Source organism: Allobosea sp. LjRoot237 (assembly GCF_964253285.1).
GTDB lineage: Bacteria > Pseudomonadota > Alphaproteobacteria > Rhizobiales > Beijerinckiaceae > Allobosea.
In genome coordinates this window covers 5,234,863-5,291,113 of sequence record NZ_CAXUQP020000001.1, presented here as the reverse complement: position 1 = coordinate 5,291,113, position 56,251 = coordinate 5,234,863, and the positions used below count along the sequence as shown (strand labels likewise).

The following is a 56,251-nucleotide window of genomic DNA, read 5'->3' as shown; positions in this document are numbered from 1 at the left end:
AGCAGCTTGGTATAGGGGTGTCGCGGCGCGGCGAAGATCGGTTCGACCGGGCCGCTCTCGACGATCCGGCCGCCATACATCACGCAGACATCGTCGGCGAGATCGGCGACCACGCCCATGTCATGGGTGATCAGCACGATCGCGCTGCCGACATCGCCGCGCAGGTCTCGCATCAGTTCGAGGATCTGGGCCTGAATCGTCACGTCGAGCGCCGTCGTCGGCTCATCGGCGATCAGCAGGGTCGGCCGGCAGATCAGGGCTGCCGCGATCATGATGCGCTGGCACATGCCGCCCGACAATTCGAACGGATACTGGCGGGCGCGCCGGCTCGCATCGGGAATGCCGACGCGCGTCATCATCGCGATCGCCTCATCCCGTGCAGCGCTAGCCGAAAGCCCGCGATGCAGGCGCAGCGCCTCCTCGACCTGCTCGCCGACGCGCATCAGCGGGTTGAGCGAGGCGACCGGCTCCTGGAAGATGATCGTGGCCTCGTTGCCCCTGACATCAGACAGCGCGGCTTCACCAAGGGGGAGGAGATCGCGGCCGTTGAGGCGGATCTCGCCCCCAGTGATACGCGCCGCCTTCGGCAACAGGCCAAGCACCGACAGCGCGGTTAGGCTCTTGCCGCAGCCGGATTCACCGACGATGGCGAGGATTCGGCCCGAACCGAGGCTCAGCGAGACATGATTGACGATGCGGTTTCCGCCGATATCGATGACAAGGTCGTCGATCGCCAGGACGGGGACATCTGTGATGCTCATGCCGTAGCCGCCACCACGGCCGCCCAGGGGCTGGTCGGATGGGCCATGCCGGCGAAGCCCCCGCCGTCGGCCGCCATCACGGCGGAGGGGATCGAGAAGTTGACGGGATAGAGCGTGTCCTCGACGATCTCGACCGGAAAGGCGCTGGCGACGGTGGCTGCGACATCGGCCTCGGCACGTGCATCGATCTTGATGCGCGGCGTCGAGGCGTCGATGCGCGGGCGGTGAAAGACCTCCTCCAGCGACAAGCCGAAATCGGCCAGCCCCGAGATCAATTGCAGGATCGTCGGGAAGATCGTGCGCCCGCCCGCAGCCCCGATGGAGAGCACCGGGCGGCCGCCCTGGCTCAACACCAGCGGGCACATATTGGCGAGTGGCTTCTGGCCCGCTGCAATGCTGTTGGGCTGACCGGGGCGCGGATCGAACCACATCATGCCGTTGTTCATGATGATGCCGGCTTGCGGCAGCGCGACCTTGGCGCCGAAGCGCGAGAGCAGCGTATTGGTCAGCGAGACCATGGTGCCGGAGCGGTCGACCACGCTGACATGCGAGGTGCAGCCGGCCTGGGGCGTCGCGGCGTGGCCGAGCGTGGTCAGCCGCTTTTCATAGGCCTCGCGGATGGCGGTGGCGTAAAGCAGGGCGGTCTGGGCCGGCGAGGTCTCGCGCGACAGCGGCCCATCCGCGAGGCGCTGCACCGCGTCGAAGAAGGTCGGGCCGCCACTCAATCCCGGCACGGCGGCGATGTCGTAATAGCGATAGCGCCCTGTCAGGGCCGGTGCCCAGACCACCTCATAGGCCGCAAGATCACTGGCGCGCAGCGGCGAGCCGCCAGCCTCGAGGTCGGCGGCGATCAGCCTTGCGCCCTCGCCCTCGTAGAAGTCGCGCGCGCCCGCTTTGGCCAGCCGCCGTAGCAGCTTGGCCTTGAGAGTCATGGGCTTGAAGCGCTGCGTATCGGCGCCCGCCTTAGGGCCGTGACCATCGTCGAGCAGGATTGCCGAAAGCGTAGAATCCCGCGCCAGACCCGGCGCTTCGATCGCGATGCAGAGTGCGGCGAACCAGTCGATCTCCAGGCCGCGCTCGGCATGCTCGATCGCAGGCTGCAGCGCCTCTTCCCAGGAGATCGAGCCATGGCGCTCCAGCGCGGCGGCAAGGCCTGCGATCGCACCGGGCACGCAGATCGCGCCGTAGCCGGAGACATTGCGATCCCCGACGACCGAAGGCCAGCTGAACCAGTTTCCGGCCTGCGCGCCGGTAAGTGGATAATCCGCCGGGTCGAGCCCGATTGCGGCGCGCACATTGAAGTCGAGGGTCTCGGTCGCGCCGGTAGCGCCATCGGCATGGACCAGGAAGCCGCCGCCCCCGACGCCCGACAGCCAGGGCTCGACCGTGCTGAGCACGAGCGTGGCGACGACGGCTGCGTCCATCGCATTGCCGCCGCGCGACAGCACATCCGCCCCCGCTTGCGCCGCATGACGGTTCTGGGCCGCGACGAGGCCGTGAGCCGAATTCACGGCGGGCCTCTGGATGGTAAAAGTTTGCATCAGCGCGGCGCCTTGAAGCGATGACGCGCGCTTGCTTCGGCTAGGCGCATCGGCACGTTGAAGCGCTCCGCATTGGCGCTCGACGCGTGGTGCGCTGCGAGTTCGCCGACGGTCGCGATCCAGGTCCCCGGCGAGGCGGTGACGACGTCGAGCAGCTTTTCCAGCATGCGGACGCGGCCGGCGCGGCCCGAGATCCAGTCATGGATCGTCAGCATCATCATGCGCCCCTCGCGGTGGAGCACATGCCATTCGTCGAGCCAAGCCTCGAGAATGCCGCCTTGGGCTGAGGGCGGCGCCTTGTCGGTCGGGCTGCCGGTGAAGCGGAAATAGATGGCATCGTCGACCGCCCAGAGCACCGGCACCTGCGTGACGCCATCGATCGTGTAAGGGTGGTCGAAGCCCATCAGTGAGGAGTCGTAGAGGCCGCGGCGCTTGACCTCGGCCAGCATGAAGGGCGTCATTTCCCAGGCCGGCGAACGGAAGCCGATCGGGACGATGCCGGCCTGGCTCTTGAACAGGGCGAGCGATTCATCGAGCGCGCGGGCAAATTCCTCGGGGCCGGCTTCGGTGGCGAGCTCGTGGAAGTAGCCGTGCAGGCCGACCTCATGGCCCCGCGCGACGAAGGCCGGCAGCAGTTCGGGATGGTTCTTGGCGACCAGCCCCGGCACAAACAGCGTGGCCTTGATGCCGTAGCGATCGAGCAGGTCGAGGATGCGCCAGATGCCGATGCGCGGACCGAACAGGCGCTGCTCGATCTGGCCGAGCGTTTGTGGAGCGTCGGTCGGCAGGCTCCATTGATAGGGGCTCTCGGCGTCGACATCGACGCTGAAGCAGAAGGCGCTGCTCTTGCCCTGCGGCCATTCATAGGCGGAGCCGGGGAAGGTTGCCGGGGACAAGGTGGCCCGCTCCATCACAGCGCGCTCTTCTTGTCCTGATGGACCGCCAGCGTGCCGGCCGAGCCGCCGCCATCCACCGTCAGGGTGGCGCCGGTGACGTAAGAAGACGCGTCGCTGGCGAGATAAAGCAGGGCGTTGCCGACATCTTCACGCGAGGACGGACGGCCGAGCGGGATCTGCGCGATGGTATTGCGGATATGCGCCTCGGAGAGATCGCTGACCGTGCTGCCGGCGGCAAAGCCGGGCTCGAGCGCGTTCGAGCGGATGCCGTATTCGGCGAGTTCGACGGCAAAACCTTTTGTCAGCCGGTCCAGTGCCGTCTTGGAGGTGGAATAGACGGTAGCCGTCCGTCTCATCTTGCGCGAGGCGCCCGACGAAATATTGATGATCGAACCTTTGACGCCCTTGCGCACCATCTGCGTCGCGAGCTCGCGGCTCAGAATGAAGGGCGCGCGCAGATTGATCGAGAAGATGCGATCGAACTCCTCGGTCGGCGTGTCGAGCAGGAAGGCACTGGGATAGATCCCGGCATTGTTCACGAGGATATCGACCGCGCCCCAGCGCGTACCGATCTCGACCGCCAGTGCCTTGATCGAGGCCTCGTCGGTCAGATCGGCCGCCTTGGTAAAGCTGTCGCCGCCCAGGCCGAGCGTCTTGGCGAAAGCCTCGAGCTCTTCGCCCTTCGCATCGGTCAGCGCCAGCGTCGCGCCGGACGCGTGCAGTGTTTCCGCGATCCAGCGCCCGATCACGCCGCAGGCGCCGGTGACGAGCGCGCGCTTGCCCTTGATGTCGTCGAACATGGTCATGGTCCTCAGCGGAAACGGGGATCGAGGCGGTCGCGCACGGCGTCGCCCGTCAGGTTGACGGCGAGTACGAGCACGAAGAGCCAGAGTCCCGGCAGCGTAGCGACCCACCAGGCGGTGGCGACATAGTTGCGGCCGGTGGAGAGCATCGAGCCCCAGCTCGCGGTCGGCGGCTGCACACCCAGGCCCAGGAAGGACAGGCCCGCCTCGAACAGCACCATCAGGCCGAATTCGAGCGTCGCGACGACGCTGACGGCGCCGATGATGTTGGGCAGGACGTGGCGGAACAGAACCCGCGTCGCACCGGCGCCCATCAGGGCGGCGAGCCGGACATAGGGCATCGTCGCGACCGAAAGCGTCTGGCTGTAGGCGATGCGGGCGTAGCGCGGCCAGCGCGTCAGCGCGAGCACCAGGATGACGTTGACCAGGCTCGGCCCGAGCACCGCAACCGTGATGATCGCCAGCAGCACGGCCGGGATCGAGAGGAAGACGTCGACGACGCGCATCACCACGGTTTCGGTCCAGCCGCGCCGATAGGCCGCGATCATGCCCAGCGTCGTGCCGACGGTACCCGAGATGATCACCGAGGCGAAGGCGACCACAAGTGAGACGCGCGAGCCGTAGATGATGCGGCTGAGCACGTCACGGCCGAGTTCGTCGCTGCCGAGCCAGTAATGGAAAGCCCGCGAGACCGTGCCCGGCGGCTTCAACCGGCCGATCAGGTTTTGCGTATTGGGGTCGTAGGGCGCCAGCCACGGCGCGAAAATCGCGGCAAGCACCACCAGCCCGACGATCGCCAGCGGCCACCAGCGGCGCAGGCCGAGTCCTTGGCGTGGGTGCGGACGCGGGGACGCGACCGCGCTCATCGGGCGCCATCCAGGACGATGCGGGGATCGACGACGCTGTAGAGCACGTCCGAGAGCAGATTCAGCGCCACCGTGACGAAGGCGCCCATCAGGACGACGCCCTGAACGATCATGAAATCGCGCGCCAGGATCGCCTGCACGGTGACCTGACCGATCCCGGGCCAGGCGAACACGGTCTCGACGATGACCGCGCCGGCGAGCAGGTTCGAAATCTCCAGCGCCGCGACGGTGATGAGCGGGATCGAGGCGTTGCGCGCGATATGGCGCAGCAGCAGGCGCGGCATCCGCACCCCGCGCGAGCGGGCGGTGCGGGCATAGTCCTTCGACAATTCGTCGAGCAGCGCCGAGCGGGTGATGCGGGCGAAGGTCGCCATGCTGAGCAGGCCGAGCGCGAAGGACGGCATCACGAGATTCCAGATGTCACCGGTCGACGAGGGCGGCAGCCAGCCGAGCAGCACCGAGAACACCATGATCATCAGGATGCCGCTCCAGAAGGTCGGCATGCTCTGGGCGGCGAGCACAAAACCCGCCGCGACCTTCGCGATAGCATTGTCGCGAAACACCGCGAGCAGGATGCCGATCGGCACGCCGATGCCGCAGGCGACGGTCAGCGCGCCTGCCGCCAGCATCAGCGTATAGGGCAGGCGCGAGGCGATGATCGTCGTCACCGGCACGCGCTGCACGACCGATTGCCCGAGATCGAAGCGGGCGAGATCGGCAAGGAAGTCGAAATACTGGATGAAGAGCGGCCGATCGAAGCCGAGCGCATGGCGCAAGGCGTCGATGTCGGCCCTGGTCGCGGTCTCCGGCACCAGGAGATAGGTCGGATCCCCCGTCAGTCGCTGGACGAAGAAGATCAGCGTCGCCACACCAAGGATCGTGACGAGCGCCTGTCCGGCGCGCTGGAGGAGGAAGCTGGGCACGGGGCCGTCAGTCGCTCCAGCTCATGCGGTTCAGGAACAGGCTCTCATTCGGGGTCGGTTGCCATTTCAGGCTCTTGGTGGCCCCATAGATGACGGCCGCCTGATAGAGCGGCACAAGCGGCGCTTCCGCCGCGATGATCTCCTGGACCTGCCTGTAGGCCGCCAGCCGCTTGTCCTTGTCCAGGGTCTGGCGGGCTTCCTCGAGCAGCGCATCGGCCTTCGGGTTGCGATAGGCCGACCAGCCGCTGCTCTTGTGGATCAGCGGGAAGAGCGTGCCGTCGGCATCCTGGCAGGCGCAGGACCAGCGCCCGAAGCTCAGCGTCGAGGTAGCCTCCGGGCCGGCTTGCGAGCGCTTGAGATAGCTCGCCATATCCGACATCGCGATCTTGACGCTGAAGCCGGCATCGCCGAGCTGCTGCTGGATCGCCTGGACGATGCGCTGGTCGAAGACCGGCGCGGTTGCAAGCTCGATCTCGGCCTTGGCCGCCGGACCCGCTTCCGCGACGAGCGCCTTGGCCTTGGGCAGGTCGTAGGTCGGACCTTTCAAGCCCTCGATCCAGCCGAAGCTGGCCGACGTGCCCAGTTGCGACACAGGCTTGTCGAAGCCGCCGAGCAGGCCGTCGACCAGCCCGTCCTTGTCAATCGCATAAGCGGCGGCCAGGCGCAGCTTGACGTTGTCGAAAGGTGGCTTGGTGGTATTGAGCCTGAGATAGGCGACGCGTTCGGTTAGGCCGATCAGGGCTTGCGCCCTGGCCGCAGATTTGAGCTGACCAGCCTGGTCGGCGTCGAGCGTCACGCCGAGATCGCTTGTCCCGGCCTGGAGATTGGCGAGCCGGGTCGCGCCATCGGGCACGGCGCGGAAGATCACGGTCGGGAACGGAGCCTTGGTGCCCCAATAAACATCGTTGCGTACCAGCGCCACTGCAACGCCGCGCTGCCAGCTCTCGAACTTATAGGGCCCGCTGCCGACCGGCTTCAGATTGAAGGCATCCTTGCCGACGGCCTCGACGATCGCCTTGGGCACGATCGAGAGCTTGACGAGTTGTGCCAGCAAGGCCGGATAGGCGCCGTCGGTGGTCAGCTTGACCTTGGTCGGCGAGAGCGCCGTCGCATTGGTGATCTTGTCGAACTGGCCGAGCTGCGGGCTGCCGAATTTTGGATCGGTGATACGCTTGACGCTGAAGACGACGTCGTCAGCCGTCAGTTTCGAGCCGTCATGGAAAATGATGTCGGGACGAAGCTCGAACTCAATCTCGGTGTCGGACAGGTATTTCCATGAGATCGCGACCTGCGGAACGATCTCGCCCTTGTCGTCGCGGGTGACGAGATTGTCGAAGATATTGCGGTAGACGTAGTAGCTGTCGGGGTTCCACTGGAGCTGCGGATCGAGCGAGGACGGCTCGTTGACGAGATCGACCACGAAGCGCTCCTTCGAGGCGTGCGCCGGCGAGGCAGCGCTGAGAGCAAGCACCGCAGCACATGCAGCCGCGAGAGGGCAGATCCGCCAGGCAATGGTCATGACTGCTGTTCCTTCGTCAGAGGGATCGGCTGATTGGCCGCGGTGGCTGCAGTACGGGAGGCGCTGCGCCGGCGTGCCGAGCGGGCCGGCGGACGCGACGGCTGCGCCGAAATCGCCAGGAAGCCATGGGCGAGTGCGTCGGCAAAGCGTTGGTTGTCCCGCGCGATCGCCCGCGTGGCCGCCTCCGCATCGCCGGCAATGAGCGCGGTGACGAGTTCGCCGAGATCCGCCGGCAGGATGGAGTGGCTGTTGAGATCGAGCATCCGCACGATGCGGTCGGCATGGTCCCAGATTTCGCCGAGCCAGTTGCGGGCGAAGACGCCTGCCCCAGTCGCGAGCAGATCGCGCAGCTGACGCTCGGCCGCGCGGGCGGTCGCAAGCGCTGCTGGCTCGGTCCGCCCAGATACAGACTGCACCATGCCGAGCAGTGTCACCGCGCCCGAGCTTACGGGCTCAGTCAGCACTTGCGTCGCCAATGAGGCCTCCAGCCGGCGACGCCCGTCCAGCACGGCTGCGATCAGCGCGCCGTCGATGGGCGCGATCCGCCAGCCCTGGCGTGCATGCCGGCTGACGAAGCGGGCTGCAGCAAGCTCGGTGAGTGCGACGCGGACGCTGGCTCGGCCAAGCCCGAAGCGCTCAGCGAGCGCCGCTTCATGGATAAACTCGCCTGGTGTAAGCTCGCAGGTGACGATCGCCTTGCGCAGCCGCCGCGTCGCGACATCAAGCTGGGCTTCGGCGATCGGGGCGGTCGTCGCGGGAGCGAAGGGAGAAGACGTGTCGAGCATGAGACGAAGCCTGGAACACCCTGTGAGATTTCACAAGAGCATTGTGAGGCTTCAAGCGCAGCCGACGAGCTTTAAAAGTCGGTCAGTCCGACCAGCGCATGCGATTGAGGAACAGAGCCATTCGGATGTCCAGGTCGTGGATGTCGACCTGCTCGGCCAGCGGCGCTTACGCCTGCAGCACAAGGTCAATGACGGAATTGTTCTGGAAAGCGCCAGCTGCGATGCGACGCTGCGGCATGCCCATGAGCTATGGGGCTATGAGGTCAGCCTGCAAGGCGTCGACACGCAGACGGGGGCCACAATCTTCGAACGGTCCAGCCGTCAGCTTACTGGATAGCTACAGCTTATGTGCCGCTTTCAGAAGTCATCATGCGCTTCAGAAAGCGGCGCGCGGCCCTCTTTGCGCCATGGGCGGACTCTCGCTCAGCGCCCAAAAGCTGACGTCCCCATCGACAGCGGCAAGTCCAAGCTCGACCCACCTCGGATGTCTGATAGGTTTGCATTTCGGTGGCTTGATTTGGCGACAAACCTTCAGGGGACGCCAAGACGATTGGATCTGATCAACCGACGAGACGTGCATACTCCTCATCCTCCACGTGGCGACGCAATATGCGGATTGCGGTCTCTTCGCTAGGAGCGCCCAACCTGTTCTTGAACGTCACTTCCGCTCCCTGAAATCGGCCCGATCATATCGGCTCATGTCGAGCCCGAAACACACGCTCGCGCGCGATGGAAGCTCAATCGAAATCGCAGTTGTTGATCGCGAGATGGTAATCGTCCACGCAATCCTACGGGATATCAGGCCCATGTCCGGTCTGCCGTGCCACCTCGATAGGCCATCGGCAGTTGGAAAAATGCGAAATCCACCGGCTCTTTCGCTTGGCTTGCGATCTGCACGATATGGGAAACCGCTGCGCAGGAGGTGCCAGGTGCTAATCTATCGGCGCCGCCGCCGGGATGTCGCCGAGCAACTCTCCCTGGCTGCGCGGTGATCTTCTTGCCGCATCGGCTGATCCTGCGGAACCTCGGTTGCGTGGGGCGCAGGCCTTACATACCGGCTTGGGGCTTCGTGCCGCCGCGGGCGGGGCCGTAGACTCCGGGCTGGCTGTCAGCGGACGAAGCCGATCTTTGGCAATTTCGACAGAGAGCACACATGTCCCTCGACCCTGCCCTGCGCGACAGGATTCTCGCTGCCGTCAATGAGGGCTTCGACGAACAGGTTCGCTACACGCAGGATCTCGTCCGCTTCGCCTCGACGCGCGGGCAGGAGCATACCGTCCAGGATTTCGTCTTCCGGGCGATGAAGGGCCGCGGCTTCACCATGGACCGCTTCGCGATGGACCGGGAGGCGATTGCGGCCCATCCGGGCGGCGCGCCCTTCTCCGACAGCCATTCCGAGGCTCCGGTCGTCGTCGGCATCCATCGTCCGCGCACGGAGCGGGGGCGCTCGCTCATCCTCCAGGCCCATGTCGACGTGGTTCCGGCCGGGCCGCGCGACCAATGGACCCACGCCCCGTTCGACCCGGTGATCGAAGGCGACTGGATGTATGGCCGTGGCAGCGCCGACATGAAGGCCGGGGCCGGAGCGAACCTGGCCTGCCTCGACGCGCTCAGGCGCATCGGCCTGCAGCCGGCCGCGACGGTCTATGTCGAATCGGTGGTCGAGGAGGAATCGACCGGCAACGGCGCGCTGATGACGCATCTGCGCGGCTACCGTGCCGATGCCGCCCTCATCCCCGAGCCGGAGCAGGAGATGCTCGCCCGCGCCAACATCGGTGTGCTCTGGTTCCAATTCGAGGTGCGCGGCGTGCCGGCCCATGTCCGCGAGATGGGGACGGGCGCGAACGCCATCGACGCTGCCTATCGTGTCGTCGCTGCGCTGCGGAAACTGGAGGAGGAATTCAACGCCGAGAAGGCGGGCCGCCCTGATTTCGAGGACGAGCCGCACCCGATCAACCTGAACATCGGCAAGATCGAGGGGGGCGACTGGGCCTCCTCCGTGCCGTGCTGGTGCCGCGTCGACTGCCGCGTCGGGTTCTATCCCGGCGTGACCGCCGAAGAGACGGCCCGGCGTATCGAGGAAGGCATCCGTGCGGTGTCCCGCACCGATGCCTTCCTCGCCAACAACCCGCCGAGGGTAACCTTCAACGGTTTCTGGGCGCAGGGTTACGTGCTCGAGCCGGGCAGCGAAGCAGAGGCCGTTCTCGGCCGGGCACACGAGGCCGCCATCGGCAAGCCGCTGAAATCCTTCATGACGGCGGCCTATCTCGACGCCCGCGTCCATGCGCTCTACGACCGGATCCCGGCGCTCTGCTATGGCCCTTCGGGGGAAGGCATCCATGCCTTCGACGAGCGGGTGAGCCTCGCCTCGGTCAAGCGCATCACCGGTGCCATGGCGCTGTTCGTGGCGGAATGGTGCGGCGTCGAGACCCTGAAAGACTGAACGGCTCTCAGGTCGCCGTCACATGCACGGGCGGCCGCCTGCCATCGTTCCAGCGGCCTCCCAGCGCGCGCTCGATCTGCGCCGCGAGCTGCAGCAGCAGGCCGTCGCCGGCCTGCCGCGCCTGCGCCTGGATGCCGAAGGGCAGGCCGTTCTCCTGCCGGCCCATCGGCATCGAGAGCCCCGGTATGCCGCAGAGATTCGACAGAGGCGTATAAGCGAAGAACTTCCAGAGATTGCCGAACCAGTCGAGCACATCGGGATTGTCGCTGATGGTGAGGTATTCGGCGGCGCCGATCTTTGGCGTCGGCAGCGCTGTGATCGGGGTCAGGATGATATCCCATTCCTCGAAGAAGGCGCCGAAGGCCCGCGCCGTGCTGTTGAACACAGCCTGCATCCGGTAGCGCTCGGCATAGGACATGTCCTTGCCCGCCTCCCAGATGCGGATGTTCATCGGCTCGATCAGCCCCTCCGGGGGGCGTTGCAGGCCGCGCATCTCCAGGAAGCCGGCAATGACCTGTGCGAAATTACTGATGTAGCAGATGGTCTGCGCCGCGAATGCGGCGCGCAGATCGGCCTGCGGCAGCGCCCAGTCGACATGGTGGCCGAGCCCTTCGAGGAAGCGCCCGGCCCTTTCCAGCTCGGCGACGATCGCTGGTGTGGCTCGGTAGTCGCCCCATTCATGCGAGAGGGCGATGCGCAGGCGGCCCGGATCGCGCTTGATGAGCTGCGTATAGGGCTCGGGCGTGGCCCAGTAGGGCATGAACTCGCCCGGTGCGCCGCCGCGGCACGCGTCGACGAAGGCGGCGGTGTCGCGCACCGAGCGGCTCTGGCAGCCCTGTGTCGAGACAAAGCCGGAGATGTCGGAAAGGTTGGGCGCGATCGAGAACACGCCGCGCGAGGCCTTCAGCCCGATATTCCCGTTGAAGCCGGCAGGAATGCGGATCGAGCCTCCGCCGTCGGTCGCATGCGAAAGCGGCACGGCGCCGGCCGCCACCATCGCCGCCGTCCCGGCCGAGGAGCCGCAGGTGGTGTAGTCCGTGTCCCAGGGATTGCGGGTGACGTAGACCGCGGGGTTCTCGGCCGAGCTGCACACGCCGAACTCGGGCGTGGTGGTCCGGCCCATCAGGTTGAGGCCCGCCTTGCGCATGCGCCCAGTGAGCCAGGCATCGGCCGCCGGACGGTTGCCGCGCATGAAGAGCGAGCCCTGTTCCTGCAGCCTGCCCTTCAGCGTGGGACCCAGATCCTTCATCAGGAAGGGCACCCCGGCGAAGGGGCCGGCAGGGTCGAGCCCATCGCTCAGCGGATCGGCGACCACATCCTCGAAGACCTCCACCACGGCGCTGAGCGAGGGATTCATCTTCGCGATGCCCGCGGCCGCCTGCCGCGCCAGCTCGGCCGGCGTCAGCTCACCGCTGCGCACCCGCTCGGCGAGGCCGACCGCGTCATGGGAGGTCCATTCCTCCCAGCTCATCGCCAGGGTCATGACGTCGTCTCCAGATCGTCGTCGAATGTCCGGTTCAGGCCTCGCCGGTGGCGAAGTCGCGGCCGGGAGCGGCCTCGATCAGGCTACGCGTATAGGGGTGGGCGGGGGCAGCGAAGACATCGACCGTGCGGCCCTGCTCGACCACCAGGCCCTTCTCCATCACCACCAGTCGGTCGCAGATCTGCGCGGCGACCCGCAGGTCGTGGGTGATGAACAGGATGGCGAGGTCGAAGCGCTTCTGCACGTCGTCGAGCAAGGCGAGCACCTGCTTCTGCACCGAGACGTCGAGCGCCGAGACGGCCTCGTCCGCGATCAGAATCTCCGGCTCCATGGCGAGCGCACGGGCAATCGCGATGCGTTGGCGCTGGCCGCCGGAGAACTGGTGCGGATAGCGCGAGAGTGCGGAGGGTTGCAGGCCGACGAGTTCCATCAGCTCGCGGGCGCGTGCCAGCGCCTTCGCCCGCGGCTGCCCGAAATTCACGGGGCCTTCGATGATCGACTCGCTCACGGTGCGACGCGGGTTGAGCGAGCGGAACGGGTCCTGGAAGACAACCTGGATCTTGCGCCGATAGGGTCGCAGGCGGCCTTCCGACAGCCTGGCGATGTCGATGTCGGGGACTAGGATCTGCCCCTCGCTCGGTGGCATCAGCCGGGCGACACAGCGCGCGACCGTGGTCTTGCCGGAGCCGGATTCGCCGACGATGCCGACTGTCTCGCCGCGCCGGACGCGGATCGCGACATCCTTCGCCGCATGCACGACGCGCTCCTTCCGGAACAGCGCCTTGGAACTGTAGGTCTTGCCGAGGCCTGCGGTCTCCAGCGCCAGCGGGCCGAGCACCGGCTTGCGGTCGGCCGGCTTCAGGCTCGGCACGGCGCCGATCAGCATCTGCGTATAGGGATGCTGCGGCCGGGTCAGGATGTCCACGGCGGGCCCCTGCTCGACGACCCGCCCCTTCTCCATCACCACGACTCGATCGGCGATCTCGGCGACGACGCCGAAATCATGCGTGATGAACAGCACACCGGTGCCGCGCCGCCCCTGCATGTCCTTGATCAGGCGCAGGATCTGCGCCTGCGTCGTCACGTCGAGCGCCGTCGTCGGCTCGTCGGCGATCAGCAACGCCGGATCGAGGATCAGTGCGGCCGCGATCATCACGCGCTGGCGCTGGCCGCCGGAGATCTGGTGCGGATAGGAGGCATGCATCCGCTCCGGCTCAGGCAGGCGCATCGATTCCAGCATGGCCAGAACCTGGGCGCGGCGCTCGGCCGGGCCGAGATCGGTGTGGATGCGCAGCACCTCCTCGATCTGGTCGCCGATCGTCAGCACCGGGTTCAGCGCCGTCATCGGCTCCTGGAAAATCATCGCCATGCGGTCGCCGCGCAGCGCCCGCAATCGCTGTGGCGACGCGCTGAGAAGGTCCTCGCCCTCCAGCCTGATCGCGCCAGCGACGGGCTTGAGCACCTTCGCCAGCAATCCCATGGCCGAAAACGCGGTGACCGACTTGCCCGACCCGGACTCGCCGACGACGCAGACGATCTCGCCGGCGGCCACGCTGAGCGAGACGTCGTCAACGGCGCGCGCCCGGTCGCCGCCACCCGGCAGCGCAATGCTCAAGCCTGCGATCTCGAGGACAGGCGTCTGCGCGTTGCTCATCGGCCAGCCATCTTCGGATCAAGCGTATCGCGCAGGCCATCGCCCAGCATGTTCACCGCCAGCACGGTCAGGCCGAGGAAGATGCCGGGATAGAGGATGTTGTGCGGGAAGACGCGGAACAGGTTGCGCCCCTCGGCCATGATGTTGCCCCAGGTCGGGATTTCCGGCGGGATGCCAATGCCGAGGAAGGACAGGATCGCCTCGACCAGGATCGCCGAGGCCGCGATGAAGGTGCCCTGCACGATCAGCGGTGCGATCGTGTTGGGCAGGATGTGGCGGACCATCAGCTTCGGCAGGCGGGTACCCGCCATGATGGCAGCCTCGACATAGGGCTCCTCGCGCACCGACAATACGATCGAGCGCACCACCCGCACGACGCGCGGGATTTCCGGCACGATGATCGCGATGATCACGGCCGTCAGCCCGCTGCGGAACAGAGAGACGACCGCGATCGCGAGCAGGATGCCCGGTATCGCCATCAGCCCGTCCATGATGCGCATGATAATGCCGTCGAGCGGCCGGACATAGCCGGCGATCAGCCCGATCACGAGCCCGACCGCGATCGAGACCGACGCGACCGAAAGCGCGATCACGAGCGAGACGCGCGCGCCATAGACCACCCGGCTATAGACGTCGCGGCCGAGCGAATCCGTGCCCATGTGGTGCTTGAAGGTCGTGGTCGAGCCGTCATCGGCGCGGATCGTGCGCTCGAAGCCCGGCACGCGGTTGCGCGTGCTCGGATTGATCGCGGTCGGGTCGATCGTGCCGAGCCAGGGCGCGAACAGGCCGAGCAGCGTCATCAGCATCAGCACGGTACCGCCGATCGCGACGACCGGATTGCGGACGAGCCGCGTCAGCACGGTCCGCGCCGGCGCGATGGGCTCTGCCGCGACCGGCGCGAGAATGCTGGGTTCGGCGTTCAATAGCGGATCCTCGGGTCGAACAGGCTGTAGGCGAGATCGATCAAAAGGTTGATGCCGACATAGACGCCCGAGAACAGCAGGATGACGGCCTGGATCGTCGGATAATCGCGCGCCAGCACGGCATCCACGGTCAGGCGCCCGAGACCGGGGATCGAGTAGACGCTCTCGGTCACCACGACGCCGCCGATCAGCAGCGCGATGCCGATGCCGACCACGGTGACGATCGGCACGGCCGCATTCTTGAGCGCGTGGCGGAACAGGATCTTGCGCTCGACCTGCCCCTTGGCGCGGGCGGTGCGGATATAGTCTTCGTTCAGCACCTCGAGCACGCTGGCGCGGGTCATCCGCGCGATCAGCGCGATGTAGATCACCGACAGCGTCACCGCCGGCAGCACGAGCCTCTGCACGAAGCCGCCGAACCCGCCCGAAAGCGGCTGGTAGCCCTGCACCGGGAACCAGCCCAGCGTGATCGCAAAGACGTAGATCAGGGCATAGCCGATGACGAAGACCGGCACCGAGAACCCCAGCACCGAGAACCCCATGACGAGGCGATCGATCCAGGAGCCGTGCTTGTAGGCCGCGAGCACGCCGAGCGGGATCGCCACGCAAATCGCGATCAGCATCGTCGCGAAGGCAAGCGACAGCGTCGGCTCGATGCGGCCGACGATGAGCTCGCCGATCGGCTTCTTGAAGAAGAAGCTCTCGCCGAGATTGCCCTGGGCGAGATTGCCAGCCCAGATCAAGAACTGCGTCAGGATCGGCTTGTCGAGCCCGAGCCGGTTGCGGATCAGCGCGATCTGCTCGGTCGTGGCATTGTCGCCAGCGATCACGGCCGCCGGGTCGCCCGGCGTCAGCCGCAGCATCAGGAAGACGAGGACGGCGACGATCACGAGGACCGGGATCGTCGCCAGCAGGCGCCGCAGGATATAGCCGAGCATCAGCGCCGGTTCCGCAAGATCAGCGTCACGACCTCACTTCTTCTCGATGTTCCAGAAGACCGGCGCTGGCGCCGTCAGGATGCCGGTGATGTTCTTCCGGGCCGCGATCGGCACGTTGTACTGGCCGAGATGGACATGGGTCACCACCTCGCGCCAGCGGACCTGCACGGCTTCCGCGATCGCCTTCTGCTTCGCCGGATCGGGCTCGCGGGCGAAGTCGTCGCGCAGCTTCTCCATCTGCTCGTCGCAGGGCCAGCCGAAGGCGGCCTTGTCGCAGCTCGCATTGAAGAAGCCGGCCATGACGGGGTTCAGGATGTCGGCCGAGACCCAGGAGGTCTGCATCAGGTTCCAGCCGCCCTTGTCGACCGGATCCTTGCGGACGCGACGCGACACCACCGTCTGCCAGTCCGAGGACTGCATATCGACCTTGAAGCCGCCCTTCTCGAGCAACTGCTTGGCGACGGGTCCCAGATTGGTGAGAGACTGCAGGTCAGTCGAATGCAGCAGCACGATCGGCTTGCCGTCATAGCCGGCCTCCTTCAGCAGCTCCTGCGACTTCTTGAAGTTCGACTCGAGCAATCCCTCCATGCCCTTCTCGGAGGCGAGCGGCGTCTTGCAGACGAACATCGCCTTGCAGGCGTCGTAGTAGTCGGGATTGCCGACCGTCGCTTCGAGGAAGTCCTTCTGGTTCAGCGCATAGGTCACGGCCTGGCGCACCTTCGGATTGTCGAAGGGCGGCTGGGTGTGGTTGAAGCGCATCGTGTATTGCAGGCCGAGCGGGTTGTAGTTCCACAGCTTGATGTTTTTATCGCCCTGCAGCAGCGGGATCAGGTCGAAAGCCGGCTGCTCGACCATGTCGATCTCGCCGGCTAGCAAGGCGTTCACCGCCTGTTGCTGGTCAGCGACCGCGAGCCACTCGATGCGGTCGAGCTTCGCGACCTTGCCGCCCGCGAGGCCCGAGGCCGGCTCGGAGCGCGGCTTGTAGTCCTTGAACTTGGTGTAGACGATCTTGTCGCCCGGCTTCCATTCATCCTGCTTGAGGACGAAGGGACCGGAACCGATGAATTCCGAGATCTGCGTGTTCGGATCGGTCTTCGCCACGCGCTCCGGCATCATGAAGGGCACGTTGGACGAGGGCTTGCCGAGGCCGAAGATCAACAGGCCGGTCGGCGATTTGAGCTTGACCGTGAAGCTCTTGGCGTCGTCGGCCGTGATCGTGTCGACGAAGGTCATCAGCTTCTGGCCGACCGGGTCCTTGGCCGACCAGCGCTTGATCGAGGCGATGCAGTCCTCTGCGGTGACGGGCTTGCCGTCGTGCCAGAGCAGGCCGTCGCGCAGCGTGAACTTGTAGGTCAGCTTGTCCGGCGACTCCGTGAAGTTGTCGACCATCTGCGGCTTGATTTCACCCTTCTCGTCCATCGAGAACAGGGTGTCGTAAATCATGTAGCCGTGGTTGCGGACGATATAGGCCGTGGTCCAGATCGGATCGACGATCTTCACGTCCGAATGCATGACGACCTTCATGGTCGTTTCGGCCTGCGCCATGCTGCTGCCGGCCAGCAGGGCTGCCGCAGCGCTAACGATCTTCCAACGCGACACCATAAGGCTGATCTCCCCTCTGGCCGTTTGCCCGGCCGGTTTTGCTGATCGTGATGTGCAGGTCGCAAGTGCAGATTTTCGTGCCCTTTTTTGTTCCGCCTTGCCGTTCCGCCCCCCATGCAGGCGCCATGCCACGATGCGAAAAGGCTCCCGCGTCGGAGCGCCCCTGTCAATCGTTCAGGGTACGAGCCGCGCCAGCAGTCCCGCCATCAGCCTGATCCGTCGTGGCAGGCTCTCGATCTCGATATGCTCTTCCAGCGTGTGATAACCGGCACCCAGCAGGCCGAGCCCGTCGAGGGAGGGGATGCCGGCCGCGCCGGTGAAATTGGCGTCGGAGCCGCCGCCGGCAGAGGCGTGCCCGAGCTCCCAGCCCAGTTCGCCGGAGATCTCGCGGGCGAGGTCATAGAGCGCCATGGTCCCTGCATCTGGCTCCCAGACCGGGCGGGTGACGCCGCGCGTCACGGTGAAGCCGGTGCCATCCTCCTCGCGGCGGGTGAGAGCGAGCATGCGCTCGACGCCACGGTCGAGATCGGCCTGCCGTTTTGCCATGCTCAGGGCTTCAGCCTTGCAGAGGGTTGGCACGCAGTTGACCCAGCGCCCGCCCTCGATGACGCCGACGGAGAAGGTGCAGTCCTCGCCGGTCATCTCCTCGATGGCGATGAGTTGGCGCGCCGTCATGTTGATCGCCGAGCGCCCGTCCTTGAGGCGGGAGCCGGCATGGCTCGGCCGGCCCTCGGCCCGCAGGTTGAAGCGGGCGATGGCGTAACGGCCGGTGACGACGCCGTCGCCCGGCTGGCCCGGCTCCGGCACCAGCACGAAGCGGTCGCGGCGGGCCTGCTCCATGATGATGTCGCGCGTGCCCGGGCTGCCGATCTCCTCGTCGCTGGTATAGAGCACGCTGACCGGCAGCGGCGTCTCGACACCGGCCTTCGCCAGCGCGACGATGGCCTGCAGCCCGGCATAGGCGCCGCCCTTCATGTCGAGGATGCCGGGGCCGTAGCAGCGCGAGCCTTCACGCCGGAAGGGCAACTTCTCGAGCGTCCCGACCGGATGCACGGTATCGAGATGCGACATCACCAGGATGCCGGGCTCCCCGCGCCGCGGATGCGGGAAGTCGCCGCGCACGCAGTCGCCGAGGCCGGGCGGGCCGTGGATGCGGGTGATCGTCGCGCCCGCCGCCGTCGTCTCGGCAGCGGCGAGGTCCATCATGCGGTTGACGGCGGCGGGGTCGAAGGTCGGGCTCTCGCACTCGATCCAGGGCTTGAGCCCTGCGAGCAGGGCCTCGCTGTCGAGCGGCAATCTCCTTACATCCATCACTCACCCATCCCTTGTTCGCCTCGAAACCATGAACGCCGGTCATCCAGAGCGGCCGCAGGGAAACCCGGGATCACGCCTGAAGCCTCATCGAAAAGCTCAGGCATCGCTCGTCCCGACCGGCAGGATGCCGTCGTCGAGCACAGAGGCGCGGGATTGTGCGCCGGTCCGTCGCCGGCGTGCCCGCTACAGGCAAAGGCGCCGGGCACCACGCGCAGCATGTTGGCGAAATTCTCGCTGCTCATCCCCCCATCGACTCGGTCAGCACGTTGGCGCCGCCGACACCGATCGTGCCGATGCCGGATGGACCTCGATGCCCATCTCCCTGACCGCGTCGGCGACGATGCCGGCGATGCGGATCTGGTCGAAGCCGATCTCGGGATGGATTGAGGTGGATCGCCGTGGGGTTTCCTTGAAGGCGTCGATCCGCGGCAGGACGGCATGGGGGATCCAGGAGATGAGAGGCTGATGCGAGGGAGGGCCTACTCAGGTGAACGGCCTGCCGCGCGGTGATGTGCGCAGGCCCTGGCGCAGCCGGCGCCATGGCAGGGCCGCCGGATCGACCGGCATCGGGCCGGGTGCCGCGCAGACGAGGATCGCCTCGGCGATCGGCTCGAAATCGGCGCGGAAATGCACCGAGCTCTTGTTGACGAGAATCGCCTGCTCCTCCGGTTCGATGCCGACCTGCCGGTACATCGCCCGGTCGGCCATCTGCGCTTTGCGCGAGCCGACGACCATGCGCACCCCGCCGATGCGCAGGCAGGCGCTCGGCCCGAGATCCATGCGCGAGCCGCCATAGAAGGGGCCCGGCGCGACGAAGCGGCCGTCGGAAAGCTTCTCCACGGTGAAGCTCGCCACGAGCGGGGCGTCGCCGGGAATGTGGGACTTCGCGCCAAGTGCGAGCGTGACGATCGCGCCTTCGCCCGCCCCATGGGCAGCGGCGGCCGCCTCGGGGTCGACGATCACGCCAATTGCGGCGCGCTCGGCGTCGTTGCGCACGAGGGCCGCTGCCATGCCCATCGTGTCGGAATCGCCCCCGGCGCCGGGATTGTCCTGAGTATCGGAGATAACGATCGGCTTCGTCGCGTTCGCTGCGAGCCGCATCGCCTCGCGCACCCCGGCATCGGGTTCGAAGACCTTGCCCTTGAAGGCGGCCTCGCTCGCCATCACTCGCCGGGCGACCGCATCGGCCGCCGAGTCGGCCTCGGCCTGCGTCGTGCCATAGGCGACGACAGTCGGCCCGCAATCTGGAAAGTCGGCTGCCGGGAAGCCGGGCAGGAAGGAGAGGCTCGGCACCGTCTCGCCCTCCAGCGCGGCGAGTTCGGCGTAGATAGTGCGGCAAGGTTCCATCGCCGTTGCCTGCCAGGCGATGGGGATGAGATAGGGAATTTGCCGGAAAGCCTTGGCCGGGCGCCTCTTGGTGCCGAGCAGGCCGGCGAGGGCCTGCGCGGCGTGGGCGCCTGTCAGGGCCATGTCGACATGCGGATAGGTGCGGTAGGCGACGAGCATGTCGGCAGCCTCGACCATCAGCCGCGTGACGTTGCCGTGCAGGTCGAGACTCGCGACCAGCGGCACGTCCGGTCCGATCACGGCCCGTACCCGGCGCAGGATCTCACCTTCGCCGTCGTCGAAATTCTCGCTCACCATCGCGCCGTGCAGGTCAAGATAGACGCCGTCGACTGGAAGCGTTGCGCGAATCCGCTCCACCAGCTCGCCTGCGATCGTCTCGAAGGCCTCAACCGTGACATGGGCCGAGGGGCTGGCGGCACACCATAGCGTCGGCACGGCTTCCCAGCCCTTCTCGCGGGCCACGTCGAGAAAGCCGGAGGCGCCGACATTGACGTTGGTCACGGCCGCGAAGATCGCCTCGCCTCGTGCCAGCGGCGGCCAGCCTCCGCCTTGCTGGAAGGCGGCCATCCCCGCCTTGCTCGGTGCGAAGGTGTTGGTTTCATGCAGGAAACCGCCGAAAGCGATGCGGCTGGACATCGAAGGGCTCCGATCGAGAAGCGCCGAGGTAAACACGCCGCATCGTGCTGACCAAGTGCGAAATTTCACCGCGACTGCCCGGATATTGAACTTGCAATTGCTGAATTCGCACAAGCCCCTTCTGCCCCAAATCGACTGCAACGATGGCTTCCATCCACGCGACTGATCTGAGCCCTTAAAACTGGATCGCTTTGGGTTAGAGTTTTTCGTGTCGTTTTCCTCAGGTCGGAGGAGAAAAAGGTCTCAGGTCAAACCGAAAGCCCGAATATCCCCCGAGTTGGCCCGCCTTAAAGCGGACATCGTGAACGTCGGCTAGGGGCCAGGAGCAGATCTTTGCGCCCACGATCTCGGTGGTTTCAGGCCCCCGCAACCAACTTTACCGAACGCCGCTCTTCGGCAGCGAAAACCGCCCCCCAAGGGCGTTTTTTTGTTGCCGTATACGGGGTGCTGCAGAGCTGGCGAGCCACTTTCAGAATTGGCTTTGCTGGTTGACTGCGGATTGGCCCTTTCCCGGGGTGCAGACTGGCTACCAGTCTCGATCGTATGGGCCTTTGCCCGGGCCGAAACCCGGGCGGCCAGGCTTCAAACGAGCAACGGGGGACGGCATGCGACTATTCAGATCATTGCTTTTTGCCTTGACCGTCATGGGGCTGTCGTCTTTGCAAGCGGGCGCCGAGACGACAGTGCGCGCCGTTATGTTGGGTGATCTCAAGATAACAGACCCAATCTGGACAACGAATTACATCACGCGCAACCATGCCTACATGATCTATGACACCCTGTTCGCGTTGGACGAGCAGGGGGAAATCAAGCCACAGATGGTCGATCGCTTCACGGCGAGTGACGATAAGTTGACTTATAAATTTGTCCTTCGAGGTGGGCTGCTCTGGCATGATGGGCGGCCGGTCGAAGCGGCAGATTGCATCGCCTCGATCAAGCGCTGGGCCGCGAAGGATCCTGTCGGCCAGAAGCTCATGTCGTTTATCGAGAGCATTATAGAGGACGATGCAGCGTCCTTCACTATCAAGCTTAAAGAGCCGACGGGCATGCTTCTGACGGCATTGGCCAAGACTTCGCCGAATGTCGTCTTCATGATGCCAAAGCGTATAGCCGAAACTGATCCCAATGTGCAGATTTCCGATCTCACCGGCTCAGGTCCATTCGTCTTCAAGCGGGACGAGTGGAAGCCAGGCGACAAGGTCGTCTATGTGAAGTTCGACAAGTACAAGCCTCGCCAGGAGCCGCCGTCAGGGCTCGCTGGCGGAAAGGTGGTGAAGGTGGATCGCGTCGAAGTGCTCGCGATCACAGATCATCAGCAAGCGATCAATGCTTTGCTCGCGGGCGAAATCGACTACATGCTGACTCCGCCTCATGATCTCATGCCGCTCCTGAAAGCTGACAAAAGCGTCAAGCTTTTCGACTGGAATCCGCTGGGCAACCAATCTGTATTCCGCGTCAACTGGCAAAATAAGCCATTCGACAACGAGAAAGTCAGGCGCGCCCTCTGGTATGCCTTCAACCAGAAGGACCTGCTCGACGCAGTCATTGGCAATCGCGAGTTCTATAAGGAATGCAAAGCGCTGTTTCCTTGCGACAGCCCTCTCACATCCAACGTTGGGATGGATGGACTTCTCGAGTCGAACTTTACGAAGGCACGGGAACTCCTGAAGGACGCCGGCTACGACGGTACTCCTATCGTTCTTCTTCAAGTCACGGACATCGCGGTTCTGTCCAACCTCTCCCCGGTCGCCAAGTCCTTGCTAGAGAAAGCCGGCTTCAAGGTTGATGTGCAGGCGATGGACGCGCAGACAATGATTGCCCGACGCACAAGAAAGGACGGCTGGCACGGATTCTTTACCTACTGGTCTGCGCCCGACATTCAGGAACCGATTTCGCAGATCTTCCTCGCGGCGACTTGCGAAAAGGCGCTTTACGGGTGGCCCTGCGACGCTCGGATGGAGGGGCTTCGCGATGAGTTCTTTCGCACGACTGATAAAGCCAAGATGCGTGATCTCGGAGAGGCAATACAAAAACGCAACACCGAAATCACAGCCTACCTAAATGTCGGCCAGTGGTACCAGCCAGCCGCGGTGCGGGCCAGCCTGAAAGGCCTGGTCCGAGCAGGAGCGCCCGTATTCTGGAATATCGAGAAAACGCGCTGAAGGGTGGGACAATGTTGCTCTTCGTGTAGCGGCGCTCACTCTCTTGATGCTGAGACTGCCACCTAGCGATCCAGCTGCGCTCATCGCGGGCGACGGGCTGCTGGGCGAGATGCACGATGTAGCGCACGTCCAGGCACATGAATCTGATGAGGAGGAACTGATGACACAATTGCTCGACGCCAAGGGCATGTCCTTAGAGGAAGCTCAAGACTGGATCGATGATATCATCAGTCGGTACAGCACCTTGAATATCGACGCCATGCTGAGCTGCTTCACGCCGAATGTCGTCGTCAACTACGGCAATCTCCCTCAGATCAGAGGGATTGCCGCATTGCGGGAGTTTTTATCAGACCGATATGGCAAAGTGACTGACTTCAAGCTTGCCAAGAAAGTGAGATGTGTGACGGACGCAGTCGTCGGCCTCCAAGCTGCGGTCAGCTACACGAACGCGAGTGGGAAGAGAATCCAAGGCCTCGCTTTCGAGTTTCTTACCATCGATGAAGGACGGATTGCTGTATGGGACAACGTCTCGATCTTATGGGACGAAGTGTGAGCTGACACGAATGGCAGGCGATTTCATACTTGTGAAAAGCTTTGGCCCCGAACATATGCGAGCGCCTTGGCCGGGATGTTTTGTCCCCGTCGCCATAGACGAAATAGGACGGCACCGACTTTCCAAGGCAGGCTCGCCGGACTTTTCGGTCAGGGCCGCTTGGAAGATCGGCCGCTGGCCGGCGGAAGTGACGTTGCCCCCAGTTTTTATCCAGCGCTGAGTTCGTTTCCGGCGGTTGTGGAGCCCGTCCGGGCTGGTGAAGCGACGGGCTCTGGCGCTGTGCTTGTCGCATGGCGCGGCGCCAAGGCCCGTCGCGGGGTGAAGGTCGAGGCGAAGACAGACGGAGTCTGCCAGCCGAGCTGGGAGTGCGGGCGTTCGGTGTTGTAGTCGGAGCGCCAGTTGGCCAAGGCGGTCCGGGCCTGTGACAGGGACGAGAACAGCGTCTCGTTCAACAGTTCGTCTCGCAGGCGGCCATTGAAGCTCTCGATGAAGCCGTTCTGCATCGGCTTGCCAAGCGCGATATAGTGCCATGCGACGCGAGCCTGATCCGTTTCGCGAGATCCTCAAGCCGTTGACCTGCAACGATCGAGATCACCAGCGTCTCCGCCGAGACGGCAGCGGCCAGCGCCGGCTTCGTAGAATCGAGAGCTTGTGGCTTGACGGCGATCACGGCGACGTCGACGGAATTCAGCGTCTCAATCGGGGAATGGAGGTCAAATCTGTGTACTCTCGCCAGTTCAACGATCGATCGTGAAGCCGACGGATCGACGACTGAAATGCTGGCGGCATTCATCCCGGCCCGCAGCCAGCCGTGTAGCATTGCCGCCCCCATGCGGCCTGCCCCCAGCAGAAGGATCGATTCCGGAAACGATCGCGCCACCGCTTACCTCAGATTTCAAGCTCGGATCCTTGGCGCCCGGCCGCGGTTGAAACGATGCCGGGCGCCAATCGCAGGCCGGATCGCATCAATAGCGATGCGGTTCGTCATACTCAGGCGGATACGGCGACCGGAGCTCTCCGGACGCGACGAGCTTCGCCAGACTGTCCGGCAAGTCGAGGCCAGGCATCAAGTCAGGCGCCGGCTCCGGTGCACCCATCGTCGTCTGCAGCGGGAGAACCCCAGCCCAAACCGGATGCGACGCGTCCTCCGGATCGTTGGGAAAGCCTGTCCGCACCTTGGCGGTCGCTTCTTCGACATCCATGTAGAGGATCGTGGTTGCCTTAAGCTCTTGCGCTTCCATGGGGCGAAGCGTTTCCCAACGTCCAGGGAACAAACCATCGACGAATCGGCGAAGAGCCATTGTTTTGTTCTCGTCGCCTTCGACGATCTGCGCCTTGCCGAAGAGCATGGCTGACCGAAAGCGAACAGAGTGAAAGAATGCGGAACGTGAGAGCACGTATCCATCCATGAACGAGACGGTCAGGCAAACGTCGGTTCCCCGGGCCTTCTTCAGAAACCGACTTGCTGAAGAGCCGTGCCAATAGACACGTTCGCCCTCTCGCCAATGCAGTGTCGGCGTGACATAGGGCCGCCCATCGATGTTGTATCCGACGTGGCAAATCGGCGCTCCGTCTACGACCTCATGGACGTCGGCTCGCATATGGCTGCCGCGCTCGTAGAGACGACGAAGCTTGGTACGCTCAGTCGTCGGATACTCCAATTCATCTTTCAACGTGTTCGATTCTTGAGCCGAAGTCATGATTGCGCCTCTCCAATTCGCAGCCCTTTTGCCCAACAACGAAAAAGGGGCATAGGGCCATTGCTCGCCCGTGGGGAAAGGCCAATCGCGGTCAAGATTGTTGTTCGATGCCGCATCGTCGTTCTTCGAGGGCATCTGCAAAGCCATCGCTTCTCGGCTCCTCGTCGGCAAGCAAGTACGAATTTGGTCAAACTTGGTCCCGGTCCCTCTCATCCCAGAACAACCCAGGCCTTGTCGGCCGCGGGCCAAAAATCGCCTGCCCGACCCGGACGATGGTCGCACCTTCTCGGATGGCTTCCTGATAGTCGGGGGTCATGCCCATCGAGAGATGAGCCATCTCCACGCCCGGGAGCGCCAGCCTCGCAATGTGATCCCGCAATTGCCGAAGCTCGACGAAACAGCGTCTGGCGGCCTCACCATGTGAGAAGAGCAGACCGATCGTCATCAGACCCATAATCCGAAGTGGCTCAAGTCTGGAAACGGATCTGATAAGGCTTTCTGCGTCTTCGAGCCCGACACCGAACTTGCTCGCCTCGCCGGATGTATTGACCTGGATCAGGATTTCGAGCTGACGCCCGGTCTTCTCGAGCTCGCGTGCAAGTTTGGAAGCGAGGCTCATGCTGTCGACCGAATGGATGCACGAGACGTAGCGCAGTACATCGCGAACCTTGTTGCTCTGCAGATGGCCCACGAAGTGCCGGCGCACCGGCAATCCAGCGAGAGCGCCGTCTTTAGTCGCCAGTTCCTGAACGCGATTTTCGGCGATGAGGTCCACTCCGGCATCGATCGCGAGCCGGATCCGATGCGCGGGAACTGTCTTGGTGGCGACCAGCAAGCGGACGCTCGACACGTCGCGTCCCGAGGTCTCGCAAGCGGCCGCGATCCCTGCCCGGACGGCGGCGAGGTTCTCGGTGATCCGCCTGGCATCCTCGAAATCTGGGCCCTCTCCCCCGGTCATGATCTCACTCATGCTGCCTCCCGCTCTGGTGGTGCCCGATCCCGACGCCCGCGCGAGAATGGCGCTCGCCGCCGGGGTCACACAGCGCCAATGCTTCGGCTTCTGCACGGTCCAATCGGCTGAAACGGATTGGCCTCATCGCAGCCGGCACCAATGGCCCTTCAGTTTGTCCTCCAGCGAGGAAGAGTAGTCGCCAAGATAAGGCAGCGTGGATTGCTAGCCAATAAAAGGGGACTGACATGAAATTGCTGAGTTCGGCCATCGTCGCAGGCGCCCTGCTGGCCTTGTCGCCTGCCGTTGCGCAAACCACGCTCCGTGTCGTGATGGAGGGCGATCTGAAGATCACAGATCCAATCTGGACGACGAACTATCTGACCCGGAACCACGGTTACATGATCTACGACACCCTTTTCGCACAGGACGAAAAGGGCGAGATCAAGCTGCAGATGCTCGACCGGTTGGACGTGAGCGAAGACAAGCTCGTCTATAAGATGACACTCCGGTCCGGACTGCTTTGGCATGACGGCAAGCCTGTCCAGGCCGCCGATTGCATCGCCTCGATCAAGCGCTGGGCCGCGAAGGATCCGGTCGGGCGGAAGCTCATGACCTTCGTCGACAGCATTGTTGAAAACGACGCGACGAGCTTCACCTTCAAGCTCAAGGAACCAACAGGAATGTTGGTGACGGCGCTGGCCAAGACGTCGCCGAACGTCGCCTTCATGATGCCGCGCCGCATCGCCGAGACCGACCCGAACACGCAGATCTCCGAGTTCGTCGGCTCCGGCCCGTTCGTTTTCAGGCAGAACGAGTGGAAGCCCGGCGCCAAGGTCGTCTACGCCAAATTCGACGGTTACAAGCCCCGCCTCGAGGAGCCCTCAGGCCTGGCCGGCGGAAAGGTCGCCAAGGTGGACCGCGTCGAATGGCTGGCGATTTCCGACTCTCAGCAGGCGATCAACGCGCTGCTGGCGGGAGAAATCGACTACATGATCTCGCCGCCCCACGATCTCATGCCCCTGATCAAGAGCGACAAAAACATCAGGATATTCGACTGGAACCCTCTGGGTAACCAGTACGATTTCAAGGTAAACTGGCTCAACAAGCCGTTCGACAACGCCAAGATCCGCCAAGCGCTGTGGTATGCGTTCAATCAGAAGGACTTCCTCGACGCCGTCATCGGGGATCCCGTCTACTACAAGATCTGCAAGGCGTTGTTTCCCTGCGGCAGCCCGCTGTCTTCCGAGGTGGGAATGGACGGCCTGCTCGAATCCAACTTCGCCAAGGCGAGAGAGCTGCTGAAGGAAGGGGGCTATGACGGCACGCCCATCGTCCTGCTCCAGGCGACGGATCACCAGAAACTCGCCAATCTCGCCCCGGTCGCCAAGTCCCTGATGGAACGCGCGGGCTTCAGAGTCGACCTGCAACCGATGGATTGGCAGGCGGTCATCGCGCGGCGAGCCAAAAAGGATGAAGGCGCCGCAGGCTGGCACGGTTTCTTCACCTTCTGGGCCGCGCCGGACATCCAGGAACCGATCTCCCAGATCTTTCTAGCCGCCAACTGCGATAAGGCGCTGTACGGCTGGCCGTGCGACGACAAAATGGAGCAGCTGCGCGACGCCTATTTCCGAACCACCGACAAGGTGGAAATGCGCCAATTGGGCGAGGCCGTCCAGAAGCGGAACACGGAAATCACGGCCTACGTCAACGTTGGGCAATGGCAGCAGCCGGCCGCCGTCAGCGCCAAGCTCAAAGGCCTGATCAAGGCCGGTGCGCCCGTCTTCTGGAACGTCGAGAAGACCCGGTAAAGGCATCGGACGACCATGATCGCTTTTGTACTGAGGCGGATGATCTCCGCGCTCCCCGTGATCGCTATCGTTGCGGTCCTGACGTTTCTGATGCTCCGTCTGACTCCCGGCGATCCGGCGGCCGTGATCGCCGGTGATTCCGCGAGTTCGGAGCAGATTGCGGCGGTGCGCGAACGACTGGGTCTCGATGGCACCCTGGTCGAGCAGTTTGTGCGCTGGGTAGGAAACGCCGCCAGCGGCGATTTTGGTCAGTCCTACTACTTCCGAAAACCGGTTGCCGAACTCATTGCCGAGCGCGTCGAACCCACACTTCTCCTGTCATGCTTCACGCTCTTCATCTCGGTGATCGTCGCTGTTCCTCTGGGGGTTATCGCAGCCTGGAAGCGAGGCTCGCTGCTCGACCGCGCGATCATGGGCTTCTCGGTTTTCGGATTTTCCGTCCCGGTCTTCGTGGTGGGCTATGCCCTGATCTATATCTTCGCCATCCAGCTCAACTGGCTGCCGGTCCAAGGCTATCGGCCGATCGCGAGCGGCGTCGGCGAAAATCTTCAGCGCCTCATCCTGCCCGTGCTGTCTCTGGCGACGGTATTCGTTGCCCTGATCGCACGAATGACCAGAACCAACGTCGTGGAAATCCTGAACGAGGACTACATCCGAACCGCTCGTTCCAAGGGGCAGGAAGAGGGGCAGATCCTGTTCAAGCATGCCCTCGCCAACGCCGCCAATCCGATCATCACGGTCGTCGGGCTGGGATTGGCGACGCTCATCGGCGGCGTTGTCGTGACTGAAAGCGTTTTTACCATTCCCGGTCTCGGTAGACTGACTGTCGACGCAGTGCTTGGGCGCGATTATCCGACAATTCAGGCCATCATTCTGTTATTTTCTCTGGTCTATGTTGGCATAAATCTGATCATCGACGTCATGTATACGATCTTCGACCCGAGGGTAAGCTATTGACAGCTCCAGCTATACACGTGTCGGCGGCGCCGCGGCGCCGCGCGAAGACCGGTCTCGCGGTCAGTGCGGGATCGCTCTTCGCCATATCGATCCTCTCGATCGTCGTGCTCATGGCGCTGTTCGCGCCCTGGCTCGCGCCCGCCGATCCCACAGCCATCCAGCCGGCGCAGCGCAATCGGCCGCCGGGAACCGAGATCGTGATGCGCACTCCCCAGGGCGAGCCGTTCACGCTCGTGTCGAGGCTCGGGACGGATACGCTGGGAAGGGACGTCTACAGCCGCATTCTCTACGGGGCCAGGGTGTCGTTGATCGTCGGCCTCGGCGTTGCCGCGATCAGTGTCACGCTCGGCCTCGTGATCGGTCTGTTCGCGGGTTATATCCGCTGGCTGGACGGCCCCGTCATGCGCCTCATGGACGGGCTCATGGCCATACCCGGCGTTCTGCTGGCCATCGCCATGGTGTCCTTGCTCCGCTTCGGAGTGCTGAGCGTGATCCTGGCGATAGTCGTCCCCGAGATCCCGCGCGTGGTGCGGCTTGTCAGGTCATATGTCCTGTCGATCAGGCACGAGCCCTATGTGGAAGCGGCGATCACCGTCGGAACGCCCACGCTGGCGCTGATGCGCCGCCACATCATGCCCAACCTGGTAGCGCCGCTGATCGTGCAGGCCACTTTCATTTGCGCGGCCGCGATCCTGGTCGAAGCCTATCTCTCGTTTCTCGGCATCGGAATTTCGCCCGAAACCCCGAGTTGGGGAAACATCATCGCGGAATCGCGGCTGATATTCCGATTGTATCCGCACGGCGTCTTCTTTCCCGGTCTTTGTCTCGGCTTGACGATCCTTTCCGTCAACATGCTCGGCGACCAGCTTCGCGACATCCTCGACCCCAAACTCGCGAAGAGGTCCTGAAATGAGCGAGCCGATTCTCGAGATCCGCAATCTCACGGTAGCGCTCCCCGAAGGCGGAGACCGGCCCAACGCCGTCGAGGACCTGACGCTGACGATCGGACGCGGCGAGCTGGTCTGCGTCGTCGGCGAGTCGGGTTCCGGCAAGTCGATCACCGCCTTCTCGGTCATGGGGCTCCTTCCAAACTCGGGCCCGGTCCCGGTGTCGGGCGAAATCGTTCTCGGAGGGAAGCAACTCCTCGGCATGCCCCAGAAGCTGATCCGCCAATTGCGCGGCACGCAGATGGGCATGGTCTTCCAGGAGCCGATGACGGCTCTCAATCCCGTCTTCCGCATCGGTTACCAGATCGACGAAGTCCTCGGCATCCATACCGGCCTCTCTGCCGCCGATCGGCGCGAGCGCTCGCTCGCGATCTTAGCGGCGATGCATCTGCCGGATCCGCAACGCATCTATGACAGCTATCCGCACCAGCTTTCAGGCGGGCAACGACAGCGTGTGGTCATCGCTATGGCAATGATCCTGGACCCGGCGCTCCTGATCTGCGACGAACCGACGACCGCGCTCGACGTCACGACCCAGGCTCAGATCCTCCAGTTGATCAAGGAGCTCCGGGCGCGGCGGGGCACGGGCGTCCTCTTCATCACCCACGATTTCGGCGTCGTCGCCGACATTGCGGATCGCGTGGTTGTCATGCGTCACGGATGTGTCGTGGAGCAGGGAACGGCTGATGCGGTTCTCGGTAATCCTTGCCATGAGTACACGCGGGCGTTGATCGACGCCGTCCCGAGAGGCAGGCCGCTTCCGGCGAACCAGTCCGAAGGGCCTTTGGCGCTCCAGGTGAAAAACCTGGGCAAGATATATGGAGGCGGCGGCTTCTTCGGTCGAGGCCCAGGCCTCAAGGCTGCACATGCGGTAGACTTTTCATTGAGGCGCGGCGAGACGCTCGGTGTCGTGGGAGAGTCTGGGTCGGGCAAAACCACTGTGGCCCGTTGCGTGGCGCGCCTTATCGAGCCCGATAGCGGCACGATCCTGCTGGAAGACCACGATATCACACATCTCAAAGAGCGAAAGCTGCGCGACCTTCGGCGGCACGTCCAGGTTGTCTTCCAAGATCCTTATCGATCGCTCAATCCCCGCCGTAACATCGAAGAGGCGATCGTCGAAGGGCCGATGAATTTTGGCGTCACACGTCGCGTTGCGCGAGAGCGGGCCAGCGAACTGTTGCGCCTGGTCGGCCTGAACGACGATGCGCTTCCCCGCTACCCTCATCAGTTCTCGGGCGGCCAGCGCCAGCGTATCGCATTGGCCCGGGCGTTGGCCATGGAACCGAAGTTGCTGATTGCGGACGAGGCGGTGTCGGCACTGGACGTCTCGGTGCAACGGCAGGTACTCGATCTGCTGACCGAAGTCAAAGAGAGATACAATCTAGCTATTCTATTTATTACTCACGACTTAAGGGTTGCTGCAGAAATATGTAACAACATTATTGTAATGAGGAATGGAGAGATTGTCGAACATGGCTCTTCATCAGACGTTTTTTCGGAACCTAAGCATCCATACACAAAGTTGCTGCTGGAATCTGCGCCAGGGAAAACGTTGAACCGCTTCTATGCAGCTTAAACCATTATCACCTCACGTTTGTCGCAATACGTCGCGGAGTTAATTCCATGAAGAGATTCACCGTTTTTGCAGCGTCTTTCATGCATGAAACACATAGTTTCAGCCCAGTTAAAGCCGACCTGGAGGATTTCCAAGCTTCCGACTACCATCTCGGGGACGACATCCCGAAAGCTTATAGCGGAACGCGGCACGAATTTGGGGCGATATTGGATGTAGCGCGCGAGTACGGCTGGACTCTCATCCATCCGATCGTTGCGAATACGATGCCTTCCGGCACGGTTACGCTTCGGGCTTTCGAGCATGTTTCCACCGTCATGACCGATGCCTTGAAAACATCGGGGGCTGTCGACGGCGTGATCCTGGCGCTTCACGGGGCCATGGCGACCGAGCACGTGGACGATGCGGAAGCCGAACTCGTCCGGCGCGTGAGAGCGATCGTCGGCCCAGACGTGCCGATCGCGGTCACCCTCGACATCCACGCCAATGCCGGGCCCGACTTGGCGCGACAGGCCAATATCGTATCGACCTATCGGACGACCCCGCATATCGACATTTACGAAACGGCCGACCGTGCCGCCCGCCTTCTGCAGAGGGCGATGGTCGGCGAGATCCGCCCGACGCTCGTCTATTCCCAGAAGCCGATGTTCTACGGGCTAGACATGGGGCGGACGATCACGGGCCGCGGGCCGATGGTCTCGGCTCTTGAAAAGGCCTCGACTTTGATGGCCGCGCACGAACCCATCCTGGATATAAGCATCAACGCTGGCTTCGACTGGTCCGACAAGAAGAACATCGGATCTTCGGTTTTGGTCACGCACGATGGCGTTCCGTCTCTGGCGCAGACGATTGCCGACGATCTGATGGATTTCGCCTGGGCCACACGGGCGGAGAAGACCGTCCGCCTTCTGTCAGTGGACGAGGCGGTTGAAGTCGCGATTACCCCTAGCAGCGACGGCAGGCCTCTGCTCATCGGCGATTATACCGACTGCCCGGGCGGGGGGGCCGCCGGCGACGGCACGAACCTTCTCAGAGCCCTGCTTTCGGCTCCGGTCAGGGACGTTGCCTACGGTTCGATTGCCGACCCGACAGCCGTCGAAATCGCGATCGCTGCGGGCGTTGGGTCGGTGGTGCAATTGGAGCTCGGAGGCAAGATCGACCCGAAGTTCGGTGGCGGGCCGGTCGCCCTGACCGGAACCGTTAAAGCTATTTCCGACGGCAATGTGGTCCGAAGGGGTCCCTATTATACCGGAACGACGATTGCCTATGGCCCGAGTTGCCTCGTTCAGGTCGGCGAGATCAAGATCATCGTGGCGACGAACCGCGTCCAGATTGACGATCGCGAACAGTTCCGCATCTTCGGAATCCAGCCGGAAACGACCAACGTGCTGGTTTGCAAGGCCGTCAATCACTTCCGGGCGGACTTCGAGAAGATCGGGCGTCAGCTGATTTATGTGGAATCGGGCGGCATCATGTCGACGAACTTCGCCCAGTTTCCCTTCAAGAACGTGAGGCGTCCGATCTGGCCGCTCGATGATCTTTGAGTCGTCTTGATGGATCGCTTAGGCGCCGCAGCTATGGCATCGTTTAGCTTACCGCGTTCAACTCCATCCATCACCGCCTCCTCCCGGAAGCCTTGAATCACACGAAGCCAGCGAAGCCAACGCTTCGTGGGTCCAAGCCCTAGGCCCTGGCAGGCGCCGCAGTGTTGGTTGATCCGCGACGCGGGCGGACGTGCTTTCCATTGTTCATCTTGCCCGGCGAACGTTTTCGATCTCGAATCTCCACCAGGTGCCCCGATCGGTCACCCGTATCGTATTTTGGTGCGGTTAGATGCGAACGCGTATAAAGAGGCAGTTCACGCAATTGTTGCAAGGACTGCAATCGTTTCGATGCGTCGTCCCACAAAAACCGAGACTTCTCTAGGCGGCACCGACGGCATCATACTCTCGATCCATATAGATCGCAGCTCCACCCAAACGATCCAGACGCAAGTCTATGATCGCGTGAAACAGATGATCTTGACCGGCCAGCTGTCGCCTGGAGCGCGGATCCCCTCGACGAGGGTACTGGCATCCGAAATGAGAATCGCTCGCAGTACGGTGGCCAATGCTTTCGACCAACTCCAGTCGGAAGGATACATCGTCAGTCGAGTGGGCTCCGGTTCGTTCATAGCTAGCGTAATTCCGGACCTGCTCCTGAACACGAACGCGGATCGGTCGCACAACCCTTCGACGGCAGCGACGCGCCTCTCATCTCGTGGAGCAACGATCGAGCAAGCTACTGCTGATATTTCATCCTGGCCGGCTACGTTTACGCCTGGGATGCCCGCAGTGATGGATTTTCCATTCCGCTCATGGGCAGATCTGCTTGCCGAAGAGTGGCGATCACCTGGACCAGGTGCGTTCTTCGGTGACATCGGCGGCTACTGGCCGCTCCGCGAAAACATCGCGGCATATGTGGCGGCGTCTCGCGGCATACAATGCGATGCGGACCAGGTTATCGTCGTTTCGGGTACACGCCAGGGGACTGACCTAAGCGCGCGAGCGTTGTTGAACGCCGGCGAGGCTGTCATTGTGGAAGATCCAGGATTCCCGGGAGTTCGCTCAGCGTTGACCGCCGCCGGTCAAACAATCCTTCCTTCTGCCGTGGATGGAGAAGGTCTCAGAGCTCCGAGCGACGTTCCGGAGGCTGCTTACGCGAAGATGGTCTCGTTGTCGCCATCGCATCAATATCCGCTTGGCATCACGATGACTTTAGAGCGGCGGCGAGCCTGGTTGGAATGGGCATCGAGGAGTGACGGATGGATATTGGAGGATGATTACGACAGCGAGTTCCGCTACAGCGAGCCGCCTCTTCCTGCGTTACGCGGTCTCGATACCAGCGACAGGGTAATCTACCTTGGAACGTTCTCCAAAACTATGTTTCCATCTCTTCGACTTGGCTATGTAATCGTTCCTAGACAGCTAGTAGCGAGCTTCTGTCGTATTAAGCAGGCTAGCGACGGCCCGACGTCGCTGATATCGCAGCGCGCGATGTCGCGCTTCATGGATGCGGGACTTTTTTTCCGGCATATCAGGAGAATGCGTAAGTTATACTCTGCCCGACGGGGTGAGTTGATCACGTGCGTGCAATCCCACTTCGCCGATTTGATCATACCCAAACAGGATGCTGCAGGACTTTTTTTGCTCACTCGTTTTACTAGAGCGCTACCCGAGGGTTTTGACGCAACCCTGGTGCAACATGCACGGGTTCACGGGCTATATCCCGAGGCTCTATCCGCGCTGTACATGCGACAAGATGCTCCTCAGGGCATCGTGTTTGGGTTTGGGGGATTTGGTGAGCGCCAAACGGCCAAGTCGATTGCTCTATTGGCAACTTTATACAAGAAGATTTTGGCGTCATTTGAGATATAAGTGAGCGATTGAATATGGGATCCGCCGTTTTGAAATGAAACGCACGAATTATATACATTAGTCTGCCGATGATTTGATCTTTTATTGCAGGGAACCCGGTAGCGACTAATCGTGGTGATCGTTCGATCGATTTGGCGGGGGGAGGCCTGCCATTTCCTTTAGCAGACCGTGCCGTTTGCGCATGGACTCACAAAGTCGCATCCTTGGACCATGACGATACAAAGACTCGTTGCCGCCCGACAGCCTGAAGAAATCCTGGTCGGCGCCGCGATCGGTCTCGCCATGCTTTTCGCCGATACGCACGCCATGCAGGCCCATCTCGACGGGATCGCCAGGACGGCCGCAAAGGGCGCCCATTCCGTCCTGCTGTGCGACCGCGCCGGCTCAGCCCTCCTCGACTGTGGTCCGGCGATTCTGACGACCGTTCAGTCAATTCTCGTTCCACACATCAGGGCGCGCTGACGAGCCAGTATCGTGGCCTTGTGTCAGCCCAACCACACCGCCGACTTTGCCGGGAGGCACGATCGGCGAGCTCACACCAACCTCAACCCATCCCCAAGCGACGGCCGATCTCACGAGCGGATTAGGCCACACCCAGATCAGCGCCCAGGACGCTCGCGTGTCTGTTCAGTGTCCGCGCCTCATTCGCCGCCCCAACGACCTGAGTCGATGATCTACGTCAATTGGGTCCGAATACCCGACCAGAGAGTCAGGCTTTAGGGTGCCCCTACAAAGCGGCGCGGCCTCAGGTATCGACCGTCGCATTCAGCGCGTTGGTCTGGATGAATTCGCGGCGCGGCTCAACCACGTCGCCCATCAGCTTGACGAAGAGGTCGTCGGCTTCGTCGTTCTGGTCGTTCTTGACGCGCAGCAGCGAGCGCACGTCGCGGTCGAGGGTGGTTTCCCAGAGCTGGTCCGGATTCATCTCGCCGAGGCCTTTGTAGCGCTGCAGCGAAACGCCCTTCTTGCCGATGGCGTTGACCGCGTCGAACAGGTCGCTCGGGCCATTGACGAGATGGTCGTCGCCCTTGCGGCTGAGCACGCCCGGCTTGGCATAGGCTTCCCGAAGCGAGGCGGCGGCAGCGGCGAGCTTGCGTGCCTCCGAACTGGCGAGCAGGCCGGCATCGAGAGCCGCGACCTGCTTCACGCCGCGCACCAGCCGCGAGAAGATGAAGGCGCCATCGGCCACCTTGCCCTCCCAGCCGCGCTCGATCTCGTCCGAGACGGCGTCGAGACGGCGCGCCACATAGGCTGCGGCCTCGGCAAGCTGTTCCTCGCTCTGGTCCGTTTGCGGACGCAGGGCGCCGGCGATCGCGGTCTGCTCGACGACGCGCCGGTCATAGCGCGAATGCAGCTGCGCCAGCGTATTGCGTACGCCGCGCGCCTCCTCGATCAGGGCGCGCAGATCCGGGCCACCGCGCTCCGCCCCGTCGCCGGTGCGGAAGACCGCGCCGTCGAGCGCGCTGTCGACGAGATAATCCTCGAGCGCGCGTTCGTCCTTGAGATAGGTCTGCGACTTGCCGCGCGCCGCCTTGTAGAGCGGCGGCTGGGCGATGAAGAGATGGCCACGGTCGATCAGCTCCGGCATCTGCCGGTAGAAGAAGGTCAGCAGCAGGGTCCGGATATGGGCGCCGTCGACATCGGCGTCGGTCATGATGATGATCTTGTGGTAGCGCAGCTTCTCGACGTTGAAGGCGCTGGAGTCCCTCTCGTCGCGGCCGATGCCGGTGCCGAGCGCCGTGATCAGCGTGCCGACCTGATCGGAGGACAGCATCTTGTCGAAGCGTGCCCGTTCGACGTTGAGGATCTTGCCGCGCAGCGGCAGCACCGCCTGGTATTCGCGGGCCCGGCCCTGCTTGGCCGAGCCGCCGGCCGAGTCACCCTCGACGATGAAGAGCTCTGACTTGGCCGGATCGCGCTCCTGGCAATCAGCCAACTTGCCGGGCAGCGAGGCAATGTCGAGCGCGCCCTTGCGGCGGGTGAGGTCGCGCGCCTTGCGGGCGGCCTCGCGGGCGGCGGCCGCCTCGGCGACCTTGCCGACGATGGTCTTGGCCTCGTTCGGATGCTCCTCGAGCCAGGTCGAGAGCGCCTGGTTGACGACGTTCTCGACGACCGGGCGAACCTCCGACGAGACCAGCTTGTCCTTGGTCTGCGAGGAGAATTTCGGATCGGGCACCTTGACCGAGACGATCGCGGTCAGGCCTTCGCGGCAATCGTCGCCGGTGAGCGAGACCTTCTCCTTCTTCGAAATGCCGGAGGTTTCGGCATAGCCGGTGACTTGCCGCGTCAGCGCCGCGCGGAAGCCGGCGAGATGGGTGCCGCCATCGCGCTGCGGGATGTTGTTGGTGAAGCAGAGCACGTTCTCGTGGTAGCTGTCGTTCCACCACAATGCGACGTCGACGGTGATGCCGTCCTTCTCGTTCGAGAGCATCACCGGCTTGGAGATGATCGGCGTCTTGGCACGGTCGAGATAGCGCACGAAGGCCTCGACGCCGCCGTCATACATCAGCTCTTCGCGGACGACCTCGGCATGACGGGCATCGGTCAGGACGATGCGCACGCCCGAATTCAGGAAGGCGAGTTCGCGCAGCCGGTGCTCGAGCGTCTTGTAGTCGAACTCGATCATCGTGAAGGTTTCTTGCGACGGCGTGAACGTCACCTCCGTACCGCGCCTGTCGCCGGCCGGGCCGACGACCGCGAGCGGCGCCACCGCGTCGCCATGGCGAAACTCCATGAAATGCTCGTTGCCGCTGCGCCAGATCCGGAGCTTGAGCGAGACCGAGAGCGCGTTGACGACCGAGACGCCGACGCCGTGCAGGCCACCCGAGACCTTGTAGGAGTTCTGGTCGAACTTACCGCCGGCATGAAGCTGGGTCATGATGACCTCTGCCGCCGAGATGCCTTCCTCGGTGTGGATATCGGTCGGGATGCCACGACCGTTGTCGGAAACCGTGACCGAGCCCTCGGCGTTCAACGTCACCGTGACGAGGTCGGCGTGGCCGGCGAGCGCCTCGTCGATGGCGTTGTCGACGACTTCGTAGACCATGTGGTGCAGGCCCGAGCCGTCATCGGTGTCGCCGATATACATGCCGGGGCGCTTGCGCACCGCATCGAGGCCCTTGAGCACCTTGATCGAGTCGGCGCCGTAGTCTTCGGCGCCGTTGGTGACGTCTGTCATGCAGGGAGTCCTTCGGCGGGCGAGCGTGGCGCCCGCGATCAGCTTGATTCGTCTACCGAATATAAGCGCTCAGGATGGCTTTTTCACGTGCGCACGCACGCGTACGCGAGAGTAGCGGATTTAGCCAGAGAATGTCGCGATCGCATCGAGGAAAACCTCGCCATACTGGGCGAGCTTGCGTTCGCCGACGCCTTCGATCGCCCGCATCTCCTCGAGGCCGAGCGGTCGCTCGCGCGCCATCGCGATCAGCGTCCGGTCGGTGAAGATGATGTAGGCGGCGACGCCTTCCTCGCGGGCGATGCTCAGCCTGAGTTGTCGCAGATGCTCGAACAGGGCGGCGGTGTCGCCATCGAGCCCGTCGGCGCGGGCCGCCTCGCGCTGGCCGCGGCGCGAGCGCCGCTCGGCAAGCGGGTCGACACGCAGTGCGATCGGCTCGCGGCCGAACAGGATGTCCTCGCCCTTCGGCGTCAGGCAGAAGCCGCCATGCTCGATGCTGGCTTCGGCGAGCGCGCCGGCAGCGAAGAGCTTGCGGGTCAGCGCCATCCAGGCGCCCTTCGGCTTGTCGTTGCCGACACCGAACGTCTTCAGCCCGTCATGGTTCTGGCGGCGGATCGCCTCGGTCTGGGTGCCGGTCAGGATGTCGGCGAGATGGCCGGCGCCGAAGCGCTGGCCCGAACGCGCCACCGCCGAAAGCAGCTTGCGTGCATCCAGCGTCGCGTCGGCAAGCTCTGGTGTGGTCGGCCCGCACAGATCGCAGCGGAACGGCGCGTCGCCAGAGTTCTCCTGACCATGCCGACAGGGCGGCACCGACTCGCCGAAATAGGACAGCAGGGCCGAGCGCCGGCAGAGCGCCGATTCGCACAGGTCGATCATGGCGTTGAGGCGCTTGTGCTCAATGCGGCGGCGCTCCTCGTCGATCTGCTTCTCGTCGATCTGGCGGCGGCGCAGTGCCATGTCGTCGACGCCGTAGAGGGTCAGCGTATCAGCGGGCAGGCCGTCGCGGCCGGCGCGGCCGATCTCCTGGTAGTAGCTCTCGATCGAGCCCGGCATGTCGGCGTGGACGACGAAGCGGACATCCGGCTTGTTGATGCCCATGCCGAAGGCGATGGTGGCGCAGACGACGACGCCATCCTCCTGCAGGAAGATGTCCTGGTTGCGGTTCCGCTCCGCCTGCTCCAGCCCGGCATGATAGGCATAGGCTTTCCAGCCCTTCTCGCTCAGGCCTGCCGCGAGCCGCTCGGTCCGGCTGCGCGAGGAGCAGTAGACGATGCCTGAGCCGCCGCGATGGACTTTCAGGAAATCGTCGATCTGCCGGCGGGGCTGCTCCTTCGGCGCGAAGGCGAGCTTCAGGTTCGGCCGGTCGAAGGAATGGACGACGAGGTGCGGCGGCGCCGGGAAGAGCTGCTGGGCGATGTCGTCGCGCGTCTGGCGATCGGCGGTCGCCGTCAGCGCCGTCACCGGGACATCGCCGAGCGCCTCGCGCACCTTCGAGAGCAGCCGGTATTCCGGGCGGAAGTCGTGGCCCCATTGCGAGACGCAATGGGCTTCGTCGATGGCCAGCCGCGTCACGCCCAGGCGTCGCAGGCGGGCGACCAGGCCTTCGCCGGCGAGCCGCTCCGGCGAGACGAAAAGCAGGCGCAAATCGCCGGCATTGAGCCTGTCCCAGGCCTGTGCCGCCTCAGCCTCGCTGTTCATCGAGTTGAGCGAGGCGGCGGACACGCCGGCGCGAACCAATTGGCCGACCTGGTCGCGCATCAGCGCGATCAGCGGCGAGACCACCAGCGTCAGCCCGCCGGCGGCCAGAGCCGGCAGCTGGTAGCACATTGACTTGCCCGAGCCGGTCGGCATCACCGCGAAAACATCGCGGCCCGCGAGCGCGGCCTCGATCACCTCCCATTGCCCGGGGCGGAAATCGTCATAGCCGAAAACCGACTTCAGGATCGCGCGGGCTTCTGATTCGCGGGGCGCCGACATGGCCCGGATGTGCCGGATTCGCTCCATGAAGGCCAGCGCCGCGACGAAACCATCCCCGCTTCTCGCAAGCCGGCTTGATCGGTCGTGGCCCGTGCCTCACGTTGCGGCAGCTTGGCAAGGAGAGCCATGATGCGCCTGCCGTTGACCGCCACCTTCTGCTTTCTCGCTGCTCTTGCGCAGGCTCGGCCGCTAGAGCGCGAATTGCCGCCAAAAGAAAACGCCTGCTGGGAGCGCAGCTACGATGCCGCGCATCTCGCCAGCCATCCCCGGCAGAAGGTTACGAAGATCCGCCTTCTACACAGCCCGCGGAACTGGCAACCGGGCGAAGGCGGCAGCCTCTACGTCATGCTCTACATCAACCTGCGCGAGCGCGTGAACGCGGGGCAAAATTTCGACTATCAGCTCAGCGGTTTCTGCAGGGCGGCCGGGCAGGGCCTGCGCTGCGTGCCGGAATGGGAGGCCGGCAGCTGGCGGATAGAGCGCGGCCCCAACGGGACGCTCGACATCCGCAATGCCGGCATTACCGCCAATCCAAACCCCTATGATGCCGAGGAGATCGCCGACGATGCTGTGAGCATTCCGGCGAAGCCGGATGACGGGCTCTGGCGCCTGTCGCCGGCAAGCGGGCGGTGCGAGATCGAGTAGCCGGGTTCAGGGATGGAGCGCCGTCACCTTCACCAGCCGCGCCACCATCTTGTCGCGCATGCCGCGCAGGCGCTTGTCGGCGAAGTCGCCGTCTTCGCCATAGGCCTTGTCGGCGCCGTTGACCGCCAGCATCTCCGGCACCAGCAGCGCGCCGAAACCGAGTTCGAGTACGGTCCGCAATTGGGTGAGGCAGCGATAGGTGCCGAGATTGCCGGCCGAGGCGCCGCCGATGGCGACGACCTTCTCGCGCAGGCCCGGTCCGCCGGAGCGGACGATGCTGATCCAGTCGAGCGCATTCTTCAGCGCAGGCGGATAGCCCGCATTGTATTCGGGGCTGGCGATGAAGAGCCCGTCATGAGCACCGACCAGCGCCGCCAGCGCCTTCGCCTCATCAGGCGGGTCGTTGTCGAAGGCGCGCGCGTCGATCAGCGGCAGTGGATAGTCGCCGAGCGAGATCTGTGTCACCTCGGCCCCTGCATCCTTGAGATTCCCGGCGATCAGGGTCGCGAGCCGGGCATTCATCGAGCCCGGGCGCCAGGAACCGGCGAAGACGAGGATCTTGGGCATGGTCACTCCGACTGCGCGGCCGGAGCGAGGGCCCCGGCTTTCTCATGTCGCGATGTCGAGGCGATGCGGGTGTCCCGTCAAGTCTGCGTCGTTAGGGCTTGGCGCGGCGATAGACCCAGACGCGTGCAGGCGGGATGTTGCGCAGCACCCAGTCGGAAACCTCAGCCTTGAGGTGGGAGCCCTTGCGCGGCACCGGCGAGATCACCGCATAGGTGAACTGGATGAAGGGCGCGCCGGGGCGCAGCACATTGGTGAAAGCGTCCTGTACCAGCTCCGTACGTTCCGCCGGCGGCTTGTTGAACAGCGGCAGCGAGGAGACCACCGCGCTCGCTTTTTCGGTCAGATGCCCGGCGAGCGTCGCTGAGAGCGCATAGGCATCGCCCTCGATGACCGTGGCCTGCGGGAAGCGGCGGCGCAGCAGCTCGCAGAATTCCGGGCTGTACTCGACCAGGATCAGCCTGGACTCGTCGATGCCGCGCGCGATCAGCGCCTCGGTGACCGGGCCGGTGCCGGGGCCGATCTCGACCACCGGCCCCTCGGCCAGCGGGTCGACATAGGACGCCATGCGCTTCGCCAGGAACGGGCTCGAGGGGGCGACCGCACCGGTGCGGCCGGGCGAATCGATCCAGGATCTGAGGAAGCGGGCATCGTCGCCGAAACGCGCCTTCGCCTCATCGGCCGCCTTGCGGACGCGCGACTTGAACCTGTCGGCGGTGTTGCGAACCTCGTCCTCGACCTTGTAGCGCGCCGCAGCGACCCGCAATCTCGCTTCGGCGACGCTGTCGACGAGATCGGCGGCGGTCAACCGGACCTCGTGCTCCAGCCGCGCCGCGACGGACGAGCGTCCGAGGCGGGTGGTACGCAAGCGCTGACCGGAAGCGGAGTGGGCCATCCAGAACCTCAGTTTGGCGACGGAAATGGCCCGCGCCGAAGCGGCGTGACAATGCTGTGACGTTACGCCGCTGTCATATGGGGTCAAGAGCAGACCAAATCCAGCGATTTCTCGAGGGCTCGCGGAGCAGAGCGCTCAGATCAGCGGGCGCGGCTGCAATTCGCTGTCGAAGAGCTGCGCCATGCGTTCCGTCAGCCGGGGATTATGAACCGTGAGGCGGCCACGTTCGAGCGAGAACATCCCGGCCTTGCGCAGCCGGGCCCAGGTCTTGCTGGTGTGGACGAGCGACAGGCCCAGCGCATCGGCGAGCTGCTGCTGTGTCAGCGGGAAGGCGAAGCTGTTCTGTGTGACGAGGCCGAGCGCCTCGGCCCGGCGATAGAGTGAGATCACCAGCGCTGCGATCCGCTCCTGGGCGCTGCGCTGGCCGACCGAGGTCAGGTTCTCGTCGATCAGGCTCTCCTCACGCGATCCCAGCCAGGCGAGCTCATAAGCCAGTGCCGGCATCCGCCCGAACAGCTCATAGGTGCGCCGGCGCGGGAAGACGCAAAGCTCGACGTCGGTCAGCGCCTCGATGCCGTGCTGGGAGGCGCTCAGCAGCGAAGCCTGGAGCCCGACGAGATCGCCAGGCAAGAGGAAGTTGAGGATCTGCCGGCGCCCGTCCGGCAGCGATTTGTAACGGAAGGCCCAGCCGGAGAAGAGCGTGTAGAGCTCGGCGTCCTCCTGTCCAGGATGGATGATGTCGCTGCCCGCCGGCAGTTGCCGGTGGTCGAGCTTCATTGCCTGGATGAAGCTGATCTCCTCGTCGGACTTGTCCTTGAAGGCCGGCATCAGCCGCAACGGACAGGCGAGGCAGGACGGGCTGCGGTGATTGCGATGATTGCTCGATGCGACGATCACGCAGGGCTCCCTCGCCAGTCCGGAACTCCCGGCGAACGCTTGCGTTTTCTGTTTGGCGCGAAAGTCCCTGCTTAGCAATCGCGCTCCGTTGTCTCACGGCGGAATGGCTCTGGAGGCCGTCGCATGAAACCACCCGCCTCCGGGCTGCGGCGCTCGCGCCTGCGCCAGTTCTTTCGCGTGGCCCGGCGCTTCTGGACCGGGAAGAGCCGGCTGCGTGCCTGGACCCTGACCGCGGCGGTCCTGTTGTTCGTTGCCACTCAGCTCGGCGCTGCGGTTGGCGTGAATGCCTGGAACCGGCTGTTCTTCGATGCGCTGGAGAAGCGCGACCTCGACAAGGTCTGGACGACGGTCGGCTGGTTGCCGCTGATCGTCGCGGCGTCGGCGGCGTCGTTGTCTTGCCTGGTGATCAGCCGGATGCTGTTGCAGATGCGTTGGCGCGAATGGCTGACATATCGCCTCGCCGGCTGGTGGATCGCCGACCAGCGCTATTACCGGATGCAGTTCGTCGCGCCAGACCAGAGCGCACCGGAATACCGCATCGCCGAGGATGTCCGCCTCGCCATCGAGCCTCTGGTCGAGTTCGCCATCGGGTTGCTCAGCGCCTTCGTCACGGCGGTGACCTTTGCCGCGATCCTCTGGCAGGTCGCCGGTACGGCGCGCTTCACACTCGGTGGGGCCGAGATCGTGATCCCCAGCTATATGGCGATCGCCGCGATCGTTTATGCGATCGTCGCCTCGCTCGCGGCCTATTTCGCCGGCCGGCCTCTGGTGCCACGCATCGCCGCCAAGAACGAGGCCGAGGCGCAGTTCCGCGCCGAGATGACGCGCCTGCGCGAGAACGCCGAGAGCATCGCCCTGATCAAGGGCGATGCCGACGAGCGCGATTCCGTCAGCGAGAACTATGGCCGGATCGTCGCCGCCTGGCTGAAGGTGATCCGGCAGCAGGCTGTCATCGCGATCGTGCTCAACACCAACGGAGCGCTCTTTCCGATCGTGCCGTTGCTGCTGATCGCGCCGAAATACCTGTCGGGCGAGATCACGCTCGGCGCGGTCATGCAGGTCGTCGCCGCTTTCAGTGCCGTGCAGGCGGCGTTGATCTGGTTCGTCGACAATTTCGTCCGACTGGCGGAGTGGTTCGCTTCGGTGACGCGCGTCGATGAGTTGGCTGAGACGCTCGAAGCGCTCGACGTCGGCGCGATCATGGAAGGCGAGACGCGGATCGAGCTGGGCGAGAGCGAGGACGGAGCGATCCATATCGCCAATCTCTCGATCGCCCACATCAATGGCCGCATCGTCATCGCCGACGCATCCGTCGTGATCGCGCTGGGCGAGAAGGTGCTGATCGCCGGCGAGAGCGGAACCGGCAAGAGCACCTTGATCCGGGCGATCGCCGGCCTCTGGCCCTGGGGCTCGGGCTCGATCACGCTGCCGCCTGGCAAGCGCGTCGCCTTCGTGCCCCAGAAGCCTTATCTGCCGATCGGCACGCTGCGCAACGCTCTGCTCTATCCGGAGGCCGAAAGCCGGGTCGACGACGCGGTTGTGACAGAGGCGCTGAAGCGCTGCGGTCTTGCCTATCTCGGTCGTAGGCTCGACGAGGAAGAGCGCTGGGACCAGACCCTGTCCGGCGGCGAGCGCCAGCGCGTCGCTTTCGCGCGGCTGCTGATCCAGAAGCCTGACATCATCATCATGGACGAGGCGACCTCGGCGCTCGACGAGGCCAGCCAGGACTCGCTGCTCGGGCTGATCGAGAGCGATCTCTCCCATGCGACGATCATCAGTGTCGGTCATCGACCGGGCCTCGAGGATTTCCACGAACGCAAGATCACCTTCGAGAAGCGTGAGGCTGGCGCGCATCTGACTTCGAAGCGTTTGACCAGGTCGCTCTGGCGGCTGTTCCGCCGCCGCGAGGCCGCCAACGACCAGACCGCAATCTGAAAAAGAATCCGGATCGCCGCGAATCCCATGCAAACCGGAACAAGTTCCCGCCGAACGGGTTGAGAAACCGTCCCGCCTTTGAAAGCGGTCACACGAACGGGAGAGCGAAGATGACCACCGCCAGCCTTGCCCCCTTCAAGCGCGCTGCCACCTTCTTCGGCGGCATGGCCTTGGTCGTGACCGCACTGACCATGGGCGCCTCGATCCAAAGCGGCTTTGGCGAGAGCTCGGAGGCCACCGCCCAGGCCAAGCTCCAGCGCGGCGCGCCGGCCGACCTGCAGTTCGCGGCGGTCAACCCGGCTGAGATGCGCCGTGACTTCGCCCACCGGGTCGTGCCGACCTCGCAGCGCGAGGCCAGCCTCAAGGGCAACACCGTCCTGCGCTGATCCGAGCTTCTGGCGGAACCGATCCGCCGCCCGCGCGTAATTGATGTGCCTGACCAGCAAAGCCGCCGCGAGGCGGCTTTTTGCTGTACAGCGAGGTGAGGCCGGCTGGGGACGAACATGTATCTGCGTATTCGCCACGCGACGACCTATCGCTATGCCGAACCGGTTCGGTTCGGCGCGCATCGGCTGATGCTGCGCCCGCGCGATTCCTTCGATCTGCGCGTGATCGACACGGCGATCACGATTTCACCGCAAGCCAATCTGCGCTGGATGCACGACGCTTATGGCAATCCGGTCGCCATGGCGGCCTTCGCTGGCAGTTCCGACACGCTCGATATCGTCAGCGAGCTCGTTGTCCAGCGCTTCGGCTCGGCCTTGCCGCGCAGCAGGGTGGAGCCCGACATCGAGAGTTCGGAGATCAGCTACACGCCGGCCGAGCGCGCCGTGCTCCAGCCCTATCTCGATCTGGCCGCGGCTGACCCCAACGGCGCTCTCGATGTCTGGTTGCAGGAGTTCAGGGCGCGGCTGAACGGCGGCCATCTGCTTCGGGCGCTGGCGCACGAAATCAGCACCGGTCTGACTTATGCGGTCCGCTATGACGAGGGCACCCAGCACCCGCTCGACACGCTGCAAATGGCGGCGGGCTCCTGCCGCGACTATGCGTGGCTGTTCATCGAGCTGGCGCGCCGCCTCGGCTTCGCCGCCCGCTTCGTCACCGGCTACATCCACGACCGTTCTCCGGAGAGCGGAGCAATGGCCTCGGTGGTCGGGTTGACCCATGCCTGGGCCGATGTCTTCATCCCCAATGACGGCTGGGTCGAGTTCGATCCGACCAACGACCTCGTGGCCGACCGGCAATTGCTGCGCGTCGCGGTAGCGCGGGTGCCGGAGGATGCCTCGCCGATCTCCGGCAGCTATGTCGGCCCGGCCGGCGCCTTCGTCGGGCTCAGCGTCGGGGTGGCGATCACGCCGACGGAAGGACTAGGCTGAGCCGCGTCGCCTTGGTGCGGAAAGCCGTGGCCGAGCCGCCAGATGCCGAGGCTCCGGCCTTGCGGCGGGCTGATCTCGATCGCCTCGATCTGCATCAGCAGTCCGGCGAACAGGCGCGGTGGAGCGATCCGCGGAGCATCGCGATCAGTCGTGATCGCGATGTCGATGAGGTTCGCTTCGGCATGCGTCACGGCAAGGTCGATGGCGATGCCGGGGGCGGCCCGTAGCGCGCGAGTGACCACGTCGACGATCAGGAAGCCGAGCGGGATGATCCGGTCGATCGGCAGGGTCGCTTCCGTCTCGATCCGGCTCTCCAATCGCTGCGTCCGGGCAAGGATCAGGCTCGAGATCATCGCGATGACATCATCGAGGAAGAGGTCGATGCGCACCGGCTGCATCTCGCCGTCGGCGAGGGTGAAGCGATAGGCCGCCGACAGCACATGGACACGGCATTCCGCATCCGAGAGCGCCATGCGCGCCTCACCTTGATGATCGCGCTTGGTGAGGCCGATGTAGCTCTGCACGACCTGCAGGCTGTTCTTGACCCGGTGGTGCAGCTCGCGGACCAGGAAGCGATTGTCGTCGAGCGCGAGCCTGAGCTTGCTCTGGCGTACCTCCTGCTCGTCAACCATCGTATTGAACGCTTCGGCGACGCTGCGAATATCGCGTGGCATCTCATCCGAGAGCGGGACGCGGGCACTGGCCGAGCTTGCTCTCGCCCGGGCGGTCGCTTCGATGCCCCGCAGCCAGCGCACGCAATGCTGGTCGATCGCCTTCATGTAGACCAGCCCGAGCAAGGCGAGGGTCAGCAACGGCGCCAGCAGCAAGGTATAGAACAGGGTCATTGCGGCTTGCTCTGCCTTGCCATCGAAGCTGACGACGACATAGAGGTCAGGCTCGGCCACCATGCGGGCGGCATAGGCCCGGCCCGGCCCCACCCGGCTCGAAGCCGTCCATTGCGCTGTCTGCTCCGGCACCGTCTCAACCTTCGGAAGCCACGATGCATCGGCCTGCGCGCCGCCGCGCGCCACCACGACCTCGCCGCCCCTTCGAACCAGCGCCGCCATCATGCCCGCATCGCCGCTGCCGAGGTCGAAGACGTCGTCGAGCGGGTCCGGCTTGGTCAGCAGGAGAGCGTCGCCCTCGTCGAACTCGGCATAGATGGCGAGGTAGGAGCGGCCGGTGATGCTGACCTGGTCATAGCGGCCCTTTGCGAATTCGGTGCTGCCCCAGAGCTTGATCGGTGGGCGGATAGCGAGCTGGTTGGCGATCGCGGTGAGTTCGCTATGGGCGATGCTGCTGCCGAGCCCGCTAAGGCAATCTGGCCGGCCGGAGACGCGCAGCAGCAGCGCCTCATAACCCGACACCGCGGCGATCGCCCTCTCGGCGACCCGGTCGCAAGCGTCTGAAGCGGGTGGCATGGCGCGAATCGCCGTAGCACTGACGACCAGCGAACGCAGAGCGCCGCGATACCAGACGCGGGTGCGCACGGCGAAATCATCCGCCGCCCGCGTGTGCGACGTCTGGATCGCCTCGAAAACGGTCCGGTAGGTCGCGACCGCCGCCGCCGCCGTGAGGCAGGCTATAGGCAGGACGATCGCGACCATCAGTGCCAGCAGGCGGCCACGGACCGTCCTGAACAGCGAGAGCGCCATCAGCTGCTGACGGTTTCGGGCCCGGCGCGCTGGACTGCTGCGGTGATCCGGCGATCGGGGCCGAGATCGTCGACGCCGCCGATGGACAAAAGCTCCGCCAGCTTGGCGCGCGCGCGGTTGACGCGACTCTTGATCGTGCCGATGGCGACGCCGCAGATCTCGGCCGTCTCCTCATAGGAAAGCCCGGTGGCGCCGACCATGATCAGCACCTCGCGCTGTTCTTCAGGCAGCTTCGCCAGCGCCTTGCGGAAATCGGCGAGGTCGAGGTGGCTCTCCTGGTTGCCATGGGTGGCGAGCCGGTCGGCATAGGTGCCGTCGCTGTCCTGCACCTCGCGTCCGCGCTTGCGATAGAGCGAATAATAGGTGTTGCGCAGGATGGTGAAGAGCCAGGCCCGCAGGCTCGTGCCGGGCTGGAACTTGTCGGCGTTGCCCCAGGCCTTGAGCAGGGTGTCCTGGACCAGATCGTCGGCAAGCTGCATCGATCCCGACAGCGACGCTGCGAAGGCGCGCAGATTCGGGATTTCGGCGATCAGCCCTTCCTTGAAGTCAGCTGTGCTCATTGGCACCATCCTCGGTGCTCAGGCGTCGCTCGGTCGCCTCGAGCTGGGCTAGCAAGACCAGGAACCGATCCGGGATCGGCGCCGTGACGAGGTCCTCGTAATGAGCCTTGAGGGATCGACCGATCGATTCTTGCACCCTCGGATCGAGCACCACCTCCTCGTCGATTTCGGCTCGGGCCGCTTCGGGCGGATCGGCATTCATCAGATTCATGATCCCTCGCTCCATCGGCGCGCCGACATTCCGTCGATCACGCCTGTCCACGCATCGCACGCTCGTTGACACGCTTGCGCGCGACTGCCCCGAAACGCACCTTCATTCGGCCCAATAACGAGGCCGAATGAAAAAGGTTCCGCTGAGAACAAAAAATATTTTTCTTGTCATAACAGTGACTTGGGTGCTCTTCTCCGCCAACTTTGTCTAGAGCCGGATCCGATCAGGTTGAACCAATCCGATCGGTGAATCCGTCTCTCACTTTTGGTTGGAGCCCATGCCGATCTGCTTGCACTGGAAGCTGATCGGCGCGGGCTTCGGGGGATAGCATGATGTCCATCGCCACTGAAATCGCGCCGCATTTGCCGTATTTGCGCCGTTTCGCCCGGGCGTTGAGCGGCACCCAGGCAAGCGGCGACGCTTATGTCGTCGCCACGTTGGAAGCGCTGATCGCCGACCCCGGCACCTTCCCGCGTGAATTCGGCCCGCGAGTCGGCCTCTATCGTCTGTTCCTGCAGATGTGGTCGTCCGTGGGCCTCAACACGCAGGCTGCGGCGCCAGAGGCGGACCGCTCGGCCGCAGAGCGCAATCTCGATGCGCTGACACCGCGTTCGCGCCAGGCCTTCCTGCTGCGGACGGTCGAAGGGTTCCCGATCGAGGAGGTCGCCCAGATCATGAATGTCACCACAAGCGACGCCGCCGGCCTGGTACAATCCGCCGGTCAGGAAATTGCCGAGCAGGTCGCCACCGACGTGCTGATCATCGAGGACGAGCCGATCATCGCCCTCGACATCGAGACCATGGTCGAGGAGCTCGGCCACAGGGTCACCGGTGTCGCCAGGACGCATCGCGAGGCGATCGCACTCGCCGCCAAGAAGCGCCCCGGCCTGGTGCTCGCCGACATCCAGCTGGCGGATGGCAGCTCCGGCCTCGAGGCGGTCAACGAGATCCTCAGCGCGATCGAGGTGCCGGTGATCTTCATCACCGCCTATCCGGAGCGCCTGCTGACCGGCGACCGGCCGGAGCCGGCCTTCCTGATCACCAAGCCGTTTCAGCCGGAAGCGGTGAAGGCCGCGATCAGCCAGGCGCTGTTCTTCGACCGCCGTGCCGGCCGCAAAGCCGCCTGACCACCAGCCGAGGTGACTGGGAACAAACCGGCCGGCCCTCGCGTTGCCCCGACCCGGGCGATGCGAAGGAAATCGGTCATGTCCATGGCTTTGCTGGCAGCGTTGATCGTCGCAGCCTCGCTGACGGTCCTGTTCTCGGCCGTCGGCTGACGGCATGCCAAAGCGCTCGCTCGTCAGGCAAGGCGGCTATGCAGTCGTGATCGCGCTGGCCGGTCTTGCCGGCGTGGGCCTCGCATGGGGCCGTGAATCCCGCCCGGCAAACACGCTTTTGCCCCCGCCGCGGCCCACCTCTTTACCGGCTGCAGCTCCGATACCCGCTCCGGCGCCGCCAGTTGCGCCGGGCAATGCCGAACCTGCCGCTGTTGCAGAAGGCAGCGCTTGCCTCCGGATTCTGACTGCTGTGGCTGGAAACCAAATCCGCCCGGCAACGCCGGCAGCAAAACCGGAAACGGAGGATTGCCGGGTGGTCGATCCGGTAGTGGTCGAGGCGATGGCGGTCCGCACCCCGTCGGGACCGGCGCAGGTCAGGCTGCTTCCTCCGCCGACAGTGAGCTGCGAGCTGGCGCGCGCGGTTTCGCTCTGGCTCGACACCAGCCTGCAACCTTTGGCGCGTGGGGCGTTCGCGCGCGAGCTGACGGGACTTCGCGTCGGTGGCGGGCATGAGTGCCGCAGGCGCAATCGCCAGACGCAAGATCAGCTGAGCGAGCACGCCACGGGGCGGGCGCTCGACATCTTCGCCTTTCAGCTCGGCGACGAGAAGCAGGGTGGGACGGTGGTATCAGTCGAGCGGCCGAACGGTCTGGAACAGGTCCGCTTCTTAGATGCGGTGCGCCAATCGGCCTGCGGCGCCTTCATGACGGTCCTTGGCCCCGGCTCGGACACAGCCCACGCCAATCATCTGCATGTCGATATTCAGCAGCGCCGCGCGGCATCGAGCCGCTTCTGCCAATGATCTCGGCTCAGCTCTATGACGCGATCGTGAAGATGCTGTCCGGCACGTCGGACTGCGCGGCCGTCGGCGGCGGGCATCTGCCGCTCGACCAGCTCTCACGCCGGCGCGCGAGTTCCGCCAGCGCCGAATCATGATCGAAACCCTCGCGCAGAAGTTGTTCGAGCTCCCAGAATGGCGGAAGATCGCGCGCCAGCGTGGGCGTTGGGAATATCCGCACCGGGTCGGCCCGTCCTTGCTTTGGCATTTGCGCGTCCACTGTTCTGTTCCCGTCAACGCAAGCACCGGATTGAGGTTCCGGATTATTTGGGAACTATGGAGCGATTGGGGCGCTTTGGTGCGGTTTCGAGGCACGGTGCGGATGGTAGAACCGGGCCGGATCGAGGGCGAGATGCTTCCGGGACAGGGCTCAGGAGAGAGTGAATGAGACGTTTGATCGGACTGATCCTCCTGGCCGCCGGATCGAGCCTGTCCGCGGCTCCGGCCCTGGCGCAGAGCGGTGCGCCGGCCGGGCGCCTGACCTGCACAATCGGCGCGGGTCTCGCGCAGGTCGTCGCGACCCAGAAGCCACTCGACTGCCGCTTCCGGCCGCGGCGCGGGCCCCTGCAGACTTATTCAGGTGTGATTCGCGGCTTCGCGCTCGATGCCAGGACGGTCGGGCGCAGCCTGCTCGCCTGGCGGGTCTACGGTCCCTATGCGCGTGCGCCGCTCGGTGTCCTCAACGGTCCTTATGCTCGCAAGCAGGGCGAGGTTGCCCTGACCGGCAGCGTCGACAACGATGTCCGGCTGGTGCCGCGGGCTCTGCCGCTGCAGCGCGGCGCCAATGTCGCGCTCGGCGTCACCGCCTTCGAGCTCAACCTGGTCCGGTCGCCGCGCAAGCGCTGATCGTCGATGCTTACGCTTTCCTAACCATATCCTAGCAATTTGAATTGAATTTGAAGGGTTTACAGCGGAGAATCCGGCCCAGAGCGGAACAAGGCTGATCGAGCGGGCGTTCATGAAGCTCACAAGCAGGTAAATCAGCTTGGGGCGTATTGTGAAATTAGAAGGTTATCTGGGGCTCATGTCCGGTATTCGGATCCTCATCGTCGAGGACGATCCCTTTATCGCGATGGATATCGAGAGCGCCGTGAGCGAAGAGCTCGGTGACGACGCCGAGCTGATCGTGGTCGAATCGATATCGCAGGCGCGCCGCGCAGCCGATCTGCCGCTCTCATGCGCTTTGCTCGACATCGACGTCGTCGGCGGCAACACCTTCGGCATCGCCGCCAGTCTGCGCGCCAAGGGAACGCCGCTGGCGTTCGTTTCAGGCTCGGCGCCGAGCGAGGTGCCGCCAGAGCTGCGCGACGTCCGCTTCGTGCGCAAGCCCTTCTCCGCTGACGAGCTCAGCCGTTTCGTTTCAAAGGCCGTGAACAAGGTCTGAGGTCGAGCGGCTACTCCGCAGCCTCTTCTTCGGCCGGTTGCTCTCGTTTCGGGAAGGTGACGGCGACACGCGTGCCGGGGCGGGCGGCGGTGTTCGGGTAGAGTGGTTTGACCTCCATGCTGGCTCGCATGCTGCGCAGCAGGCTGTTGATCACCGACTTACCCAACCCTGCCGTCTCCTGATCCTCCGGCATTCCAACGCCGTCATCCTCGACCGAAAGGACCAGATCGTCTTCGAGCGTGCGGCCGAGGCGGATGGTGATCTTCCCCGCGGCACCATCGGGAAACGCATGCTTGATCGCGTTGGTCACCAGCTCATTGATGACAACGACGAAAGAGACGGCGTCGCGGCCCGGCAGGCGGATCGCATCCATCGCCAGGTCGATCTCGATCGGCCGACCCTCCGCGGCCTTGCCGATCTCGGCCAGCAAGTCTTCCAGATAGGGCTGGGCCTCGATCTCGTCGGCCTCGATGTCGAGCCGCAGGCGGCGTTGCCCCGCCGCGATCGCCTGGATGCGGGACTGCGCCTGGGCGAGCGCCTGCTTGACGGCCGGCTCACGCGTCTGCCGGCTCTGGACGTTGAGGAGCGCGGAGACCATCGCCAGATTGTTGCCGACGCGATGGTTGACGTCGCGGAGCAGCGCCTCGATGCGCAGCCGCTCATTCTCGAGCTGGAGCGTTCGTTCGCTGACCTTCCGTTCCAGCTCGGCATTGGAGCTGGACAACGAAACCGTTCGCCGATGCCGAACCCGCAATTGCAGCCAGGCCGCGAAGCACAGGCCGGTCAGGGCAACGAGGATGCCGACGCTGGAAAGGACGCGGCGGCGGGCCTCGCGGCGACTGCTGGCGCTCAGGCGAAGGTTCTCTTCGAGCTGGATCGCGCTCACGACCTCCCGCAGTTCCTGGGTGAGTCGGTTGCCCGTTCCCTGCGTCACCAGGGTGGCGACGTCGCCGCGCTTGTCGGCGCGCATCAGCGCGATGCTCTCGGCCATCTCGGCGAGCTTGCGATTGGTGATGCTGCGGGCGTGCTGAATGCGCTGGATCTGGGTCGGGCTGTAGGCGACGAGGCGCTCTATCACGTCCAGGCTTGGGAGCAGCTCCGCCCGCCGCTCGTTATAGGGTTCGAGATAATGTTCGTCGCCGGTGAGCAGGAAGCCGCGCTGCCCGGTTTCCGCGTCGAGCATATTGCTCAGAAAGCGTTCGCTGCGTTCACGGATGTCGATTGAGCGCGCAACCAGTCGCGAGGCCTCATCGGCCTGCATGTTGATCCAGCCGGCGATGAGGACGGCGGCAGCAACCACGACGATTGCGATCGCCGCCGAGGAAGCGGTGTAGAGGCGTGTACCGAGCAAGGGCAGTCCCGGCATCAGCCAGCGTGGACGGAGGTTCAGCTGGGCATTCATTAATGCCTTGAATAGACGCTGGCGGCGGATCGCCAAAGGTAAAAAGACAGACCGCTCCCAGGCGGGCTCTGCAAAAGGCGACCTTTTCAGAGGCGATCCGTCTTATTTTTCAGCGTCATCGCCCTGTGCAAATTGCCGGCCCAGAATGAGGCCGAGCAGCACAACGCCGCCGACGAGCCCGGCGCGCCAGCCGAGTTTGCGGCTGCCGACAAGCGATGCCGCGATCGGGGCTGCGGCGACAGCGGCAGCCAGGCGTCGATCCGGGCGCGGCCGGCTCTTCACATAAAGCGCAATGCCGAGCATGAGCAGCGAAGCAGCGAGCAGCCCGCCGGCGATCGATAGGCTGGCGGTGATCGCCCCGTAATGCAGCGTCAGCACCGTGTGCAGCGCATTGAGGGCGTAGCCGACCGCAGCAGTCGCTAGCACGCCCGCCAGCAAATAGAGCACGATGACCGTGACGTTGCGGCGCACGGCGCCGCCGATCTCGCGCGTGACCAGACCGGTCAGCCCCCCAAGCATGGTCTTAGCGCGCCGAGAGGAAGCCGACGAACAGCCCGACCGCGGCCGCCAGTCCCAGCGCCCGCAATGGCCGCTCGCGGATCTCGCGGATGATCAGCTCTTCCAGGTCGCCAGCCTGCTCGCGGGCGACCTCGACCATGCGGTCGGTGTCGACGCCGACAGCCTTAAGCTTGCTGCTGACGGTTGCGGCGAGGTCTTCGGCCCCGCGCGTGAGACTGGCTTCGATTTCCTCCGCCTCGCCCTTTACGCGGCGGCCGGCGCGGCGGGCGCGCTCAGCCGTGTCGGATGCGGCGTCGGAAACCTCGTCCTTGGCGCGTTTGACCGAGGCCGCGGCTTGTCGCTTTGCGGTGCTGCTGGTTGCGGCCATCAAACGGCTCCCTTGATGTTGGAATGGTGACGATGCCATGCGCGCTGGCGTGGCGCAAAGCTCAACGCACGAGCGCCGGCGCAGTTCCGGTCGAGGTGGTGGGCGCGGTTTCGCTCACGGCCTGATCGGCGCCCTGCAGTGCCTGCCGATAGTTGGCGACTTCCTCACGGGCGACGAGAGCGACGAGCAGGATCGGGGTCGAGAGCACTGCGCCGATCGGCCCCCACAGCCAGAGCCAGAAGATGAAGGAGATGAAGACGAGGAAGGGGGAAATCGTCAGCTTGCGGCCGATGACGAGCGGCGTCACCAGATTGCTCTCGAAGAGATGCACGACATAGTAGGCTGCCGCCGGCCAGACCGCGACGAGGACATGCGGCGAGGACAGCAGGCCGGCGGCGAAGAACGCGACCGCGACCATGACCGGCCCGATGAAGGCGAGATAGTTGAGGAAGAAGGCGAGCGCCCCCCAGAATACCGGATAGGGCAGCCCGGCCGTCCATGCGATCAGCAAGCTGATCACGCCCATGCCAAGATTGATCAGCGTCACCAGGCCGAAATAGCGGGCCGTGCGGGTCTCGACCTCCTGGAAGAAGCTGCCGGCGGATTTGCGAGCGCCGTGGCCAAGGCAGAGCCGAAGGGCGCGGGCCTTGAGGTGGCGCCGCGTCGCCAGCCAGAAATAGACGGTCGCGACGAAGATCAGGAGGCTGCCGGCGGCTGCGGTTGAGGTGACCGCGATCGAGACCAATGGATTGCTGTCGGAGACGCTGACTTTGGCGCCGTCGCCGCCGGAGAAATTCTCGGCGAACTTCTTGAAGTCCTCCATGAAGGCGAGCACGCCGACGAGCTTGAACTTCAGCGCAGCCGCCATCTTGGGGACCTGGTCGCTCCAGGCGGCAATCGGGACGGTCAGCGTGCCGATCAGCACGAGCAGCAGCACGACCCCGACGAAGACGACGAGACCGGCGGCGAGGTGTTGCGGCATGCCGCGCCGCGCCATTGCGTCGACCGGCGGCCCGAGCACCAGGCCGAAGATCACGCCGGCGGTTATCGGCAGCGCGATGACCCGGGTCAGGTAGAGCGAGGCGGTGGCGAGGATGACGAAAATGCCGACGATGCAGTAGCGGACGATGAGGTCATGGTCCTGGGGCGTGATTTCGCTGGAGGGCGCATCGTCCTCCGGCTCGGTCATGTAGCGCGGAAACGGCTTCCAGGCGGATGCGTTGAGCATGTCGTCGAATCCAGCGCGCAAATGGCGCTCCCCGGCGCACTTCGCCTGCTCAACGCGGCGGTTGCGGCGAAGGTTCCGGAGGTCCGAAGCTGGCTCTCAGTGCGCTTCGTCCCAGTTGTCGGCGGCGCGCGCGTCGACGACGAGCGGCACCTTGAGCGCGACCGCCGGCTGCGGTGCCTCGACCATGACCTTGCGGATCACCGGCAGCGCCGCCTCGACCTGCGCCTCCGGCACCTCGAAGACCAGCTCGTCATGCACCTGCAGCAGCATGCGCACGTCGAGCTTGGCTTCCGCCAGCGCATCCTCCATCCGGATCATGGCGCGGCGGATGATGTCGGAAGCCGAGCCCTGGATCGGCGCGTTGATCGCCTGGCGCTCGACGAAGGCGCGCTCGGACGGGTTCTTCGAGGCGACCGCGGGGAAATGGCAGACCCGGCCGAAAATCGTCTCGACCGCGCCCTTGGCGCGCACCGTGGTGCGGGCCTGGTCCATGTAGTCGCGGATGCCGGGGAAGCGCTCGAAGTATTTGCGGATATAGGCGCTGGCCTCCTCGCGGGAGATGCCGAGCTGGTTGGCGAGGCCGAAGGCCGAGATACCGTAGATGATGCCGAAATTGATCGCCTTGGCGCGCCGGCGCACCTCGCTCGGCATGCCCGCGACGGGGACGCCGAACATCTCGGATGCCGTCATCGCATGGATGTCGACGCTATCGGCGAAGGCCTGCCGGAGCTGCGGGATATCCGCGATATGGGCGAGGATGCGCAGTTCGATCTGGCTGTAGTCGGCCGAGACCAGCTTGTAGCCCTTCTCGGCGACGAAGGCGGTCCTGATCTTGCGGCCG

At 64.4% G+C, this 56,251-nt stretch carries 51 protein-coding genes and 2 pseudogenes (2 of these 53 running past the window's edge); 20 read left to right on the top strand and 33 right to left on the bottom strand.

Going from position 1 to position 56,251, the window contains the following annotated elements; all coding sequences use genetic code 11:
- The 8 genes in view from ACSQ24_RS25690 to ACSQ24_RS25655 are tightly spaced (at most 29 nt apart) and all read right to left on the bottom strand, a layout consistent with a single transcriptional unit that may run on beyond the window.
- Window positions 1–761 carry the 5' portion of an ABC transporter ATP-binding protein gene (locus tag ACSQ24_RS25690; protein ID WP_436097429.1) on the bottom strand. It extends 220 nt beyond the left edge of the window, so 761 of the gene's 981 nt are visible here — the first part of the coding sequence; it begins with the start codon at window positions 759–761; its stop codon lies beyond the left edge, outside the window.
- The gene (locus tag ACSQ24_RS25685; protein WP_436097428.1) at window positions 758–2,272 is read right to left on the bottom strand and encodes a gamma-glutamyltransferase; all 1,515 of its coding nucleotides are present in this window, start codon (window positions 2,270–2,272) and stop codon (window positions 758–760) included. Before ACSQ24_RS25685 ends, ACSQ24_RS25690 begins: the two co-directional genes overlap by 4 nt.
- A gap of 29 nt (window positions 2,273–2,301) precedes the next feature.
- Window positions 2,302–3,198 carry a polysaccharide deacetylase family protein gene (locus tag ACSQ24_RS25680; RefSeq protein WP_436097427.1) on the bottom strand — a complete coding sequence of 299 codons (897 nt, stop codon included), beginning with the start codon at window positions 3,196–3,198 and terminating at the stop codon, window positions 2,302–2,304.
- Window positions 3,199–3,212: 14 nt separating this feature from the next.
- Window positions 3,213–3,998, bottom strand: a complete 786-nt coding sequence (locus ACSQ24_RS25675) for an SDR family NAD(P)-dependent oxidoreductase (RefSeq protein ID WP_436097426.1) — start codon at window positions 3,996–3,998, stop codon at window positions 3,213–3,215.
- 11 nt (window positions 3,999–4,009) lie between these two features.
- Complete coding sequence (locus ACSQ24_RS25670) at window positions 4,010–4,867, bottom strand: ABC transporter permease (protein WP_436097425.1); 858 nt, start codon at window positions 4,865–4,867, stop codon at window positions 4,010–4,012.
- Window positions 4,864–5,790, bottom strand: coding sequence for an ABC transporter permease (locus ACSQ24_RS25665; protein WP_436097424.1), 927 nt, complete (start codon window positions 5,788–5,790; stop codon window positions 4,864–4,866). Before ACSQ24_RS25665 ends, ACSQ24_RS25670 begins: the two co-directional genes overlap by 4 nt.
- A gap of 7 nt (window positions 5,791–5,797) precedes the next feature.
- Window positions 5,798–7,309, bottom strand: coding sequence for an ABC transporter substrate-binding protein (locus tag ACSQ24_RS25660; RefSeq protein WP_436097423.1), 1,512 nt, complete (start codon window positions 7,307–7,309; stop codon window positions 5,798–5,800).
- Window positions 7,306–8,094 carry a GntR family transcriptional regulator gene (locus tag ACSQ24_RS25655; protein WP_436097422.1) on the bottom strand — a complete coding sequence of 263 codons (789 nt, stop codon included), beginning with the start codon at window positions 8,092–8,094 and terminating at the stop codon, window positions 7,306–7,308. Before ACSQ24_RS25655 ends, ACSQ24_RS25660 begins: the two co-directional genes overlap by 4 nt.
- 124 nt (window positions 8,095–8,218) lie before the next feature.
- On the opposite strand from ACSQ24_RS25655, the pseudogene ACSQ24_RS25650 reads away from it, so the two are divergent.
- Window positions 8,219–8,431: pseudogene (locus ACSQ24_RS25650) on the top strand (SpoVR family protein); the annotation flags it as partial.
- Between the two features lie 816 nt (window positions 8,432–9,247).
- Entirely contained in the window at window positions 9,248–10,537 is a 1,290-nt protein-coding gene (locus ACSQ24_RS25645) for an ArgE/DapE family deacylase (RefSeq protein WP_436097421.1), read from the top strand.
- A gap of 7 nt (window positions 10,538–10,544) precedes the next feature.
- On the opposite strand, the gene ACSQ24_RS25640 is transcribed toward ACSQ24_RS25645, so the two are convergent.
- The 6 genes from ACSQ24_RS25640 to ACSQ24_RS25615 all read right to left on the bottom strand — a co-directional run bounded on the left by ACSQ24_RS25640 (window position 10,545) and on the right by ACSQ24_RS25615 (window position 18,448).
- Window positions 10,545–12,020 (bottom strand): amidase, encoded by a 1,476-nt coding sequence (locus ACSQ24_RS25640; RefSeq protein ID WP_436097420.1) that lies wholly within the window; start codon window positions 12,018–12,020, stop codon window positions 10,545–10,547.
- Window positions 12,021–12,054: 34 nt separating this feature from the next.
- Window positions 12,055–13,674, bottom strand: coding sequence for an ABC transporter ATP-binding protein (locus tag ACSQ24_RS25635; protein ID WP_436097419.1), 1,620 nt, complete (start codon window positions 13,672–13,674; stop codon window positions 12,055–12,057).
- A complete protein-coding gene (locus ACSQ24_RS25630) occupies window positions 13,671–14,597 on the bottom strand; it encodes an ABC transporter permease (RefSeq protein WP_436097418.1) in 927 nt (308 codons plus the stop codon). The genes ACSQ24_RS25635 and ACSQ24_RS25630 overlap by 4 nt, the downstream gene beginning before the upstream one ends.
- Entirely contained in the window at window positions 14,594–15,535 is a 942-nt protein-coding gene (locus ACSQ24_RS25625; protein ID WP_436097417.1) for an ABC transporter permease, read from the bottom strand. Before ACSQ24_RS25625 ends, ACSQ24_RS25630 begins: the two co-directional genes overlap by 4 nt.
- 33 nt (window positions 15,536–15,568) lie before the next feature.
- On the bottom strand, window positions 15,569–17,137 hold the full coding sequence (locus ACSQ24_RS25620) for an ABC transporter substrate-binding protein (protein WP_436097416.1): 1,569 nt from the start codon (window positions 17,135–17,137) through the stop codon (window positions 15,569–15,571).
- 174 nt (window positions 17,138–17,311) lie between these two features.
- Window positions 17,312–18,448, bottom strand: a complete 1,137-nt coding sequence (locus tag ACSQ24_RS25615) for a M20/M25/M40 family metallo-hydrolase (RefSeq protein WP_436097415.1) — start codon at window positions 18,446–18,448, stop codon at window positions 17,312–17,314.
- 313 nt (window positions 18,449–18,761) lie between these two features.
- On the opposite strand from ACSQ24_RS25615, the gene ACSQ24_RS25610 reads away from it, so the two are divergent.
- Complete coding sequence (locus tag ACSQ24_RS25610) at window positions 18,762–18,917, top strand: hypothetical protein (RefSeq protein WP_436097414.1); 156 nt, start codon at window positions 18,762–18,764, stop codon at window positions 18,915–18,917.
- A 17-nt stretch (window positions 18,918–18,934) separates the two neighbouring features.
- On the opposite strand, the gene ACSQ24_RS25605 is transcribed toward ACSQ24_RS25610, so the two are convergent.
- Window positions 18,935–20,434, bottom strand: coding sequence for a M81 family metallopeptidase (locus tag ACSQ24_RS25605; RefSeq protein WP_436097413.1), 1,500 nt, complete (start codon window positions 20,432–20,434; stop codon window positions 18,935–18,937).
- A gap of 605 nt (window positions 20,435–21,039) precedes the next feature.
- Here ACSQ24_RS25605 and ACSQ24_RS25600 point away from each other — a divergent pair.
- Together ACSQ24_RS25600 and ACSQ24_RS25595 are read left to right on the top strand one after the other, a co-directional pair.
- Entirely contained in the window at window positions 21,040–22,596 is a 1,557-nt protein-coding gene (locus tag ACSQ24_RS25600; RefSeq protein WP_436097412.1) for an ABC transporter substrate-binding protein, read from the top strand.
- 46 nt (window positions 22,597–22,642) lie between these two features.
- Window positions 22,643–23,149, top strand: coding sequence for a nuclear transport factor 2 family protein (locus tag ACSQ24_RS25595; RefSeq protein WP_436097411.1), 507 nt, complete (start codon window positions 22,643–22,645; stop codon window positions 23,147–23,149).
- A gap of 206 nt (window positions 23,150–23,355) precedes the next feature.
- Here the strand turns inward: ACSQ24_RS25595 and ACSQ24_RS25590 are convergent.
- The 4 genes and pseudogenes from ACSQ24_RS25590 to ACSQ24_RS25575 all read right to left on the bottom strand — a co-directional run.
- Window positions 23,356–23,697 (bottom strand): annotated as a pseudogene (locus ACSQ24_RS25590) (integrase core domain-containing protein); the annotation flags it as partial.
- A complete protein-coding gene (locus ACSQ24_RS25585; protein WP_436097410.1) occupies window positions 23,598–24,029 on the bottom strand; it encodes a pyrroline-5-carboxylate reductase family protein in 432 nt (143 codons plus the stop codon). The gene ACSQ24_RS25585 and the pseudogene ACSQ24_RS25590, both read right to left, overlap by 100 nt.
- An 85-nt stretch (window positions 24,030–24,114) precedes the next feature.
- A complete protein-coding gene (locus ACSQ24_RS25580) occupies window positions 24,115–24,996 on the bottom strand; it encodes a pyridoxamine 5'-phosphate oxidase family protein (protein ID WP_436097409.1) in 882 nt (293 codons plus the stop codon).
- A 40-nt stretch (window positions 24,997–25,036) separates the two neighbouring features.
- A complete protein-coding gene (locus ACSQ24_RS25575) occupies window positions 25,037–25,819 on the bottom strand; it encodes a YggS family pyridoxal phosphate-dependent enzyme (RefSeq protein ID WP_436097408.1) in 783 nt (260 codons plus the stop codon).
- Between the two features lie 227 nt (window positions 25,820–26,046).
- Between ACSQ24_RS25575 and ACSQ24_RS25570 the strand changes: the two genes are divergently transcribed.
- The 7 genes from ACSQ24_RS25570 to ACSQ24_RS25540 all read left to right on the top strand — a co-directional run bounded on the left by ACSQ24_RS25570 (window position 26,047) and on the right by ACSQ24_RS25540 (window position 34,967).
- On the top strand, window positions 26,047–27,609 hold the full coding sequence (locus ACSQ24_RS25570) for an ABC transporter substrate-binding protein (protein WP_436097407.1): 1,563 nt from the start codon (window positions 26,047–26,049) through the stop codon (window positions 27,607–27,609).
- Window positions 27,610–27,624: 15 nt separating this feature from the next.
- Window positions 27,625–28,566 (top strand): ABC transporter permease, encoded by a 942-nt coding sequence (locus tag ACSQ24_RS25565; protein WP_436097406.1) that lies wholly within the window; start codon window positions 27,625–27,627, stop codon window positions 28,564–28,566.
- An 11-nt stretch (window positions 28,567–28,577) separates the two neighbouring features.
- Window positions 28,578–29,474: an ABC transporter permease gene (locus ACSQ24_RS25560; RefSeq protein ID WP_436097969.1), complete on the top strand. Its 897-nt coding sequence runs from the start codon at window positions 28,578–28,580 to the stop codon at window positions 29,472–29,474.
- A gap of 1 nt (window position 29,475) precedes the next feature.
- Complete coding sequence (locus tag ACSQ24_RS25555; protein ID WP_436097405.1) at window positions 29,476–31,092, top strand: ABC transporter ATP-binding protein; 1,617 nt, start codon at window positions 29,476–29,478, stop codon at window positions 31,090–31,092.
- 47 nt (window positions 31,093–31,139) lie between these two features.
- A complete protein-coding gene (locus ACSQ24_RS25550) occupies window positions 31,140–32,633 on the top strand; it encodes a M81 family metallopeptidase (RefSeq protein WP_436097404.1) in 1,494 nt (497 codons plus the stop codon).
- Window positions 32,634–32,801: 168 nt separating this feature from the next.
- Window positions 32,802–34,505 (top strand): PLP-dependent aminotransferase family protein, encoded by a 1,704-nt coding sequence (locus ACSQ24_RS25545; RefSeq protein ID WP_436097403.1) that lies wholly within the window; start codon window positions 32,802–32,804, stop codon window positions 34,503–34,505.
- A gap of 210 nt (window positions 34,506–34,715) precedes the next feature.
- A complete protein-coding gene (locus ACSQ24_RS25540) occupies window positions 34,716–34,967 on the top strand; it encodes a hypothetical protein (protein ID WP_436097402.1) in 252 nt (83 codons plus the stop codon).
- Window positions 34,968–35,250: 283 nt separating this feature from the next.
- On the opposite strand, the gene gyrB is transcribed toward ACSQ24_RS25540, so the two are convergent.
- The gene (gyrB, locus tag ACSQ24_RS25535; protein WP_436097401.1) at window positions 35,251–37,683 is read right to left on the bottom strand and encodes a DNA topoisomerase (ATP-hydrolyzing) subunit B; all 2,433 of its coding nucleotides are present in this window, start codon (window positions 37,681–37,683) and stop codon (window positions 35,251–35,253) included.
- A 120-nt stretch (window positions 37,684–37,803) separates the two neighbouring features.
- Complete coding sequence (recQ, locus tag ACSQ24_RS25530) at window positions 37,804–39,657, bottom strand: DNA helicase RecQ (protein ID WP_436097400.1); 1,854 nt, start codon at window positions 39,655–39,657, stop codon at window positions 37,804–37,806.
- 126 nt (window positions 39,658–39,783) lie between these two features.
- On the opposite strand from recQ, the gene ACSQ24_RS25525 reads away from it, so the two are divergent.
- Window positions 39,784–40,302 (top strand): hypothetical protein, encoded by a 519-nt coding sequence (locus ACSQ24_RS25525; RefSeq protein ID WP_436097399.1) that lies wholly within the window; start codon window positions 39,784–39,786, stop codon window positions 40,300–40,302.
- A 6-nt stretch (window positions 40,303–40,308) separates the two neighbouring features.
- Here ACSQ24_RS25525 and ACSQ24_RS25520 read toward each other — a convergent pair whose 3' ends face one another.
- From ACSQ24_RS25520 to ACSQ24_RS25510, 3 genes are all read right to left on the bottom strand, one after another.
- On the bottom strand, window positions 40,309–40,869 hold the full coding sequence (locus tag ACSQ24_RS25520; protein WP_436097398.1) for an NADPH-dependent FMN reductase: 561 nt from the start codon (window positions 40,867–40,869) through the stop codon (window positions 40,309–40,311).
- Window positions 40,870–40,960: 91 nt separating this feature from the next.
- Window positions 40,961–41,761, bottom strand: a complete 801-nt coding sequence (locus tag ACSQ24_RS25515) for a class I SAM-dependent methyltransferase (protein WP_436097397.1) — start codon at window positions 41,759–41,761, stop codon at window positions 40,961–40,963.
- A gap of 135 nt (window positions 41,762–41,896) precedes the next feature.
- Entirely contained in the window at window positions 41,897–42,658 is a 762-nt protein-coding gene (locus tag ACSQ24_RS25510; RefSeq protein ID WP_436097396.1) for a Crp/Fnr family transcriptional regulator, read from the bottom strand.
- A gap of 123 nt (window positions 42,659–42,781) precedes the next feature.
- On the opposite strand from ACSQ24_RS25510, the gene ACSQ24_RS25505 reads away from it, so the two are divergent.
- The 3 genes from ACSQ24_RS25505 (at window position 42,782) to ACSQ24_RS25495 (ending at window position 45,969) form a co-directional block, all read left to right on the top strand.
- Window positions 42,782–44,593 carry an ABC transporter ATP-binding protein/permease gene (locus ACSQ24_RS25505; RefSeq protein ID WP_436097395.1) on the top strand — a complete coding sequence of 604 codons (1,812 nt, stop codon included), beginning with the start codon at window positions 42,782–42,784 and terminating at the stop codon, window positions 44,591–44,593.
- Between the two features lie 110 nt (window positions 44,594–44,703).
- Window positions 44,704–44,979, top strand: coding sequence for a hypothetical protein (locus tag ACSQ24_RS25500; protein WP_436097394.1), 276 nt, complete (start codon window positions 44,704–44,706; stop codon window positions 44,977–44,979).
- 117 nt (window positions 44,980–45,096) lie between these two features.
- Entirely contained in the window at window positions 45,097–45,969 is an 873-nt protein-coding gene (locus tag ACSQ24_RS25495) for a transglutaminase family protein (RefSeq protein ID WP_436097393.1), read from the top strand.
- On the opposite strand, the gene ACSQ24_RS25490 is transcribed toward ACSQ24_RS25495, so the two are convergent.
- Genes ACSQ24_RS25490 through ACSQ24_RS25480 form a run of 3 tightly spaced genes read right to left on the bottom strand, consistent with a single transcriptional unit; the run spans window position 45,894 to window position 48,395 of the window.
- Entirely contained in the window at window positions 45,894–47,624 is a 1,731-nt protein-coding gene (locus ACSQ24_RS25490; protein ID WP_436097392.1) for a sensor histidine kinase, read from the bottom strand. The genes ACSQ24_RS25495 and ACSQ24_RS25490 overlap by 76 nt on opposite strands.
- A complete protein-coding gene (locus ACSQ24_RS25485; RefSeq protein ID WP_436097391.1) occupies window positions 47,624–48,193 on the bottom strand; it encodes a sigma-70 family RNA polymerase sigma factor in 570 nt (189 codons plus the stop codon). Before ACSQ24_RS25485 ends, ACSQ24_RS25490 begins: the two co-directional genes overlap by 1 nt.
- Window positions 48,171–48,395, bottom strand: a complete 225-nt coding sequence (locus ACSQ24_RS25480) for a NepR family anti-sigma factor (RefSeq protein WP_436097390.1) — start codon at window positions 48,393–48,395, stop codon at window positions 48,171–48,173. Before ACSQ24_RS25480 ends, ACSQ24_RS25485 begins: the two co-directional genes overlap by 23 nt.
- Window positions 48,396–48,727: 332 nt before the next feature.
- Here ACSQ24_RS25480 and ACSQ24_RS25475 point away from each other — a divergent pair, with 332 nt between their 5' ends.
- Window positions 48,728–49,522 carry a response regulator gene (locus ACSQ24_RS25475; protein ID WP_436097389.1) on the top strand — a complete coding sequence of 265 codons (795 nt, stop codon included), beginning with the start codon at window positions 48,728–48,730 and terminating at the stop codon, window positions 49,520–49,522.
- 154 nt (window positions 49,523–49,676) lie between these two features.
- Window positions 49,677–50,474, top strand: coding sequence for an extensin-like domain-containing protein (locus ACSQ24_RS25470; protein ID WP_436097388.1), 798 nt, complete (start codon window positions 49,677–49,679; stop codon window positions 50,472–50,474).
- Between the two features lie 13 nt (window positions 50,475–50,487).
- On the opposite strand, the gene ACSQ24_RS25465 is transcribed toward ACSQ24_RS25470, so the two are convergent.
- Window positions 50,488–50,730, bottom strand: coding sequence for a hypothetical protein (locus ACSQ24_RS25465; RefSeq protein WP_436097387.1), 243 nt, complete (start codon window positions 50,728–50,730; stop codon window positions 50,488–50,490).
- Window positions 50,731–50,894: 164 nt separating this feature from the next.
- Between ACSQ24_RS25465 and ACSQ24_RS25460 the strand changes: the two genes are divergently transcribed.
- Entirely contained in the window at window positions 50,895–51,356 is a 462-nt protein-coding gene (locus ACSQ24_RS25460) for a DUF992 domain-containing protein (RefSeq protein WP_436097386.1), read from the top strand.
- Window positions 51,357–51,495: 139 nt separating this feature from the next.
- The gene (locus tag ACSQ24_RS25455) at window positions 51,496–51,894 is read left to right on the top strand and encodes a response regulator (RefSeq protein ID WP_436097385.1); all 399 of its coding nucleotides are present in this window, start codon (window positions 51,496–51,498) and stop codon (window positions 51,892–51,894) included.
- A gap of 10 nt (window positions 51,895–51,904) precedes the next feature.
- Here ACSQ24_RS25455 and ACSQ24_RS25450 read toward each other — a convergent pair whose 3' ends face one another.
- From ACSQ24_RS25450 to polA, 5 genes are all read right to left on the bottom strand, one after another.
- Entirely contained in the window at window positions 51,905–53,296 is a 1,392-nt protein-coding gene (locus ACSQ24_RS25450; protein ID WP_436097384.1) for a sensor histidine kinase, read from the bottom strand.
- Between the two features lie 102 nt (window positions 53,297–53,398).
- Entirely contained in the window at window positions 53,399–53,815 is a 417-nt protein-coding gene (locus tag ACSQ24_RS25445; RefSeq protein WP_436097383.1) for a hypothetical protein, read from the bottom strand.
- A 4-nt stretch (window positions 53,816–53,819) separates the two neighbouring features.
- A complete protein-coding gene (locus tag ACSQ24_RS25440; RefSeq protein ID WP_436097382.1) occupies window positions 53,820–54,182 on the bottom strand; it encodes a glycine zipper domain-containing protein in 363 nt (120 codons plus the stop codon).
- Between the two features lie 61 nt (window positions 54,183–54,243).
- Complete coding sequence (locus ACSQ24_RS25435) at window positions 54,244–55,410, bottom strand: AI-2E family transporter (protein WP_436097381.1); 1,167 nt, start codon at window positions 55,408–55,410, stop codon at window positions 54,244–54,246.
- Window positions 55,411–55,506: 96 nt separating this feature from the next.
- A protein-coding gene (polA, locus tag ACSQ24_RS25430) for a DNA polymerase I (protein WP_436097380.1) crosses the window boundary here: on the bottom strand, window positions 55,507–56,251 show its 3' portion. The gene runs 2,306 nt beyond the window's last position; only the last 745 of its 3,051 coding nucleotides appear in the window; its start codon lies beyond the right edge, outside the window; it ends in the stop codon at window positions 55,507–55,509.

What these genes read in the sequence shown, in the direction of transcription:
- ACSQ24_RS25675 (WP_436097426.1), bottom strand. Translation starts at nt 3,998, where the DNA reads ATGTTCGACGACATCAAGGGCAAGCGCGCGCTCGTCACCGGCGCCTGC.
- ACSQ24_RS25670 (WP_436097425.1), bottom strand. Translation starts at nt 4,867, where the DNA reads ATGAGCGCGGTCGCGTCCCCGCGTCCGCACCCACGCCAAGGACTCGGC.
- ACSQ24_RS25660 (WP_436097423.1), bottom strand. Translation starts at nt 7,309, where the DNA reads ATGACCATTGCCTGGCGGATCTGCCCTCTCGCGGCTGCATGTGCTGCG.
- ACSQ24_RS25655 (WP_436097422.1), bottom strand. Translation starts at nt 8,094, where the DNA reads ATGCTCGACACGTCTTCTCCCTTCGCTCCCGCGACGACCGCCCCGATC.
- ACSQ24_RS25645 (WP_436097421.1), top strand. Translation starts at nt 9,248, where the DNA reads ATGTCCCTCGACCCTGCCCTGCGCGACAGGATTCTCGCTGCCGTCAAT.
- ACSQ24_RS25640 (WP_436097420.1), bottom strand. Translation starts at nt 12,020, where the DNA reads ATGACCCTGGCGATGAGCTGGGAGGAATGGACCTCCCATGACGCGGTC.
- ACSQ24_RS25635 (WP_436097419.1), bottom strand. Translation starts at nt 13,674, where the DNA reads ATGAGCAACGCGCAGACGCCTGTCCTCGAGATCGCAGGCTTGAGCATT.
- ACSQ24_RS25625 (WP_436097417.1), bottom strand. Translation starts at nt 15,535, where the DNA reads ATGCTCGGCTATATCCTGCGGCGCCTGCTGGCGACGATCCCGGTCCTC.
- ACSQ24_RS25620 (WP_436097416.1), bottom strand. Translation starts at nt 17,137, where the DNA reads ATGGTGTCGCGTTGGAAGATCGTTAGCGCTGCGGCAGCCCTGCTGGCC.
- ACSQ24_RS25615 (WP_436097415.1), bottom strand. Translation starts at nt 18,448, where the DNA reads ATGGATGTAAGGAGATTGCCGCTCGACAGCGAGGCCCTGCTCGCAGGG.
- ACSQ24_RS25610 (WP_436097414.1), top strand. Translation starts at nt 18,762, where the DNA reads ATGCCCATCTCCCTGACCGCGTCGGCGACGATGCCGGCGATGCGGATC.
- ACSQ24_RS25605 (WP_436097413.1), bottom strand. Translation starts at nt 20,434, where the DNA reads ATGTCCAGCCGCATCGCTTTCGGCGGTTTCCTGCATGAAACCAACACC.
- ACSQ24_RS25600 (WP_436097412.1), top strand. Translation starts at nt 21,040, where the DNA reads ATGCGACTATTCAGATCATTGCTTTTTGCCTTGACCGTCATGGGGCTG.
- ACSQ24_RS25595 (WP_436097411.1), top strand. Translation starts at nt 22,643, where the DNA reads ATGCTGAGACTGCCACCTAGCGATCCAGCTGCGCTCATCGCGGGCGAC.
- ACSQ24_RS25580 (WP_436097409.1), bottom strand. Translation starts at nt 24,996, where the DNA reads ATGGCTTTGCAGATGCCCTCGAAGAACGACGATGCGGCATCGAACAAC.
- ACSQ24_RS25575 (WP_436097408.1), bottom strand. Translation starts at nt 25,819, where the DNA reads ATGAGTGAGATCATGACCGGGGGAGAGGGCCCAGATTTCGAGGATGCC.
- ACSQ24_RS25570 (WP_436097407.1), top strand. Translation starts at nt 26,047, where the DNA reads ATGAAATTGCTGAGTTCGGCCATCGTCGCAGGCGCCCTGCTGGCCTTG.
- ACSQ24_RS25565 (WP_436097406.1), top strand. Translation starts at nt 27,625, where the DNA reads ATGATCGCTTTTGTACTGAGGCGGATGATCTCCGCGCTCCCCGTGATC.
- ACSQ24_RS25555 (WP_436097405.1), top strand. Translation starts at nt 29,476, where the DNA reads ATGAGCGAGCCGATTCTCGAGATCCGCAATCTCACGGTAGCGCTCCCC.
- ACSQ24_RS25550 (WP_436097404.1), top strand. Translation starts at nt 31,140, where the DNA reads ATGAAGAGATTCACCGTTTTTGCAGCGTCTTTCATGCATGAAACACAT.
- ACSQ24_RS25540 (WP_436097402.1), top strand. Translation starts at nt 34,716, where the DNA reads ATGACGATACAAAGACTCGTTGCCGCCCGACAGCCTGAAGAAATCCTG.
- gyrB (WP_436097401.1), bottom strand. Translation starts at nt 37,683, where the DNA reads ATGACAGACGTCACCAACGGCGCCGAAGACTACGGCGCCGACTCGATC.
- recQ (WP_436097400.1), bottom strand. Translation starts at nt 39,657, where the DNA reads ATGTCGGCGCCCCGCGAATCAGAAGCCCGCGCGATCCTGAAGTCGGTT.
- ACSQ24_RS25525 (WP_436097399.1), top strand. Translation starts at nt 39,784, where the DNA reads ATGATGCGCCTGCCGTTGACCGCCACCTTCTGCTTTCTCGCTGCTCTT.
- ACSQ24_RS25520 (WP_436097398.1), bottom strand. Translation starts at nt 40,869, where the DNA reads ATGCCCAAGATCCTCGTCTTCGCCGGTTCCTGGCGCCCGGGCTCGATG.
- ACSQ24_RS25515 (WP_436097397.1), bottom strand. Translation starts at nt 41,761, where the DNA reads ATGGCCCACTCCGCTTCCGGTCAGCGCTTGCGTACCACCCGCCTCGGA.
- ACSQ24_RS25505 (WP_436097395.1), top strand. Translation starts at nt 42,782, where the DNA reads ATGAAACCACCCGCCTCCGGGCTGCGGCGCTCGCGCCTGCGCCAGTTC.
- ACSQ24_RS25500 (WP_436097394.1), top strand. Translation starts at nt 44,704, where the DNA reads ATGACCACCGCCAGCCTTGCCCCCTTCAAGCGCGCTGCCACCTTCTTC.
- ACSQ24_RS25495 (WP_436097393.1), top strand. Translation starts at nt 45,097, where the DNA reads ATGTATCTGCGTATTCGCCACGCGACGACCTATCGCTATGCCGAACCG.
- ACSQ24_RS25490 (WP_436097392.1), bottom strand. Translation starts at nt 47,624, where the DNA reads ATGGCGCTCTCGCTGTTCAGGACGGTCCGTGGCCGCCTGCTGGCACTG.
- ACSQ24_RS25485 (WP_436097391.1), bottom strand. Translation starts at nt 48,193, where the DNA reads ATGGTGCCAATGAGCACAGCTGACTTCAAGGAAGGGCTGATCGCCGAA.
- ACSQ24_RS25480 (WP_436097390.1), bottom strand. Translation starts at nt 48,395, where the DNA reads ATGAATCTGATGAATGCCGATCCGCCCGAAGCGGCCCGAGCCGAAATC.
- ACSQ24_RS25475 (WP_436097389.1), top strand. Translation starts at nt 48,728, where the DNA reads ATGTCCATCGCCACTGAAATCGCGCCGCATTTGCCGTATTTGCGCCGT.
- ACSQ24_RS25470 (WP_436097388.1), top strand. Translation starts at nt 49,677, where the DNA reads ATGCCAAAGCGCTCGCTCGTCAGGCAAGGCGGCTATGCAGTCGTGATC.
- ACSQ24_RS25460 (WP_436097386.1), top strand. Translation starts at nt 50,895, where the DNA reads ATGAGACGTTTGATCGGACTGATCCTCCTGGCCGCCGGATCGAGCCTG.
- ACSQ24_RS25450 (WP_436097384.1), bottom strand. Translation starts at nt 53,296, where the DNA reads ATGAATGCCCAGCTGAACCTCCGTCCACGCTGGCTGATGCCGGGACTG.
- ACSQ24_RS25445 (WP_436097383.1), bottom strand. Translation starts at nt 53,815, where the DNA reads ATGCTTGGGGGGCTGACCGGTCTGGTCACGCGCGAGATCGGCGGCGCC.
- ACSQ24_RS25440 (WP_436097382.1), bottom strand. Translation starts at nt 54,182, where the DNA reads ATGGCCGCAACCAGCAGCACCGCAAAGCGACAAGCCGCGGCCTCGGTC.
- ACSQ24_RS25435 (WP_436097381.1), bottom strand. Translation starts at nt 55,410, where the DNA reads ATGCTCAACGCATCCGCCTGGAAGCCGTTTCCGCGCTACATGACCGAG.